The 46,769-nt window shown below is 51.1% G+C and carries 42 protein-coding genes, 7 pseudogenes and 1 riboswitch; of the genes and pseudogenes, 7 read left to right on the top strand and 42 right to left on the bottom strand.

Annotation, left to right across the window (positions count from 1 at the left end):
* The 4 genes from HPY81_07680 to HPY81_07665 all read right to left on the bottom strand — a co-directional run.
* The coding region (locus HPY81_07680; protein ID NPV27305.1) for a hypothetical protein at positions 1–401 on the bottom strand (401 nt) is incomplete at its 3' end.
* A 33-nt stretch (positions 402–434) separates the two neighbouring features.
* Positions 435–974 carry a glycosyltransferase gene (locus HPY81_07675; GenBank protein NPV27304.1) on the bottom strand — a complete coding sequence of 180 codons (540 nt, stop codon included), beginning with the start codon at positions 972–974 and terminating at the stop codon, positions 435–437.
* Positions 975–1,057: 83 nt separating this feature from the next.
* Positions 1,058–1,708 (bottom strand): response regulator transcription factor, encoded by a 651-nt coding sequence (locus tag HPY81_07670; protein ID NPV27303.1) that lies wholly within the window; start codon positions 1,706–1,708, stop codon positions 1,058–1,060.
* 35 nt (positions 1,709–1,743) lie between these two features.
* Complete coding sequence (locus HPY81_07665; GenBank protein NPV27302.1) at positions 1,744–2,898, bottom strand: sensor histidine kinase; 1,155 nt, start codon at positions 2,896–2,898, stop codon at positions 1,744–1,746.
* A gap of 215 nt (positions 2,899–3,113) precedes the next feature.
* Here HPY81_07665 and HPY81_07660 point away from each other — a divergent pair, with 215 nt between their 5' ends.
* On the top strand, positions 3,114–3,389 hold the full coding sequence (locus tag HPY81_07660) for a type II toxin-antitoxin system prevent-host-death family antitoxin (GenBank protein ID NPV27301.1): 276 nt from the start codon (positions 3,114–3,116) through the stop codon (positions 3,387–3,389).
* 237 nt (positions 3,390–3,626) lie between these two features.
* Here HPY81_07660 and HPY81_07655 read toward each other — a convergent pair whose 3' ends face one another.
* From HPY81_07655 to HPY81_07630, 6 genes are all read right to left on the bottom strand, one after another.
* Positions 3,627–5,051, bottom strand: a complete 1,425-nt coding sequence (locus HPY81_07655) for a phosphoglucomutase/phosphomannomutase family protein (protein ID NPV27300.1) — start codon at positions 5,049–5,051, stop codon at positions 3,627–3,629.
* Between the two features lie 121 nt (positions 5,052–5,172).
* Complete coding sequence (locus HPY81_07650; protein ID NPV27299.1) at positions 5,173–5,874, bottom strand: DUF421 domain-containing protein; 702 nt, start codon at positions 5,872–5,874, stop codon at positions 5,173–5,175.
* Positions 5,875–6,421: 547 nt separating this feature from the next.
* On the bottom strand, positions 6,422–6,823 hold the full coding sequence (locus HPY81_07645) for a hypothetical protein (GenBank protein ID NPV27298.1): 402 nt from the start codon (positions 6,821–6,823) through the stop codon (positions 6,422–6,424).
* Between the two features lie 55 nt (positions 6,824–6,878).
* Positions 6,879–8,006, bottom strand: a complete 1,128-nt coding sequence (gene wecB, locus HPY81_07640) for a UDP-N-acetylglucosamine 2-epimerase (non-hydrolyzing) (protein ID NPV27297.1) — start codon at positions 8,004–8,006, stop codon at positions 6,879–6,881.
* A gap of 111 nt (positions 8,007–8,117) precedes the next feature.
* A complete protein-coding gene (locus HPY81_07635; protein ID NPV27296.1) occupies positions 8,118–8,729 on the bottom strand; it encodes a hypothetical protein in 612 nt (203 codons plus the stop codon).
* Positions 8,730–8,827: 98 nt separating this feature from the next.
* A complete protein-coding gene (locus tag HPY81_07630; protein NPV27295.1) occupies positions 8,828–9,082 on the bottom strand; it encodes a hypothetical protein in 255 nt (84 codons plus the stop codon).
* A gap of 412 nt (positions 9,083–9,494) precedes the next feature.
* Between HPY81_07630 and HPY81_07625 the strand changes: the two genes are divergently transcribed.
* Complete coding sequence (locus HPY81_07625; GenBank protein ID NPV27294.1) at positions 9,495–9,722, top strand: hypothetical protein; 228 nt, start codon at positions 9,495–9,497, stop codon at positions 9,720–9,722.
* A 15-nt stretch (positions 9,723–9,737) separates the two neighbouring features.
* On the opposite strand, the gene HPY81_07620 is transcribed toward HPY81_07625, so the two are convergent.
* The 25 genes and pseudogenes from HPY81_07620 to HPY81_07500 all read right to left on the bottom strand — a co-directional run bounded on the left by HPY81_07620 (position 9,738) and on the right by HPY81_07500 (position 39,900).
* The gene (locus tag HPY81_07620) at positions 9,738–10,304 is read right to left on the bottom strand and encodes a VanZ family protein (protein NPV27293.1); all 567 of its coding nucleotides are present in this window, start codon (positions 10,302–10,304) and stop codon (positions 9,738–9,740) included.
* 55 nt (positions 10,305–10,359) lie between these two features.
* Complete coding sequence (locus tag HPY81_07615; GenBank protein NPV27292.1) at positions 10,360–11,103, bottom strand: N-acetyltransferase; 744 nt, start codon at positions 11,101–11,103, stop codon at positions 10,360–10,362.
* Positions 11,104–11,143: 40 nt separating this feature from the next.
* The gene (locus HPY81_07610; protein ID NPV27291.1) at positions 11,144–12,298 is read right to left on the bottom strand and encodes a DegT/DnrJ/EryC1/StrS family aminotransferase; all 1,155 of its coding nucleotides are present in this window, start codon (positions 12,296–12,298) and stop codon (positions 11,144–11,146) included.
* Positions 12,285–12,998 (bottom strand): sugar transferase, encoded by a 714-nt coding sequence (locus HPY81_07605; protein NPV27290.1) that lies wholly within the window; start codon positions 12,996–12,998, stop codon positions 12,285–12,287. Before HPY81_07605 ends, HPY81_07610 begins: the two co-directional genes overlap by 14 nt.
* An 867-nt stretch (positions 12,999–13,865) precedes the next feature.
* Positions 13,866–15,101 carry a glycosyltransferase family 4 protein gene (locus HPY81_07600; GenBank protein NPV27289.1) on the bottom strand — a complete coding sequence of 412 codons (1,236 nt, stop codon included), beginning with the start codon at positions 15,099–15,101 and terminating at the stop codon, positions 13,866–13,868.
* Positions 15,082–16,227 carry a UDP-N-acetylglucosamine 2-epimerase (non-hydrolyzing) gene (wecB, locus tag HPY81_07595; protein ID NPV27288.1) on the bottom strand — a complete coding sequence of 382 codons (1,146 nt, stop codon included), beginning with the start codon at positions 16,225–16,227 and terminating at the stop codon, positions 15,082–15,084. The genes HPY81_07600 and wecB (HPY81_07595) overlap by 20 nt, the downstream gene beginning before the upstream one ends.
* Before the next feature lie 165 nt (positions 16,228–16,392).
* Positions 16,393–17,598, bottom strand: coding sequence for a glycosyltransferase (locus HPY81_07590; protein NPV27287.1), 1,206 nt, complete (start codon positions 17,596–17,598; stop codon positions 16,393–16,395).
* A 476-nt stretch (positions 17,599–18,074) separates the two neighbouring features.
* Positions 18,075–19,445 carry an O-antigen ligase family protein gene (locus HPY81_07585; GenBank protein NPV27286.1) on the bottom strand — a complete coding sequence of 457 codons (1,371 nt, stop codon included), beginning with the start codon at positions 19,443–19,445 and terminating at the stop codon, positions 18,075–18,077.
* Positions 19,442–20,629 carry a glycosyltransferase family 4 protein gene (locus HPY81_07580; protein NPV27285.1) on the bottom strand — a complete coding sequence of 396 codons (1,188 nt, stop codon included), beginning with the start codon at positions 20,627–20,629 and terminating at the stop codon, positions 19,442–19,444. Before HPY81_07580 ends, HPY81_07585 begins: the two co-directional genes overlap by 4 nt.
* Complete coding sequence (locus HPY81_07575; GenBank protein NPV27284.1) at positions 20,607–21,749, bottom strand: glycosyltransferase family 4 protein; 1,143 nt, start codon at positions 21,747–21,749, stop codon at positions 20,607–20,609. The genes HPY81_07580 and HPY81_07575 overlap by 23 nt, the downstream gene beginning before the upstream one ends.
* Positions 21,750–22,147: 398 nt before the next feature.
* Positions 22,148–23,393 (bottom strand): annotated as a pseudogene (locus HPY81_07570) (IS110 family transposase).
* Between the two features lie 322 nt (positions 23,394–23,715).
* Positions 23,716–23,894, bottom strand: a pseudogene (locus tag HPY81_07565) (ISLre2 family transposase).
* Between the two features lie 191 nt (positions 23,895–24,085).
* The gene (locus tag HPY81_07560; GenBank protein NPV27283.1) at positions 24,086–25,132 is read right to left on the bottom strand and encodes a Gfo/Idh/MocA family oxidoreductase; all 1,047 of its coding nucleotides are present in this window, start codon (positions 25,130–25,132) and stop codon (positions 24,086–24,088) included.
* Positions 25,133–26,242 carry a DegT/DnrJ/EryC1/StrS family aminotransferase gene (locus tag HPY81_07555; GenBank protein NPV27282.1) on the bottom strand — a complete coding sequence of 370 codons (1,110 nt, stop codon included), beginning with the start codon at positions 26,240–26,242 and terminating at the stop codon, positions 25,133–25,135.
* Positions 26,243–26,258: 16 nt separating this feature from the next.
* A complete protein-coding gene (gene murJ, locus HPY81_07550) occupies positions 26,259–27,782 on the bottom strand; it encodes a murein biosynthesis integral membrane protein MurJ (GenBank protein ID NPV27281.1) in 1,524 nt (507 codons plus the stop codon).
* A gap of 27 nt (positions 27,783–27,809) precedes the next feature.
* A complete protein-coding gene (locus HPY81_07545; protein ID NPV27280.1) occupies positions 27,810–29,153 on the bottom strand; it encodes a nucleotide sugar dehydrogenase in 1,344 nt (447 codons plus the stop codon).
* Positions 29,154–29,198: 45 nt separating this feature from the next.
* A complete protein-coding gene (locus HPY81_07540; protein NPV27279.1) occupies positions 29,199–31,046 on the bottom strand; it encodes a polysaccharide biosynthesis protein in 1,848 nt (615 codons plus the stop codon).
* Positions 31,047–31,085: 39 nt separating this feature from the next.
* Positions 31,086–31,967 carry a hypothetical protein gene (locus tag HPY81_07535; GenBank protein NPV27278.1) on the bottom strand — a complete coding sequence of 294 codons (882 nt, stop codon included), beginning with the start codon at positions 31,965–31,967 and terminating at the stop codon, positions 31,086–31,088.
* Positions 31,876–32,571: a CpsD/CapB family tyrosine-protein kinase gene (locus HPY81_07530; GenBank protein NPV27277.1), complete on the bottom strand. Its 696-nt coding sequence runs from the start codon at positions 32,569–32,571 to the stop codon at positions 31,876–31,878. The genes HPY81_07535 and HPY81_07530 overlap by 92 nt, the downstream gene beginning before the upstream one ends.
* 54 nt (positions 32,572–32,625) lie before the next feature.
* Positions 32,626–33,899, bottom strand: a pseudogene (locus tag HPY81_07525) (lipopolysaccharide biosynthesis protein).
* 185 nt (positions 33,900–34,084) lie between these two features.
* On the bottom strand, positions 34,085–36,463 hold the full coding sequence (locus HPY81_07520) for a tetratricopeptide repeat protein (GenBank protein ID NPV27276.1): 2,379 nt from the start codon (positions 36,461–36,463) through the stop codon (positions 34,085–34,087).
* 210 nt (positions 36,464–36,673) lie between these two features.
* On the bottom strand, positions 36,674–36,904 hold the full coding sequence (locus HPY81_07515) for a hypothetical protein (GenBank protein NPV27275.1): 231 nt from the start codon (positions 36,902–36,904) through the stop codon (positions 36,674–36,676).
* Positions 36,905–36,996: 92 nt separating this feature from the next.
* Positions 36,997–37,080: riboswitch (cyclic di-GMP riboswitch) on the bottom strand.
* Positions 37,081–37,228: 148 nt separating this feature from the next.
* On the bottom strand, positions 37,229–38,992 hold the full coding sequence (locus HPY81_07510; protein NPV27274.1) for an S-layer homology domain-containing protein: 1,764 nt from the start codon (positions 38,990–38,992) through the stop codon (positions 37,229–37,231).
* Between the two features lie 159 nt (positions 38,993–39,151).
* Entirely contained in the window at positions 39,152–39,541 is a 390-nt protein-coding gene (locus HPY81_07505) for an acetyltransferase (GenBank protein ID NPV27273.1), read from the bottom strand.
* A 149-nt stretch (positions 39,542–39,690) separates the two neighbouring features.
* The gene (locus HPY81_07500; GenBank protein ID NPV27272.1) at positions 39,691–39,900 is read right to left on the bottom strand and encodes a hypothetical protein; all 210 of its coding nucleotides are present in this window, start codon (positions 39,898–39,900) and stop codon (positions 39,691–39,693) included.
* Between the two features lie 474 nt (positions 39,901–40,374).
* Here HPY81_07500 and HPY81_07495 point away from each other — a divergent pair, with 474 nt between their 5' ends.
* Genes HPY81_07495 through HPY81_07480 form a run of 4 tightly spaced genes read left to right on the top strand, consistent with a single transcriptional unit; the run spans position 40,375 to position 41,661 of the window.
* Complete coding sequence (locus tag HPY81_07495; GenBank protein ID NPV27271.1) at positions 40,375–41,007, top strand: hypothetical protein; 633 nt, start codon at positions 40,375–40,377, stop codon at positions 41,005–41,007.
* 15 nt (positions 41,008–41,022) lie between these two features.
* Positions 41,023–41,277 carry a hypothetical protein gene (locus tag HPY81_07490; GenBank protein ID NPV27270.1) on the top strand — a complete coding sequence of 85 codons (255 nt, stop codon included), beginning with the start codon at positions 41,023–41,025 and terminating at the stop codon, positions 41,275–41,277.
* Between the two features lie 11 nt (positions 41,278–41,288).
* Positions 41,289–41,486, top strand: a complete 198-nt coding sequence (locus HPY81_07485; protein NPV27269.1) for a hypothetical protein — start codon at positions 41,289–41,291, stop codon at positions 41,484–41,486.
* Positions 41,452–41,661 (top strand): hypothetical protein, encoded by a 210-nt coding sequence (locus HPY81_07480; protein NPV27268.1) that lies wholly within the window; start codon positions 41,452–41,454, stop codon positions 41,659–41,661. The genes HPY81_07485 and HPY81_07480 overlap by 35 nt, the downstream gene beginning before the upstream one ends.
* Positions 41,662–42,285: 624 nt before the next feature.
* On the opposite strand, the pseudogene HPY81_07475 reads toward HPY81_07480, so the two are convergent.
* A pseudogene (locus tag HPY81_07475) lies at positions 42,286–43,071 on the bottom strand (transposase).
* Positions 43,072–43,149: 78 nt separating this feature from the next.
* On the opposite strand from HPY81_07475, the gene HPY81_07470 reads away from it, so the two are divergent.
* Positions 43,150–43,665, top strand: a complete 516-nt coding sequence (locus HPY81_07470) for a hypothetical protein (protein ID NPV27267.1) — start codon at positions 43,150–43,152, stop codon at positions 43,663–43,665.
* A gap of 239 nt (positions 43,666–43,904) precedes the next feature.
* Here the strand turns inward: HPY81_07470 and HPY81_07465 are convergent.
* The 6 genes and pseudogenes from HPY81_07465 to HPY81_07440 all read right to left on the bottom strand — a co-directional run bounded on the left by HPY81_07465 (position 43,905) and on the right by HPY81_07440 (position 46,480).
* A pseudogene (locus HPY81_07465) lies at positions 43,905–44,510 on the bottom strand (phage major capsid protein).
* A 42-nt stretch (positions 44,511–44,552) separates the two neighbouring features.
* Positions 44,553–45,308: a hypothetical protein gene (locus tag HPY81_07460; protein ID NPV27266.1), complete on the bottom strand. Its 756-nt coding sequence runs from the start codon at positions 45,306–45,308 to the stop codon at positions 44,553–44,555.
* Positions 45,309–45,339: 31 nt separating this feature from the next.
* Positions 45,340–45,636, bottom strand: a complete 297-nt coding sequence (locus HPY81_07455; GenBank protein ID NPV27265.1) for a nucleotidyltransferase domain-containing protein — start codon at positions 45,634–45,636, stop codon at positions 45,340–45,342.
* Positions 45,633–46,031: a DUF86 domain-containing protein gene (locus HPY81_07450; protein ID NPV27264.1), complete on the bottom strand. Its 399-nt coding sequence runs from the start codon at positions 46,029–46,031 to the stop codon at positions 45,633–45,635. Before HPY81_07450 ends, HPY81_07455 begins: the two co-directional genes overlap by 4 nt.
* Positions 46,032–46,112: 81 nt before the next feature.
* Positions 46,113–46,343 (bottom strand): annotated as a pseudogene (locus HPY81_07445) (restriction endonuclease subunit S).
* Positions 46,283–46,480: pseudogene (locus tag HPY81_07440) on the bottom strand (hypothetical protein). The pseudogenes HPY81_07445 and HPY81_07440 overlap by 61 nt, the downstream one beginning before the upstream one ends.
* Positions 46,481–46,769 lie beyond the last annotated feature (289 nt).

Here is a 46,769-nt window from a genome sequence, read left to right as displayed (position 1 = left end):
TCCTGCGTCTCCTGCTGCACCCCGGCAACCGCCACCTTGAGCCCTTCGGTCTCCTGCCGCATCTCGGCAACTGCCACCTTGAGCCCTTCGGTCTCCTGCCGCATCTCGGCAACTGCCACCTTGAGCCCTTCGGTCTCCTGCTGCACCCCGGCAACCGCCGCCTTGAGCCCTTCGGTCTCCTGCCGCATTTCGGCAACTGCCACCTTGAGCCCTTCGGTCTCCTGCTGCATCCCGGCAACTGCCACCTTGAGCCCTTCGGTCTCCTGCTGCACCCCGGCAACTGCCGCCCTCAGCTCCTGCGTCTCTTTCCGGTTCTCCTCAATCGCCGCGTTCGATCTACCTACGACTCGGACAAGTTCAGCTAATACCCGCTCAATACTATCCAGGCGCTCCTCCAACATTATGACTTCCCTTCCCCTTCACATCTCTTTCCCTTATTTTACCACATCCTGCTCAGTCCGGTCAAGAACATTTGTTCGCATCAGGTAAAAAACTTTGACCAGCTCCTCATCCACTTCCGCCTCACCGCCCAGCACACCCTCCACCGCCCGGACCACCATCTCCACCGGGCGCGGTCGGTCCAGCTCCAGGTAGCAGAGGCGCCGCCCCCGTCCATAGCGGCGCGCCAGGCCCAGCGGAATCTCTGTCGGATTCACCTGTTCCTCGGTCAGCAAAGTGAAACCCTCCCAGTGGCGGTGGATCCGCCGTAATATATCCAGGGTCCGGTCAGTTGAGCCCCGGTCAACAACGATCAGATCGAAAGCAGGCGTCTCCTGGTGATAAAAATTGGCGATCGCCCGCATCACTCCCTCGATAATCTCTTCCTGATTCCGCACCGCCATCACCAGCGTAGTCGTCGACCACGTCAAATGACAGCACTGGCAACCGCGCGGCCGCCAAAACGCATAAAGGCCAAGCAGCAGGGAGATCAGCATCCCAGCGATGGCCAGCCAGAACAAATCCCCATTGTGCACCGTACCACTCCTTTCGCCAACTTTATGCCGTGGGAGTTAATACAGTTTATGCACAGTGGGCCTAATTTGGTGCTATCCGTGAGCTACAGATCCACCAGCTTATATTTGATGGCGTAGATCGCCGCCTGGGTGCGATCCTTCACATTTAACTTCCGCAAAATACTGGTAATGTGGTTCTTGACCGTTTTCTCACTGATAAACAGCATCCGGGCGATATCCAAATTAGAAGCGCCCCGCGCCAGGCAGACCAGGACCTCCCGCTCTCGCTCCGTCAGGCGGTTCACCGCGGTTTCATCGGCCGCCACCGCCGACAGCCGGTTGAATTCCCCCATCAATTTCGCCGTCACCTTCGGGTGAACCACTGACTTCCCCTCATGCACATTGACGATGGCCTTGATCAACTCATCAGCCTCAACATCCTTCAAAATGTAGGCGGCCACGCCGGCCCGGATGGCTTCGAAGATCTGGTCATCTTCGTCAACCGTCAACGCGATCACTTTCGTGCGCGGTAATTCCTTCTTAATGACCCGGGTCGCCTCCACCCCGTTGGTCCCTGGCATATTCAAATCCATCAGCACAATATCCGGCTGCAACCGCCGCGCCTGCGCGATCGCCGCCTCACCATCGCCCACCTCACCGACCACCCTGATCCCCGGTTCCAGTTCCAGTACCTTGCGCAAGCCCTGTCTGACCAGGGCATGGTCATCAACAATCAATACCCGAATCGGTTTCACTCTCGACCCCTCCCGCTGCTCATCGCGAACTCACCTTACTCCTGGTCTTTCAGCGGAATCTGCACCACCACTTCCGTGCCTTTGCCAGGTGATGATCTGATCATCAGCTTGCCATCCAACATCTCAACTCTTTCCCGCATGCTGGTCAAACCATAGCGGTCATGTGGAGTGGCCAGCACCTCCTCAACGTTAAAACCAACCCCATTGTCCCGCGTAATCGCGGTCAACATCAACGGGGCCATTTCCAGCTTGACCGTAGCCTGGGAGGCCTGTGCGTGCTTATACACGTTATTCAGCGCCTCTTGAATCACCCGGAAGACTGCCACCTCCAGGTACGGCTTGAGCCGCCGTTCCTGGCCGAGGATCGTCAGGTGCACCGGCAGCCCGTACTTCTCCGCAAAATCGGCCGTGAATCGCTTGAGAGCCGGCACCAGCCCCAGGTCATCAAGGGCCATCGGCCGCAGAGCAAAAATAATCTTGCGGATGTCCTGCAGGTTTGACCGGGCAACCTCCTTGAGTTCAGCCAGTTCCTGACGCACCCGCGACAGGTCGACCTCCCACAGCTTCTCGCAGTATTCCAGGCGGAGAACAATATTGGCCAGCGACTGGGCTGGACCATCGTGAATCTCCCGGGCAACCCGCTTGCGCTCCTCTTCCTGGGCCTGGACCACCCACCAGCCCAACTGCTGCAGGCGCTGGGCCTTGTCCAGCGTGGCGCTCACCTTCTGCAGGTTACCGCTGATAAACTTCAGCATCATGCCGACCTGGGAGATCAGCATTTCCGCCCGTTCGACGATTTCCGCGATCCGCTTCACCCGGCGCTCCAGGTCATCCCGGCGGGCCCGCAGGTTGGCTTCCTTCTCCCGCAGCACAAACAAGCGGATCTGGATATCCTTCGCCTGTTCGTAAGCCTGGCGCACGTCCTCCTCACTGTACTTGTGAAAATCCCGGCTGACCTCCATCAACCGGTACCGCGCCTGTCGGTCCGCCAGGGTAACAGCATCGACTTCCTTGATGATGTTTTGCGTCTGCTCCTTGACTTCCAGCAGCTCAAGTTGAACCCGGGCGTATTCGCTCCGCGCGTTTTCCGCAATGTCAAAAATCTGCTCCTGGCTGTTTTCAATGGTTTCGATCAGTTTGGTGATGATATTTTCCAGCAATTTGGCGTCGAATACTTCCAGGTCAGTCATGCTCCTCCCCCGACCTCCCGGGCTTGACATCGTGGTTGAGGGGTTATTCGACACCAAGCGCGCGATTTCCTCCAGTATCCAATTATATCGAATAATATTCCGGCAAACTTGAAGGGTTAGAGTAAAAATAAGCAATTTGGCCCAGGACCAAAGTTGGATTGCTTTGTGGCTTCTTTATAATATGGACACATACGCAAAAAAGGGGTTAGCCATGCATGGAGGCTGGCATTCGCGAAATCAAAAACCGACTAAGCTACTTTCTAAAACAGGTTCAGGAGGGCAAGTCAGTGCTAATTAAAGACCGCAATCGACCAGTGGCCAGGCTGGTCCCGGTCGTGGAAACAAGGAATAACGTTCCCGAGGAGATTATCCGTCTGGTCGAAAGCGGACTGGCTTCCTGGAATGGTGGCAAACCAAAGGGGATCGATTTTCCAGCAACAAATAAAACAGCCATCCTGGTCTCAGAGATGGTGACGGAGGACCGGCGATGATCGCTTATCTTGATACGTCTCTGGGAAGCGTTTGCCAGTTATGCTTTTGAGATGGTCCCTGACCAACCGCCAGGCCGGTAAGACGACACTTGCAGATGTTATAGCCACCAGCACCACCTGGTCCCCCGGGTCTCTTAACCCCGGGTTAGATAAAGTGATAAAGCAAGCGCAAAAAACAGGGCCGCCCGGGCCCTGTTTTGCTCCTGCCTGCCAAGGGCAATCATTCAAGCGTTCACGTTACAGCTGCAAATACTCCCGTACTTCCTGCTGGATCTGCCGCAGCTTCTCCTCGTTGATGGCCTCCACGTAGATCCTGAACAGGGGTTCCGTGCCGGAAGGCCGGACCAAAAACCAGTTGTCTCCCTCCAGGAGCACCTTCGTCCCATCAACGGTCACCTTCTGCTGGACCTTCAGCCCCGCCACCTCAGCGAGGGCAAACTCGCGCAGGGACTGCAACACGCGGGCCTTGTCCGCCGGGCGGCAGTGAATGTCCAGCCGCTCGCTGACCAGCCGCCCGTACTCACGGGATAACTCCTCCATCAGGGCGGTCAAACTCTTGCCCCACCGGGCCACCATTTCCACCACCAGGGAGGCGGCCAGGATCCCGTCTTTCTCCGGGACGTGCCCGTGGATGCTGATCCCCCCGCTCTCCTCCCCGCCCAGCAGGCTACCCCGCTCCAGCAGGGACTGGCCGATGTATTTGAAGCCCACCGGGGTCTCTTCCACCGTCAGTCCGTACCGGGCCGCAATGCGGTCGACCATGTGGGTCGTCGCCACCGTCCGGGCCACCGCTGGTCCCAGTTTGCCGCGCGTCTCCAGCAGGTGGTAAAGGGCCAGGTAGATCACCTGATTCGGGCTGATGTAGTCGCCATTGCGGTCGATGATCCCGAAGCGGTCAGCATCTCCGTCCAGGGCGATTCCCAGGTCAGCCCCCTGCCGCCGGACCCTTTCCCGCAGCTCGCCCAGGATTTTCCCCGTTGGCTCAGGGACGCTCCCGCCAAACAGGCAGTCCCGGTAGTTGTGCATCACCTCGACCTGGCAGCCCGCCTCGCGCAGGAAATGCTCCAGGTAGCCGATCCCCGCGCCGTACAGCGGGTCGATCACCACCTTCAGGGGATGACGACGGATGTCCGCCACATGGATCAAGGACGCCAGATGGTCAAGGTAGACCTGGAACGGCTCCACATCCTGGATGAGACCGGCCTCTTTCGCCTTCTCCAGGGGTAATTGCTTGACCTGGCCATCCCCCGTCAGCTGCTGCAGAAAATGCTCAATCTCGTCGGTGATGTGGGGGAGCGCCGGCCCGGCATAGTCGGGGATGAACTTGATCCCGTTGTACTCTGGCGGGTTATGGCTGGCCGTGAGCATCACCGCCCCGGCCGCGTCCTTCCATTTGATGGTGTAGGCGGTTACCGGGGTCGGGGTAGCCTTAACGGTCAGCCAGACGGGGATCTGGTTGCCGGCCATCACCTCGGCCACCGTTTCCGCAAACTTATCGGACAGGAACCGGTTGTCATACCCCACCACAATCCCTTTGGCGGCCAACCGGTGTTCATGCAGGTACTGCGCGATAGCCTGGGCCACCAGCGCCACGTTGGCAAAAGTGAATTCCCGGGCAATGATCGCCCGCCAACCATCAGTTCCAAACTTGATTCCAGACATATGCGGTAACCTCCGAAGCTCGTATTATGCCCACTTTCCCAATAATTGTAACACGCCTCGCCCCGGCCGTAAAGCAGCTCGTCCCCTCTAAAAAGCTATAAAAAAAGTAGCCTGTCCCCATTTATTTGTCGTCTACGTCCACGGGAAACTGCAGGTTGTCACGGCGCTGGTCGATGTAGAGTTTACCGCTGGCGTCCAGACTGGCATAAACAACATCCCGGACACTGTTAAATCCCTGCTTCTGGAGTTCCGCGATCAGCCACTGCTCGTCCAGGTTCAACTGCTGCAAGTTCGGGTAAATGACCTGACCATCCACCACCAGTTCAGTGGGTACCCCCTCGTACTGTGTCGGCAGCTGCAGGTCCTGCGGGGTGACGGGCCGGTGCTGGGACTTGGGCAGCACGCTGAGGGACCCGTTGGTCTCCAGGATGGCGTACTCCACGTCGGCAATGTTGAAAATGTTCTTGTCACGCAGCTGAGTCATGAGGTTATCCACGCTGTACCGCATGCGCCGCATGTTGTCTTCCAGAATCTTGCCGTTGTGGATCACCACCGTCGGTTCCCCCTCGATCAGTTTCCGCAAAGGGCGGCTTTTCTCTGTGATAAACGCCGCCGAAAAAGCCAGCGCGACAAATACGGTCAGGGCCCACAGGTGCTGCCAGATCTTCTCGGTGCCCCCGATCGCAATCATCGCCGCCAGATCGCCAAACGTGATGCCGGTGATGTAATCATAGACCGTCAGCTGCCCGACCTGTTCCTTGCCCAGGATCCGCGCGTACACCAGGATACTGATAAAGGCCAGCCCCGTCTGAAATGTGGTCATCAACAACCAGTCCACTGTGATCCCCTCCCTGCAAGGCAAAATTCACTGTTTTATTATGGCAACAGCACCCGTTTTCTATGCGCCGCAGCAAAAAAAATCAGACCCTCCCTACACCCGGGTCTGACAACGCTTCGTCTAATCCAACTCCCCACCAAAAAGGCGCCGGGCCTTTTTCTCCAGCAGGATTTTCTGGCTTGCCTTCACAAACAAATCGAAAATATTACCGCGGCCCCGCCGCCTGATCACCACTGGCCGGCTCATCCCAAAACCCCCTTGAAAATAATGGTTCTGGTATGAGTATACCCCGAAGTGAACACACTTAAACTTAGCCAACGTCAAGTTACCAAGCTGATTTTTTGACTTAACCGAAGGTCGCTACCTGTCTGTTTACCATGACCGATAAATTTACTGGCAGATCACCGGCTGAATGTTGAGACTAGCCTAAAGTTTCCCGCCTCGCAGTTGGCTCTGGCCGCTGGTTAGCCGACCGCCTGAAGAAATCCCCCTTCGCTGACCGGTCCGAAATCCTGGTTAATGTCCTGAACAGCTACCGCCCTAAGGCCATCAGTTTGGCCTCGTGCTGAATGACCTTTTTACTCACGTACAGCAGGTCTTCCTTGAACTCAGCCAGTTGCTCCTTCACCTCTTTACGGAATGCCGCCTGCTCGCCCTGCAGCGAGTCCACCTTCTCCTCCAGGCGGGTGAGCCGGGCCCCGTTTTCCTGCGCGCGGTGCTCCAGGGCGCGCAGGATTTGCGCGTGCTCCTGCTGCCCCGCCTGCAGGCCCGTCACATCGGTCTTTAAAGTCGCCACATCGGTCTTTAAAGTTGTCACATCGGTCTTTAAAGTCGCCACATCGTTCTTTAAAGTCGCCACATCCGCCTTCAAGCTGTCCAGATCATGCCGCATCAACTTCAGCTCATCCAGGATCTGCCCCAATACTTTTTCCACGCGGGCTCCCCCCTAACACCGTTTATCCATATTATACCACACTAACCACTCTGCGTCAAACAATTGTTCGCCCGAAATACTCCAGAATCGCCCGCACGATCCGCTCGGCCGCGTGCCCGTCCCCGTAAGGATTGACCGCCCGGGCCATCCGCTCGTACTCCTGCCGGTCCTCCAGCAGCCGCCGGGTCTCCCGAAAGACCGTCTCCCGGTCGGTCCCCACCAGCTTCACCGTGCCGGCCGCCACCGCCTCCGGCCGCTCCGTGGTGTCGCGCAGAACCAGCACCGGCTTGCCCAGGGACGGCGCCTCCTCCTGCAGCCCGCCCGAATCGGTCAGGACCAGCGTCGCCCGGTTCATCAGGTTGGCAAAAGGTTCATAATCAAGGGGTTCGATCAGGTGCACCCGGTCCAGGTGCCCCAGCACCGCGTTGACCACCTCCCGCACCTGCGGGTTCCGGTGCACGGGAAAAACGATCTGGATATCCGGGAAATACTCGAGCAGGTCCCGAAAAGCCAGATACACCTGCCGCAGGGGCTCGCCCAGGTTCTCCCGCCGGTGGGTGGTCACCACCAGCGTCCGCCGCGACAGGTCAATCGCCGCCAGTTCCCCCGTAAACCGGTAGTCGGGCTTGACCGTAGCCAGCAGGGCGTCGATCACCGTGTTCCCCGTCACCCAGATCCGCTCGGCCGGCACCGCTTCGTCCAGCAGGTTCTGACGGGAAGTCGCCGTCGGGGCAAAGTGCAGGTCAGCCAGCGCGCCCGTCAGCTTGCGGTTCATCTCCTCGGGAAAGGGCGAGTATTTGTTGCGGGTCCGCAAGCCCGCCTCCACATGTCCCACCGGGATCTGGAGGTAAAAAGCCGCCAGGCTGCCGACAAACGTCGTCGTCGTGTCCCCGTGCACCAGCACCAGGTCGGGCCGCTCCGCCTCCAGCACCTCCCGCAGACCCTGAAGCGCCCGCGTCGTCACCTCGAAGAGCGACTGCCGCGCCTGCATGATGTTCAGGTCGTGGTCAGGCCTGATCTGAAAAAGGTCCAGCACCTGGTCTAGCATCTCCCGGTGCTGGGCGGTCACCGTGACTCTGGTGATAATCTGGTCGGGAAACTTCTGCAGCTCCTTCACCACCGGCGCCATCTTGATGGCCTCCGGCCGCGTGCCGAATATCGTCATCACTTTCAGCTTGTCCATGCTCCACCTCAAGAAAATTAATGGACGGAAGATAACTGGTCTATCCGCCAGTGATTTCCGTCCTTAATTATATACCATCCGGCTTTCTTTGACCAACAAAGTTTTCCCTACTCAGATCGCCCGTCGGCGCAGGCTGCGGAGCAACACCTCGTGCTCGCCCAGGATACCGGACATCGACCGCTGGTGCTCCCTGATTTCCTTGAACTCCTTTTCCAGGCGATCCAAGCAGGCTTCCATCTGGTCGCGCCAGGCGCGCAGTTCCTGGCGCAGTTCCACAACCAGCCTTTCCATACGCGCGAGACGGTCTTCCGCCGCGGTTTCCACAGGTTCATTCGTCACCTCAACACCGGGTTCCTCAACCCGCGGCGGAGCCAGTACGGTTTTCCCGTCCACCACCACTTCCGGCGTGATGTGCAGGGTATCGGCCAGCCGCTTCAGCCAGTTTTCCGCCGGATCCGCCAGATCAGCCAGCCGCCCGGTGGGATAAAGCTTCACCCGGTTCTCTATCCCCAGCATCAAAATGTTCTCCTCACCGTCTTCCATCAGGGCCGACAGCCGAAAACACACCAGCATTTCCTGCATTTCCTCCTGGGTCAGTTCGTATGTCCCCTCCTGAAACAGCAGGGACCGGCAGACTTCCTCATCGGTCGGCATCGTTCCCGCTTGCTCGGCCAGCAAACTGCGCACCCGGGCAAATTCCTGGCCCGAGATCAGGATCTTCATCGGTCTCACTCCATTCATGATCAGGTTTGTTTGTGATCGTACTTCGACATCTCTCGCCCAGACCCTTTTGTCCAACTTGTTTTACAATTCTGAACCGTTTATACTGGTATCCGCCGCAAGGTCCTGATTGCCACCTCATGTTCACCAACGATCGCGATAATCGACTTTTGCTCCTCTTTGATTTCCTTGAGCTCTGTTTCTACCCGCGCCAGCCGAGTCTCAATCCGGTCCAATCGGTCTTCGATCCGCGCCTGTCCCTCGCGGAGTTCCTCCACCGCCGCATTGGTATTGCCCACGATGCGAATCAATTCCGTCAGCATTCTTTCCACATGTTCAAGACGGTCTTCCGCCATAATGGGCTCCCTTCTTCTACCAACCAAAATGTTTTATGACCGCTGCTTTTGATTAATTATACCACATAAATTTTACCACCGGGACGGATTCGTCCTAATCATAACCACTAAGAACGAATTTTTCCTTCTAGATAAAATATTGTCAGACATTAAGTTTTTTCCGACAATAACCACTCCCGGAACCCGGATTTCGCCGCCTATTTAGCGAACAATTGCGACCCACATTTTCCATATAATGTTCCCGGCCATAATTCTCAAGAGCCAGACCTTCCGACACCGCCTCATCCGCTTTTCGATTATTGTAGGGATAAAGAAGATTTTGGCCCGCTGTCGCCCCACAATACTTCCTTTTTCTTACCCCGGGCCTGCTATGCTGGAGATAAAAAACCTTACCCGGGAGGCTTTTACAAATATGCTGGTCAATGAAATCAAACCACCGGTCAGAACCGTGCAGATCCTGTGCGCCAGTCTGTCTGCGCTCGGCTACTACCCCTGGCAAATCAAACAGATCATCCTTGAAGTCGCCGGCACAACCAACCTGAAAGACCTGGACGAGCAGCAGCTGGAACAGCTGGCCGACGAACTGCGCCGGCAGTACGAGTTCGCCCTGAAGTGCCTGGCGGTGACCAGGTCGGAGTGAGTCGACCCAAAAGCCTTATGATTTAGCCGCTTCAGCCGGCCCTTCAGCACCCGTTTCCTGTGAAGCATCCCCGGGGCCGGCTGCATTGTTCTTCTTCCGCTGGACAACCTGCCCCACTGCCCGGTATGTCAAATACAGCATGACCAGTCCACCGTAGCCCGCCACATCCAGAACCACGTCCTGCACCAGCCCGTCACGCCCCGCCACGCTCATCTGGTGCCACTCATCCAGGACAGCCACCCCCGCCACCAGCAGACCCGCCCACACCCAGCGACGCCGGCCCATCCCGGCCAAAGCCCCGGCCAAGGACAGCCCCAGCCCCCCGTAAACCAGCACATGGGCCACTTTGCGCAGTACAATATACAGAAAAAGAACTAGATCAACCCGGTTATCCAGCACCCGCCCGGCATAGGTAAAATGCAGGTGCGGCAAACGCTGCACCGCCTTGATCAGGGTCGGGTGCCGGCGGAGGAACGGCTTCAGGTCCTGCTGCGTCCCCGGGGTATTGGAGAAAATAGCGATAATGACTAAGCAGACGAGCACCGCCAACCATCGGTGAATTTGTTTTCGGTCATTGAGCATCCCGAAATACTCCCATAAAAACTCTTCTCCTGGCTATTCCTTAATTTATTTTCCTTTACTTATAATCCAGTAATTCCTCGGCTGGGACCTCCCGTACCACCCGGGCCGGCACACCCTTCACCAGCCGTCGCGCTGGGACATCTCTGGTCACCAGGGCCCCCGCCGCGACAAAGGCCTCCTCGTTTATTACCACGCCCGGCAGCAGGAGCGCTCCGCCGCCGACCCGGGCCCCCCGGTGGATCGTCGGTCCTTTCAGGTACTGAAACCGCTTCTCCGTGCGGCCCATATAATTATCATTGTACGTTTTGGCCATTGGCCCGATGAAAACATGGTCCGCGATCGTCGTGTGCGCCGTGATGTAGGCCCCCGTCTGGATCTTCGTATAATCGCCAATCGTCACCTGGTTCTCCACCGCCACCCCCCGACCCACGACCACGTATTCGCCCAGCCGGCACTGTTCTCGGACCGAGGCCAGATCCCCCACCAGACAATGATTGCCGATCACCGTGCCAGCATAGATTACAGCACCGGCACCGATCTTACATTCAGCGCCAATCCGCAGCGGCGGCAGCTCACCAACTATCTTAACCGTACTGATTTTCGCCAGCGTCAAAGGTTTGCCCAGAACAGCATTATCCGAAATGATACAGCCATGCCCAATAACCGTCCCAGGATAAACGGTCACGCCATTGCCGATGACCGCCCGGTCCCCGATTACAACCCCGGCGTTGATCACGGTATAATACCCAATCTGACAATTCTCACCCAGAATAGCCGCCGGATGGATAAAGTTATACAAATGGTCTCCCTCCCGAAATTTTATTGATTAATCAGTTTTTCTACCTTTTGCCCATCAACTTCTTGATACATGCAATTACGCGCCACTGGTCATCTTCGGTTAAATTTGAACCCGATGGTAAACAAAGACCCGTCGCAAAAATCTTGTCACACACACTTTCCTGCTCCCCATGCGGGAAGTAGGCATGATTTTTAAACAGCGGCTGCAAATGCATCGGCTTCCAGACCGGCCGGGACTCGATATTCTCCCGGGCCAGGGCCGTATAGACATCCATAGCCGTCACCCCGCATCGCGCCGGATCAAACGTTACCACTGTCAACCAGCGATTGGCGCGACCGTATCCAGCTTCCGGCATAAACCCAATGCCATCAATGTCAGATAAGGCCTCATAATAACGGTTAAAAACCGCCCGGCGAGCCTCAATCCGCTGATCCAGGATCCGCAGTTGTCCTCTCCCGATCGCCGCCACAACATTGCTCATCCGGTAATTATAGCCCATTTCCGTATGCTGGTACCACGGGGCCGGCTCCCGCGCCTGGGTTGCCCAGTACAGCGCCTTTTCCAGGGCTTCGACATCATCAGACACCAGCATGCCACCACCGGAAGTAGTGATAATCTTATTTCCATTAAAAGAATAGACCCCAAACTTACCCCAGGTACCGCTGGCCCGGCCTTTATAAGTCGCCCCCAGTGACTCGGCCGCATCCTCCAGCACCGGCACTCCGTAGCGATTGCAAATTTCCAAGATGGGCTCCATATCTGCGCTCTGACCATAAAGATTAACCACAATAACCGCCTTTGGTAATTTACCTGTTTTATCAGCCCACCAAAATGCTTTCTCCAAGGCCAGCGGCGACATATTCCAGGTCTCACGGTTGGAGTCGATAAAAACCGGTTCTGCGCCCTGGTAGAGCACCGGATTCACACTGCCGATAAAAGTAAAGGAGGAACAAAACACTGTGTCCCCCGCACCTACCCCCAATAGCCGCAGCCCCAGGTGGATGGCCGCTGTCCCGGAACTGACCGCTAATGCTCCCGCTGCCCCCACGTATTCCGCCACTTCCTGCTCAAAGGCCGTCACGTGCGGCCCCAGCGGCGCGATCCAGTTGGATGCAAACGCTTCTTTAATGTATTCCAGTTCATAGCCGCTCATATGCGGGGGCGATAGATAAATCCGCTCGTTAGAATCCGACATTTTTGGTTCCTCCCACACCTTGATTCAAATTCTTCGCTGGCTCAACCACGTCGCCCAATCTACCAGGTTCTGCAACGCCAAAAACAGTCAGGAAAATATACTTAAGATCGTCAACAAAGCGATAGTTCTGGATATACGCCTTGTTTATTCTCACCTTATCAGGGAAGATAACTTCGCGATTATATTTTTCCGGCTGTTCGACCTGGGCCAGGATTTCCTCCTCATCCCGATACTTCAACGTGGCCGGGCCAGTTATTCCCGGCCGCACCGATAATATTATCTTGCGGTCCTCTTCCTTTAACGCGTCGGCAAAGCCCGGCACATCTGGCCGCGGTCCCACAAAACTCATCTGGCCCAATAAGACATTGATTAACTGCGGCAATTCATCTATTTTCGTCCGTCGAAAAAATCTCCCTAATGGCGTAATCCGCGGATCTTTACGTGTCGTCACGACAGTTTTAATTGCAGGTATTTCCCGCATCGTTCTGATTTTGATTACTTTAAATATTTTCCCGTTTCGCCCTACCCGCTCCTGGGTAAAAAATCCACTCCTGCCTGTATCGATAGAAGCAAGAATAAAGGCGATAATAATAATCCACCCCGTTAAAATTAAGCCAATAGCAGAAAAGAAGATATCAAAAGTTCGTTTGAGGAATCTGTCGAAAAAAGACAGGTAATGTATATTATCAGTTTCTCTCATGTTCACATAAAGACCTCGCATTTTCTCCTCAATTCCTCTTGAAATAATATAGCCCGAACTTTATGTATAAAACCATTATCAGGCAATTTATATATTAATCCGCGTAAAGGATAACAAAGTTCAACAGCCTTGCCGAGTAATGGGTTATAGATCAATTCTAAATAACAATACAATTTCTTAAATCCGAATTTTTCGAGAAACTCTTGCACATTTGTGTCGTGAGCAATAGAACGACTACCATTGCTCACGACAGAACCCCGCTCTTGAACATAATACTCCAACAAAGAACTGATCAAGGCATACGAGGTATAATGTTTTAAATACTGGGGATCATATTTGATACCGCTTGCCCTCTACAATGCACTGACAATATCCCGCTAAATTACCTTTATAAAATACACCCCAGTATTCAAATAATCCTCTATCTGAAGCCTCTCTAATACTTTTTTCATAAGTTCGTCTGTCAACCGGAGTGGCATTTTGATAGCGGCTGTATGCCGATAAATAACAATCATAACCATTTTACGGCCAGCCAGTCTGCCTTTATAATTTCAACGTTGCAATTACGCTGTCCACGCTTAATTTGATTTCGCATTTTTGATGATAATTTTGAGGGATCGTAACTGTCACAAATTACATACCACCACTCTGTCTTTTCAGTAGAAGGCATGGGGGTATAGCGCAAAAATAAAGCTTTTGATTCTCTTAACAATCGTTCAGCTTCAATTTTCGAGATCTCAGGAAAACAAGGAAAAGGGCTGGCTGGTACAAGCGCTCCCTGATATAAACGCCAATACGTCCCCCTCCTTCATATAACTTGATTCCCACTTTTCTAAGATATTCGATGTAGCTGGTCATGTAAAACACCTACCAAACAAATAACATAATTTGTAAGAATTCTTCTGCTAAAACCCGATAATCATGCTTCGCCAAAACATAATCCTTACCTTTCTGTCCCATTATCTCCCGCTCAGCATCACTCATCTGCATTAATCTCAATACTGCCTCCGCGATTGCCGCCGGATCTTCCGGGGGAACAGAGATGCCACAACCACTTTCAGCTACCAGGTCATTGCCTGCCTCAATCGCATGAATAATTGGTTTAGCCGCCATCATATAATCCATTAATTTATTAGGGCTTACCCCAAAGCGAAATAAAGGCTCACTTTTTAATCCAATATATAATACATGCATTAGATCTAACAATGCAGGAATAGTTCCTTTAGATACAGGTGGCAAAAATATTGTGTTTTCTAAACCAAAGTCTCTAGCCTTATATTCTAAAGCACTTTTTTCAGGACCTTGTCCTATAAGGACAAAGGTAACTGGATAATTTTTTAGTAATGAAGCAGCTTCTATAAAAGCATATAAAGCATTCGCCAAACCATGTGAACCGGTATATCCAACAATAAAACGCCCTGTTTGTCTTAATTTGGTTAATACCTCTTTATGCTTGTCTGGAACCGGGAGTCGATTGTTTTGCCACTCCGCAACATCAATCCCGTTAGGGATGTAAACAAATTTCTCAGGTGCCATGCCGTGCGCTTCCATATGCATATTTGCTTTCGGCAATAAAGAGACAACCCAGTCTGCCACCCGATAAGCAAAATTTTCCGCTATTTGCAAAAATACAATATATGGATGATAAGGCGACATCCCGCCTAATTCAACCGGTGATAACGGCCACAGGTCATGTACTTCGAAAATCAGTTTTGCTCCTGTTTTTTTAGCTATTCTATAAGCCGGATATATATCAAGCGGATAGGTTGAAGAGGCAATAACTACATCTGGCTTACACACATCAATTAAATAACTTTTGAAACGGAATAACTGGGCAATAAAAGCAAGCATGTTCAATACCCGCTTTAACCCATTACCCTGATATGGTGGAGTCTTCAGCCAAATATAATGGACACCTTCGATATACTCCTCAGCTAAGCTGCCGGCTACTACTGGCGCTTTGCTTCGCAAATGGGAAAAAGAAGCAGCCACAATCGTGACCTGATGACCAAGCCTAACCCACTCTCGGGCTAAATAAAAAGGCCGATATTCCATTCCGTGAATATTTGAGCCTGCATAATGGTTAATAAGCAGTATGTTCATAGACACCCTCAAGCAAAACCTGCACTATTTTCCGCCCAGCATTTCCACTACCATATAAGTCAATCAAAGTATCAATTCTTTTATCTCTCATCCTGGACTCGGCAGCCAGAATACGCTCATAATCAGCACCAGCCAGAATGTTGAAGCCATGCTCTACTAACTCAACCCATTCCGTTTCTTCCCGCAGGGTCACACATGGTTTGCCGAAGAAATAGGCTTCCTTTTGTATCCCACCACTGTCTGTAAATACCCCACGGCAGTGAGATAATAAGGTAATCATATCAAAGTACCCGACTGGCGCGATTTGATGAACATATTCCAATTGATTATGATTAACCATCAGGCATTGCCGGGTCCGTGGATGTAATGGTAAAACCACCGGAATTTCTCTAGCAATGGCTTCCAGCGCTTTTAGAATGCTCTGCAAACGGACTGATTCATCAGTGTTTTCTGCCCGGTGGATAGTCGCCAGGTAGAATCCATCAGGGAATTTCTTGATTAACTCAGCTATTTCCTGACTAGGGCGGGCAATCTTTTTATAAAACAGGGCTGCATCGTACATTACATCACCGACCAGGGCCACCACCGGTTGATGTTCAAACAGGCGCTTGCCATCCTGGATACAAAAGCCTTCATTTTTGAGGTTCTCCACCGATGCGGCAGTTGGGCAAAAAAGCCAGCGAGAAATTCGGTCAGTCAAAATACGATTAACCTCTTCTGGCATCCGCATGTTATAAGACCGCAATCCCGCCTCCACATGGGCCACCGGGACATGCAGCTTGACCGCGGCTAGGGCCCCGGCCAGAGTAGAATTGGTATCTCCATAAACCATGACCGCATCCGGCTTTTCCCGCAAAATTACTTCCTCAAGCCGCTCCAGCATCCTGCCCGTCATCGCTCCATGTGAAGTTCCCCCAATCCCAAGATGATACCGGGGCCGGGGAATAGACATCTCTTGAAAAAATATATCTGACATATTTTCATCAAAGTGCTGGCCGGTATGGACAATTACTTCTTCAATCATACAGCCGCCTCGTCGATCCCGGTTGTATTCTTCTATGGCTCGTGAAACCACTGCCGCCTTGATAAACTGGGGTCGGGCACCAACAATAGTTACAATTTTCATAGTTTCTCCTAAACATCCTCCAAATGAATGCTCCTCATAAAAGCTGTTTTCTGCTTTATCCTACGTTTAATACCACCCAACAAAGTTTCGCTGGTCATGAGTTCGATAAAGTGGAAAACTTTTCAGCATTGCACACTGACCAAGGCAAATCTTGAACGCCTCATGCTATGCTCCTTTGATCATTTTCAAAAGCACATTAACATTTTTACAGATATTGAATTCTTCATTAACCTTGCGGCGACCTCTTTCCCCGATGTCTTTGGCTAGATTCTCGTCCTTGACAAGCCTCTCTATGGCATCAGCTAATTGCTGAACATTTTTATCACTTACAATTATACCATTACCACCTGAAAGAAGCTCCGGTATACCGCCAGTGCTGGTTGCAACCACAGGGATTCTATATGCCATAGCCTCCATTAAAGCTATTGGAATACCTTCCCTTTCGCCATCGCTAGTAACTATGCTGGGAAGAACCACTGCATCAACCTCCCCTTTTTTGTACATCTGCATTAGATCTCCGTGAGGCAAACGACCAACAAGTTTGACAACCTCTCCCAATCCAAACTTCGCGACTTGTTGGCGAATTTCCGCTTCAAGAGGACCATCTCCAATAAGCAAACACCGAAAGCTTTTAATTCCTTTCTTTAACAGCACTGCACAGCATTCTATTAGAAACCTATGTCCCTTCACGGGCACAAGATTGGCTGGACAAGCAATCACAAAATTGGGTCGCGATGAGCGGAATTGCGGAAGCAACGTCTCGGGTAACCGGACTCCCATATGCAGCACTTTCACTTTGTCTTGATATGTTTCGCCCACAATACGCAGTACCTCGCGCCGCCCGTCCCCAGAAATACACCGCACAAAAGCCGCCCGTTCTACTTTAAGTTTGAGCAGGTTTTTCTCCGCAATATCCCACCGGTGGAGGGTAACACTCCATGGAATACCCGTGAGTTCTGAGACTATCCACGCCATGGTGGCCGTGGTGGAACCCCAATGGGCATGAATATGTTCAACTCTGGTTTGATGCAGCAAACCGGCGATAAACACCGCTTTCGGAGCAACAGCAAGATTCTTAACCAAGATCTTCAGCGTTCGTGAATGACGTAAAATTCTACCTATAATCCACCATAAGCGGGGTTTCAAAGCCACCGTTTTCAAAAAGGCGAGGAAAATTCGCCAGTCGAACAAAGGTAGCCATATAGCGCGGTCCAGAAGCTGCCGGGCCAGATCGTGGAAAACTTCTTTCGGAGGATTCCGGGGCACGATGACGAGTTCAACGCCTTGTTCGTCCACCGCGATCATCTCTTCCAGGACAAAGGTCTCCCCCCGCCCGAACGGAGCATGTGCCGTTATGTAAGCAATTTTCATCTCATAATCACCACCTCTACCGGCTCCCGCAGCTTCTGGCTAACCTTAACGCCAACCGCCCTAAGTCGGTTTTTCCAAATCTATTGATACCTAATCCAGCGATCCTAAAACTCAGTAATGAGACTATCATTGTCTATCCAGGGTAAGCACGGTTAGTTGATAAACATGCATGTCATGGTATAAGGGGCTATTCAAATAGCCCTGTATATCAATAAAAGGATCAATAGACGGCATCGTATCCCTGCAGGTGGCATTTCAAGGTGTCTAAGGAGAGTCTAAGAGGTTGCGAAATTACTATTTTTAAACACCAATCAGAAACCGCAAAGCCCTAAAATGGCAAAGAGCTAACCGTTCAGTATAGAAGAGTGAGAATTAAATGGGTACTTTTCCAAAAAATAACGACTCCCTTTCAGTAATTGCTGTGTCCACTTTACAGGAGAACTGCTCATTAGATACAATGCCAGTTGCCCTAATCATTAGCCTGGTATGCGGTATAAAAAGGCTGATCCTATATTCTTCGACCAAGACGCAAGTAAGCCCAATATGATTCCAACAACGAAGACTATTCGATAATCCCATAGAGTATAATCGAACAATTCCATACTTAGAAATATTACCACTGCAATTCGAATGAACAGAATGCTCATATAGGTCTCCGAGTTAGACGCGAATCTATTTTTACAAAAGCCCTGCCAAAAAGTAAGTGCAAATGCCACAGCTCCCATTAACCCCGCTTCAGACAGCACCATTAAATAAAGATTGTGAGGATGCCAATAATAATTGTAAATATCAGGCAACGTAGATACTGTAGGCCATAATGTACCAAAACTTCCCGGACCATGCCCCAATAGAGGTGACAACTTCCATAATTGTAGCGCCCCGCACCATAGAACAAGACGATTATAATCCAACCCATAAGAAATAAGTCTATGGCCAGCTGTTGAATTTATTGTGATGAATATAATAACAATCGAAAAGAACCATGATGAATAACGAACTTGTCTGTCGCCCCATAACATTAATGTAATGAGGTATATGCCTAACCCAACCAAACCTTGTCGCGAGCCGGTTAACAAGATGACTGTAATCTCAATAGCTGTCGCCATCCACCACCAAGCTGGGAGCTTTTTCCGATCTAGTATGGCACATGCGTACGTAATAGGCAAAGCTATGCCAGATACAGTTGCTAACGTATTGATACCTAGACCCACTGTAAACAAACGCTCGCCTACAGATGGATCCAGAAGATATCGTCCAATGGCTATAACATCTAGCCCAACCAACGCCCCTGTCAAAGCATATAAGGTTCGCTTCCACGCATCCAGAGTTCTCGTAATACCCCATACAGCAATGACTACTAATGGAAGGCGAATATATTCTAAAACTCCAGCCCATAACGAAGCCGCACCAATTGCGTAGATAACTACAGGCGTAAACGCTATCACCCACAAACCGAACCACCTGGGTACCCCTTGTTTAGCTATCCCTATCGTTACTAAGATTAGCAGGAGACAGTCAGCTGGCCATATCCCTTTTATAAGCGTTGTAATTTCTTCACCTGATAACATAAAAGATGAATGGTATAAGCTAATAACCAAATATTGGTCAAGTGTCCTTGGAGTCCACATAACTGCTAAAATGCTCGCTGGTAAAACACCTACTAATGGTGAGCTACTCAAAAGTGCAAGTGCGAATATCAAATATAGCAAAGGTGTTATGGGAAGCTCCGAACAAAAACTCGCCGTCAGCATCCCTATTGCCGTACCAATAAAAACTATTAGAATAACACTATTATGAGCTTGCCATGTAGGCCAGTTTGAAGTAATGATCTTGGCACCGGTATTCATGCGCTTATATACACCTCTAAGATGCGGTCCGTCCATCTTGATACAGAAAACGCTTCGGCTACGGCTCGCCCTCGACCACCCATTTTAGATGCATCAAGCCTGCTATTTATTATTGAGGCCAGCATAGTTCCAAATTCTGCAGCAGTAACATCTGATGGCATAACTATTCCATTTATTCCTGTATCAATAATTGTCTCTGTAAAACTGTTGGCCACACATATTACAGGTAGACCTGTGGCTAGTGCTTCCATGATTCCAAGATTAAAACTCTCGTTCGTGGACACACATACCGCCACGTCCAGTGCGCGGAAAATGTCTGGGATATCAGTACGCTGCCCGGTCATGATTACGCTTTGGCTCAAATTCCGTCTCACTATTTCATGCTTGATCCGGGTCTCTTCTGACCCGTAACCAACCAGCAAAAGCACGATCATACCCGCATGTTGGGTTCTCCGCAGCGCTTCCTCAAAAGCTTCAAGAAGAAAGATATGACGCTTCTCGGGCCGATACCCAGCTACGTATCCGACGACCTTAACATCTGGAGATAAATTGAGACCGATTCTATGCCGAGCGTCCTGCTTTTCATTCAAACTGCTCACAGGATGAAATGTTACAGTATCAACACCATTTTCGATCACATACTGGCGCCCATTATAAGGCACGATCCCTTTTAACTCAAACCGTTCCCGCTGTGCGGTAGATACGAACACGCTCTCTACATGATTAAGTTTGTAAAGCAACTTTCGTGGCAGGTACCGAAATTGTTTCTTACTTGGATCGGCGATCTGAGAGTGGTGATGAACCACAATTTTACAGGGTTGATACCCAAAAAATCGGGCAACAAGCGCGGCTACTAAAGTATTATACACCGCTATGTCAAAGTTAATATGAAGTATTTGTGGTCTGTAATCCTTCAAAACATTGATTATTGCATAAATAGCTCGCAGATTGATACGTCTTTCCATAGTGATAATTTTAACAGTAGCTCCGGCCTTCCGCAACTCTTCAACAAAGATACCCGGTGCAGTGACCGTAACAGCTATTCTAAATCCCTTTGATATGAGCTTCTTTACCAGTTCAAGAAAACCTCTTTCGACAGACCCGAATGATGTTCCCGGTGAACCGAAGACGATAACAATTCGTAGTCTCCGATCTTGAAAGCTATTTGACGCTTGCATAAACATCTAGCACTTTCCTCCCCATAGCCTCAATACTAAAATGCTGATTTACATATTGCACTGCCTTCTTCGATAAGGTCTCTCTTTGTTTTAATGCCATAATAATAGCATTAGCTAATCGATCCGGTTCTCCTGGAGGAACTAGAAAGCCGGTCTCACCATCAATAACTATCTCCCGAAGTCCACCAATTGCTGAAGCTACTACTGGTACCCCACTAGCCATAGCTTCTAAAACAGCAATCGAGGTTGCTTCCTCAACGCCCTCAGAAGGAATAGACGGAATAATAACTACGCCGCATTTCCTCATAAGCTTCGGCATTTCTTCACGGGATACAGTACCAAAAAAAGTAACAACATCCTTCAAATCATTTTCATGTACGTAGCTTTCCAGTTGCCGCCTTTGCCTGCCGTCACCTGCAATAATCATTCTTACTGCAGGTAAACGCGGGTGTTGTTTCAAGAACTCCATCGCCCTGATAGCAACATCAACCCCGTTTTTAGGGTTGAGCATTCGAGGGCAGAGAATAGTATATCTATCAAAACTTTGATCATCAGATGGGCAGAACACGCTCGTATCCACTGCGTTGGGTACAACCCATGTCGGCACTGAATAAGATACTCTAGCACTCACATGCTTCGCTATGCGTTGATCAACACATATTATGGCATTCGCCGAAGCGTAGGTTGCGTATTCATTCCGTTCAAGGTATCTATACCCTATTGAACCTCGTTTCACTGTACGTCTTGAGACAGCCTCGTCTGCAATATATCCATGTACAGTTAATACAATCGGCACCTTGTTGCCAACTATCTTTCTAACTATGTCGGCATATTTGCTATGGCAGTGTATTAGATCAAACGTTTCAACAGACTGAAGACTTTTCGCCAGTTTCATCTCGGCTATTTTGTCTGATACCATAAACCCCCAAGGCTCATGTATCTTATTTAACATCTTACGAAAGCCAGCATATGCGTAAAATCGTATACCCAATGACGGGTCTATGTCGAGCACAATGGTCTGTGAGTCGACTCCATGTTGTTTCAACATCTTCTCAAGTGTTGCCACGTGTGCTGCTACACCACCTGCTGCCATTTTAGCGACTGGACTTATGATCAAAACCCGCACCAGATATACCCCCTTGTCTAAAACAATTAATATCATATAGCCCATGGTTGCCCTTGGAAGGTTTTAATTAATAACTATGCCGTTATTCTTTGGGCAATGAGTTTTCTCGTCCCTATCGGTACCCAAATGAAAAATTAGGAGGCTTTTCCTACCTTAACATGTCACCTTCTCGACTCCACTGATACGAAAGTCGATCATTGTTGGTAAGAGTTATCCTCTGCGGCACCCATCTAGTCCTATGCGGGGATTAGAAATAAGTTTAGCACGAAAATAGACCTAATCAAGTGATCTTTATCAAGTAAATATGTCTGCCGAGCAAGGTGCAAAAGGGCAACAAGAAATATAGCAGATGCATGAGCTTGCATCAGCTGGGTTAATTTCTTCTGGGGATATAACTGTTAAACGACCTGGTTGACTTCCCTTATCTCAAGCCCCAGCTTCCGGGCCTCTGTAATAATTTTTTTGATCCGAAACCTTTCTTGCTTTTGTTTGGCTTTCTCAAATGAAGTCTCGTCGTAGTCTGTACCGTTTTTTAGTAAGTTGTAAATGATCACTAAGAGCTTTCTGGCTAGAGCGATAAGGGCTTTCTTGGCCCCGCGGCGTTGCTTGACCTTCCAGTACCAGGACGATAAATAGCTGTTGCGTACCCGGGTGATGCACCAAGCAACTTCGCAGAGGATTCGCTTTAGATAGGTGTTACCGTGGGTGGTGCGAGTGGACTTTTTTTCCTGCACTTTCATTATTGCCGGGACTTAAGCCCGCCCAGGAACAGATATGTTCCGCAGTTTTAAAGCGGCTCATATCAATGCCGATTTCCGCCAGAATAGCGGCGGCAGCGGTTTTATCAATCCCCGGGATGCCGTCCAGTTGCTCCAGTTGTCTTTGGTATTGGCCCAATTTTTCCTCCAGCTTTTGCTCTACCTGCTGAAGATGCTCGTAGTGCTGATCCAGCCAGCCCAGCAAAAGCTTGAGGAACTCCCTTTGGTAAACATCCATTTTGCCATTGACAGCCTCCTTGATTTCCTGGAGCTTGCACTTGGCACGACCCTTTACCAAAGTCTCTACTTCCTGGGCGGATATCTTCCCATGACGGCAAAGGTGATCCATAATCGCCCGGCCCGATACCCCGAAGATATCGGTGAGGAAAGTGGAGAGCTTGAAACCGCAGCTTTGTAAGTGCTTTTCGATGCGGTTCTTTTGCGACGCAATCTCTTCGATAATATTTTTGCGGTACCGGGTTAAATTACGGATTTCCCGGATAGGTTTGGAGGGAATAAAACTTCCTTCCAACAATCCGGCGCGCAAGAGAGTAGCTATCCATTCGGCGTCCTTCATGTCGGTCTTTTTAGCGGGAACGTTTTTCATGTGCCGGGCGTTGGCAACAATCAAAACCATACTGCCGTCAAAGGCTTCTTCCAGGACGTTATATACAGGCTGCCAATAAACCCCGGTGCTTTCCATGGCCACATGCCGGCAGTTCTCCGCTTCCAGCCAGGCTTTCAGTTCTTCCAGTCCAGCCAGAAGGGTGGAAAAGGTGCGGATGGTTTTTGTCGGTTCCTCGCCAACATTGCCTTTTAATAGGCAGGCGACGACAGTTTCTTTGTGGACATCGAGACCACAACAGATTTCCAGGATGTCTTGCATGAGCTTCCTCCTGCCTCATTGGATTTCAGGGATGATTGCCCGAGAAAGTAAGAAGTTTAGCACCCGTGCTGTTCCCAAGTCCTTAAGAACAAGGGGCGACAATTGGCTGTGCTCAAAGGCAATCAGGTTAGGTTAGTTCCCGAGGTTATACCTTCAAAATATACTCAACCTTTGTCCCTGATAAGTCCAATGTAGCAGAAAATCAGGCCGTTGTAATCACTTCTTCCTATTTTCATGATTGGTTGTGCCCCACTGGGCATGGCCGGTTAGTTCGAAATCCAATTACCTTCCAAGTACTCTGGTCACGATTTTCTTTCAGCTAATTATCAATTTATTCAAGCGCCCAGGTGAATATCTGTTTGCAGACTTGCTGGCACAGTTCGTGGGTGCCTTTTTCAAGCTCATAAAGGTTTTTGCACTCACTAATTAATTTAACCAAACCCCTAACAAAAAGAAGAGCAGCCCTACTATGTGGCGAAAATTAACATAATGAGACCTCACGCTCCTCAAGTTTTGTTGGAGTATTTTCTTATGTGCGAGGCCTCATTTCTTTTTCAAGACAATAGGCTGATTCCTTCCCAGTACTTACTGAAATTTTACACGGTCCTACCTTTATTTTTATCTATTTTTATCACTATTGTTCTCTCACAGGGCTGTCGACCGGTTGTTATTAGTTGGAATACCATACAATATCACATCATAGGCAAAACCATTTGCCTTCGTCTATTACTCGCCCGATATATCGCTTCCAGCAACTCCAGCGACTTCATCCCGGCGCGGCCGTCGCTGCTAGGCTTTTCTCCTTTCGTGAGGACATCAATCACATTCCGGTAATACCCGGTGTGTCCAAAGCCGTAGACCGTCGGGGGATCTGTCGCAGTGTTTGCCACCTGCTGGTCGTAATCACGGGTATCAGCAAATTCCCAATGCTCAATCTTATTCATGGCAATCCCGCCCACGCGGACAGTTCCCTTCTCCCCCAGGATAGTGATGGACCCTTCAAGGTTTTTCGGATAAGTGAGCATGGTCACGTTGATCGAACCGATGGCCCCGCTGCGAAATCTGATCACCGCCGCGCCGGTGTCTTCGGCCTCGATGTTTCTGGCGAGCGTCGCCGTTTGCGCGACAACGGACTTGACCGGGCCGCCAAACCACTGCACCATATCCACGTAGTGGCTGGCCTGGTTCATGAAGGCCCCGCCGTCAAACTCCCAGGTGCCCCGCCAGGGGGCCTGATCATAATATTCCTGCGGGCGGGTCCAGAAGACATTGGCCTGGATAAAGTAGATCCGGCCAAAACGCCCTTCATCCAGCGCTCTCCTTACTAGTTGAATCGCAGGATTGAGCCGGTTTTGCAGAACCACAAACAGGCGCACGTGCTCCTGATCACACGCTTTGATCAGTTCATCCGCGTCCTTTAACCGTACACCCATTGGCTTCTCGCTCAGGACATGCTTTTTGGCCCTGGCAGCCATAATCCCGTGTTCTGGGTGTAATCCCGATGGAGTGCAGATTGAGATAAGGTCAATGTCGGAGATAGCCAGCATTTCCTCGTATTTGGTCGTCCAAAAAGGAACGTTATACGTCTTTGCCGCTTCCTCGGCCCGTTCCGGAATGATGTCGCAACAGGCCACGCACTCGGCATCTGGCTGGGCGGCAATGGCTTCAAAGTGGTTTTTCGAGATTCTTCCGCACCCAATCAGACCAATTTTTATTTTTTTATTATCTTTCTCTGTCATTTATCCAATTTCCTCCATAATCCGGCGAATATTTGCCGCCACCCGCTCCTGGATCGCCGGCGTTATCTCCGGCCAGATGGGGAGGCTTAAGACCTCACCGGCTGCCGCTTCTGCATTTGCATATTTTTCACTCCTATTGTATACAGGGAGCTTATGCAAAGGTATGGGATAATAAATCATGGTGCAAATACCTTCTTTTTCTAATCGCTCCTTAAGCAGATCGCGTTTGCCCTGTTTAATGCGGATGGTGTACTGATGATACACATGGTAAGCTGTTTCTTTCTCCAATGGAAGCTCCAACCCTGGTATCCCAGCCAGTAATTCATGGTAACGTTGTGCCGCCCGCCGGCGGGCTTCATTCCATTTATCAACATATGGAAGTTTGACCCGCAAGATAGCCGCCTGTATCTCATCCAATCGCGAGTTATAGCCCAGGATCTCATTGTGATATTTTTTCTTCGAACCGTGCGCCCGCAGCATCCGCACCTGCTCAGCCAGGTCGTCATCATTAGTGACTACCAGCCCGCCATCACCGAAACAACTTAAGTTTTTAGTTGGAAAGAAGGAAAAGCAACCTAATTTTCCAATAGTCCCCAGCTTCTTCTCACGCCATTTCCCTCCGAAAGCCTGGGCTACATCTTCAATAACCACAAGATTATATTTTCTGGCTATCGCCATAATCCCGTCCATATCCGCCGCTTGCCCGTAGAGGTGAACCGGCAAAATGACCCGTGTTCTAGGAGTTATTGCTTCTTCAATCAATTTCGGATTAATATTAAAAGTCAAAGGATCTACATCTACAAAAACAGGCTCGGCTCCTACTGTGCTCACTGCTTCGGCAGTGGCAAAAAAGGTAAACGGCGTGGTAATGACCTCATCTCCCGGTCCGATCCCGGCCGCCCTCAGGGCAATGACCAGAGCGTCTGTGCCGGAATTCACCCCGATTGCGTATTTAACCTCCAGGTAACGAGCAGCTTCTGCTTCAAATGCTTGAACTTCCGGTCCCAAAATGAAGTGCCCCGCACGGATAACCCGCTCGATTGCTGGTATGATATCGGGCCAAAGTTTTTCTATTTGTTCATGCAGATTGAGTATTGGGATGCCACTCATAAACAAATTATCTCCTTTACCTCATTTTCAGAGTCAGGGCTTTCATTCGGTTGACCACAGCTAAATAAATTCCTATATTCAGCAAACGGCAAGAAAGAAAATAGATCAAACATCCAACTGTGGCCACCGCAATAATACTGGGAATGTCACCAAACCTGGTTAATACCCAAGAGGCTAGTTTTGTCGCGATAACCCCCATTAAAGCACTGGCCACCAATATTTTGCCGCCATCCCTGATTAACAATTGGCCGTTAAGGTGGCCCAGTTTACGGCGCAAGCACCATAAAAGGATAATAAAACCTATCGTCACCGCCCCGGACGTGCCCAGGGCCAAACCACCAAGAGCCAAATAGCGCACAAGGATTATATTAAGGGCAATGTTTGCACCTACAGTAGCTATCCCTATCCACATGGGAGTCATGGTATCCTGAACGGCATAAAAACCCCGCACAACTATATCTCGCAGGGCCGTCGCCGGAATGCCCAGGGCGAAAAAGAACAAGGCATAAGCGGTAAGCTCAGTAGCCCTTGCATCAAAGGCTCCCCGCTCGAAGGCCAAACGAACGAGCGGCTCCCGCAGAACAATAATCCCTACCGCCATCGGGACCATCAGCCATGTCAGTCCCAGAAGACTGTTAGCTAACAAACGACGGAATGACTCTCTTTCACCACCTGTTGCTTTTTGGGCCAATTCGGGATAAAGTGCACTAGCCACTGCCGTAGAAAAAAGGCCAAGAGCCAATTCATTCAATCGGCTCGCAAAATTCAAGGCGGCAATACTACCCTCAACAAGCCCGGAAGCCAGGATGCGGTCAACTACTATCCCCAGTTGAGCCGCCCCGCTGCCAATCAACACCGGAAGGATTAGTTTGCCAACCTGGTTGATTCCTGGGTGTTTCAGTAATACGCGAAAGTGATATCCACATTTTCGCACATCCAGTACCTGAAATAGCCACTGTGCAGCTACTGCCGCAACTGTTCCCCAGGCCAGACCTTCAATTCCCCATCGGCGGCCTAAGATAAGGACTGAGCTAATTATAACTATATTAAAAGGTAATCCCATAAAGGCTGGATAAAAAAACCGTTTCTGACTGTGTAGCAAGCCAGTAGCAATCCCGGCGAATCCCCAGAATATGATCATCGGAAACATTATCCGGGAAAGTCGGCATGCTAGCTCCTTTGCTTCTTCTTCAAAACCGGGTGCAATCAGAGCAATAAGCCAGGAAGTAACAATGATACCAATTATGGTTAATAAAATGGTAATCAACAAAACAATTGTCGTGATGGCATTGGCGAATGCCAAGGCATAATTACGGCCCTTCGTCTGTTCATATTCCGTGATCAAAGGCACAATAATAGTAGACAACGAATTCCCAACCAAGGAAAAAAGTAGGCTCGGCACAACCTGGGCAACCAGATATGCGTCCGTCAATCTTGAGGCTCCAAAAACCAGAGCCATGACAACTTCTCGCAGAAAACCAAATATTTTGCTCAATAAAGTCCCTACCGAGATGAGACCAGAGTTTTTAATTACTGACATTACTAATCCTCTAGAATTTATTTCTCATCATAATAATGTTATTTTCTCCCTATCATGAAGCACATTCTTGGTCGCGTTGCGGGTATCGAAAATATGTTTGGCATTTTGCACAACCCACTGGTAGTCAATATTCGAGTGGTCGGTGGTGATCACCACCAGGTCATAAGTTTGCAAACCTTCGCTTGTCAGCGGCACGGATTGCATCTGCAAGCCATGCTCGGAGAATTCCGGGATAAACGGGTCGTAATACTCCACCCGTACCCCTTCCGCCTGAAGGTTGCGGATCACCTCGATCGCCGGCGATTCCCGGTAGTCCTCGATATCACGCTTGTAGGCAACCCCCAGCACCAGCACTTTCGCTTTGGCCGAAGGTATTCCCAGGCGATTGAGAATCCGCAGGGCCTTATCCCGCACAAATTCCGGCATCCGCCGGTTTATTTCCCCGGCCAGCGCGATAAAATGGGTATTGAAATTGAACTCTTTGGCCTTCCACTCCAGATAATGCGGGTCAATGGCGATGCAGTGGCCGCCTACGCCCGGGCCAGGATAAAACGGCATGATCCCAAACGGTTTGGTGAAGGCACCTTCCAGGACTTCCCACACATTCAGCCCCATGCGGTCGCAGAGGAGAGCCAGTTCGTTCACCAGGGCGATATTAACTGCCCGGAAGGTATTCTCAAAAACTTTGGTCAATTCCGCCGCTTTGGCACAGGAAACCGGCACCACGTGTTCGATGGTCTGGCGGTAAAACGTTATGGCCACGTCTAATGATTTCGGTCCCACCCCGCCGACGACCTTATTGGTGTTCTTGGTTGTGTAGCGCTGGTTGCCCGGATCAACCCGCTCCGGGGAATGGGCCAGGAAGAAGTCTTCTTCCACTTTTAACCCTGATTTTTCCAGGATCGGCAACATTACCTCTTCTGTTGTTCCAGGGTAGGTGGTTGATTCCAGGGTGACCAGTTGCCCCCGCCTTAATCTGAGCGCGATCGCCCTGGTGACGGACTCGACGTAATAGAGGTCAGGCGTCAGATTGCGTGTCAGTGGGGTTGGCACGCAGACGACAATGACATCCATCTCCGGCACCAGGCTGAAATCAGTATGGGCTTTTATCAATCCTTTTTTAACCAGTTCTCTAAGCTCTTCATCTTTCACATCCAGGATGTAGTTTTCTCCCCGGTTGATCTTATCCGCCCGAACCGGGTTCTCTTCAATCCCGATGACCGTGTAGCCAACTTTGGCCTTCTCTACGGCAAACGGCAGGCCTACATAACCCAGGCCAATAACCCCCACTTTTGCGGTTTTGTTTTCAATTTTCTTTTTCAGAATTTCTACATAGATGTCGTGTTCCTTGACCACTTGCGCTAGACTCATCAGCTTCCCTCATTTCTTATTAATTTACGTGTCCTACTCCTCTATCTACCCCGTCTGCCGCCTTGCCATGGCTTTGTAGCCTGGTACCTCTTCAACAAATAATTCATTAATTAGCTCTCTATACTTAGGCGCAACGCCTTTTAATATTTTGTTGATGGCTGATATTTCTGTAAATTTATGATCATCCGCATTCACACGCACCACAAATATTCTTTCGTGCCGGGTCGCCACGGTCCCTTCCTCGGCCGTGAGCAGTTCTTCATACAGTTTCTCGCCGGGGCGCACCCCGGTGAAGACAATTTTGATATCCTCGTCGGGCCGCAGCCCGGACAGGCGGATCAGGTCGCGCGCCATATCAACAATCTTGATTGGCTCGCCCATGTCAAGGACAAAGGTTTCCCCGCCCTCGGCCATCGCTCCCGCCTGGATGACCAGTTGCACCGCCTCCGGGATGGTCATAAAGTAGCGTTTCATCTCGGGGTGGGTGACCGTCACCGGTCCTCCCTGGGCGATCTGCTTTTTAAATAGCGGAACCACGCTGCCCCGGCTGCCCAGGACATTGCCGAACCGGACAGACGCAAACTTCGTCTGGCTCTGGCGGCTCAGGTTCTGGACAATGATCTCCGCTAAGCGCTTGGTCGCGCCCATCACGCTGGTCGGGTTGACCGCTTTATCCGTCGAAATCAGGATAAAGGCCCGGCTCCCGTGCCGGTCGGCCGCTTCCGCCACCACCCGGGTACCCAGGACGTTGTTTTTGAAGGCTTCGTCAGGATGCAGTTCCATCATCGGCACGTGCTTGTAGGCCGCAGCGTGGAAAACCACCTGGGGCTTGTACCTTTCGAAAATGTAATTTATTTTTGTCACATCTTTAACATCGGCCATTAACGGGGTTATTTCCAGGCCATCCACCTGGTTTCTCAACTCCAGATCGATTTCAAAGAGATTGTTTTCGCAGTTATCCAGCAGCAGGAGTTGGCGGGGCTGAAAGCGGGCGATCTGCCGGCAAAGCTCCTCCGATCCGATCGAGCCGCCGGCGCCGGTGACCAGGACCACCTGATCGCGCAGATAGCCGGCGATTTCCGCCATATTGACCTGGACGGGTTCGCGTCGCAGCAAGTCTTCCAGGTCCACGTCGCGAATCCGGTTGACGCGCACGCTCCCGTCAATGATTTCGTATAACCCGGGCAAGGTTTTTAACTTCACGCCGCACGGCCGGCAGATCTCCACGATCCGCCGCACTTCCGCCCCGGGTACCGAGGGCATGGCAATGATAATCTCATCGATGTCGTGGCGCTCAACCAGGGCTGGGATATCGTCTCTTGTGCCCAGAACCGGCACGCCGTGCAGGTACATCTTCTGTTTGGCCGGGTCGTCATCAACGAAGCCCACCACCTGCTTCTGGTTCCCGTTGCCGTTATGCTGCAGTTCCCGGACCACCATCGCCCCCGCGTCGCCGGCCCCAACAATGAGGACGCGCTGGGGGGAGCTGCTTCTGGGCTTGAGGTAATAATCGCGGACGATCCGCCAGGTCAAGCGGGAACCGCCGATCAATAAGTTACTCAGCAGCCAGGCGATCAGGTAAATGCTCCGGGGAAGCCGGCCCAGCGGAAAAAGGTAGATACAGACGATAAAGATGGACATGGCGGCGGTATTAGCCGTCACGATATTGAGAAGTTCCCTGACGCTGGCGTAAGCCCACAGGCGGTTGTACAACTTGAAATAATAAAAGCAAGCGGGAAAAATAAGTGAGATTAGGGGAATTAATGTCCGTGCTTCCTTGATATATGTACTCGGGATATTGCCATCAAATCGTAGCCACAGGGCTGCAAATATTGCGACATTGATTAGGACAGCATCTATGAGAATTAATATAATTTTGCGCCATATTCCCATATAGCAGCCCTCCAAGAATCCTTTAATAAAGCAAAAGGTCTAGCGGGCAGTGGCCCACTTTTTGAGGCGTTGCCAGACGTTACCCGCGGTGTAATTCCGCCGGTGCGGTCTATAGGACTCAATGCTCTGGCCAGCCAGCAGGTTCGCCGCGTTAAGCCGCGTGATTTTTTCGGCAGCGACCCGGCCCAGCAGTCTCTCCAGACGTTCCGCCGCTTCGGCTAACGAAGGGCCGCGCTGGCCACAGGAGTGGGCGTCGCTCCCCAGGAAATGGACCAAGCCGCGCTTCACCATCTCTTCGGCACAGCGCTGCACCCGCCGGCCGAACTGCCCGGTCAGGCTGCCGGCATTGACCTGGACCAGAGCCCCTTGCGCGACAACTTTTTCCAGCCGAGTCGGGTCATCGATCACCGCCCGGCTGCGCTCGGGGTGGGCCAGGACCGGCGTAACGCCGGCCACCTGCAGTTCAAACAGGGTCTGTTCGGCGCAGGCTGGCCATTCTCCCAGGGGCAGTTCCACCAGGAGGTGGTTTTTTTGATTATTCAGGGTAAGCAGCCGCCCTTCCCTGAGGAGTCGCGGTAAGATAGGGGTCAGGTAGACCTCCATCCCCGGCCAGACCGTCAGCGGTATGGCCGCCTCAGCCAGACGCCGCCGCAGTTCGTTCAGGAGAGCTTGGACTTTAGCCGGCTCGGGGGTAATTTCATCTTCCAGCCAGTGCGGGGTGGCGAACATCCCCGTTGTCCCGCTGGCCACCGCCAGGCGCGCCATTTCGACCGCCTCTTCCCAGTCGGCCGCCCCGTCGTCCAGGCCGGGCAGGATGTGGGCGTGCAGGTCAATCATCCTGACCACCCGGCTTCGGCTTGCGTTTTTTGCGCTCACCGTAGTAATAGTAGTACTGGTAGTCGTCACCGTCGTATTTGACACCGTTCAAAACCGTGCCGATGATGCGCGCATTGGCGTTATCCAGCAGGCTTTTGGCTTCTTTTAACATTTCGATCTTGGCCACGCCGGCCCGGATTACCAGAATCACCCCGTCGACATGGGGAGCCAGGACCGCCGCATCGGTCACTGCCACCGCCGGCGGGGTATCGAGCAAAACGCAGTCATAACGCTCAACTAACCGCGGCAACAGGCTCTGCATGCGCTTTGAACCCAGCAGTTCCGAAGGATTGGGCGGGATGGGCCCGCTGGTCAGCACATCCAGGTTCGGCACCACACTGGACTGGATCACCTGCTCCGCATCCAGGTTCTCCACCAGGAGGTTGGTCACCCCCTGCCGGTTCGAAAGAGAAAAAATCTTGTGCTGGAGCGGCTTGCGCAGGTCACAGTCAACAACGAGGATGCGGCTGCCGGCCTGGGCCATGGCAATGGCTAAATTGGCCAGGGTGGTCGACTTTCCCTCCTCTGGCCCCGCGCTGGTGACCATCAGGGTACGGAACGGCTTGTCCAGCGCCGAAAAAGTTATATTCGTCCGCAGCGTGCGGTAGGCCTCGGCCACGGGTGATTTCGGGTTATGGTGCGTGATCATGTAGGTTTCTTCAGGCAAATTGGTATCTTCCTTTCTGCGTTCTTGTCCGGCAGTTTACAGGTGCTCCGCGTCCATCTGCGGGATATTACCCAGGACGGGCAGCCCCAGGTGTTTCCGCACGTCTTCCGCGGTCTTGACCGTATCGTCCAGGTGCTCCAGGATGAAGGCCAGCCCGATGGCCACCATCAGCCCTAAGACCGCCGCGATCACCATGTTCAGCTTTTCTTCGGCTTGACCGGCGTGGTCGGCACCAGGGCGGCAGAGACCGTGATCAGGCTGGTCTCTCCCAGCTTGATCGACTTGGCGATCTGGGTCTGGGTGCTTTTATCCGCTAAAGTGGCGTTGACCGTCTTCAGGCGGTCGACCTCCCGCTGCAGGCGGTCCTCTTCCGTCCGCTTGGCGGCCAGTTCTGCCTGGACTGAGTTGATCTCCCCTTCCAGGGAAGCGATCACCTGTTCTATCATCTGGATCTGGGCCCGCTTCTCGGCAATGGTGACTTCTTTCTGCTCCAGAAGCTGCGACTGGGTGATGTAAACAGGGTTCATTTCTTCCGTCTCAGTCACAGCGGTCGGGTTATCGACCGGTGCTTTCTTGACCCGGATCGTCATCGGCGTCTGGGCCAGTTTTTCTTCGATCCGCGATTTGGCGGCCAGGGCCTGCTCCAGGTCGATGCGCGCCTGATTCAAGGCAGTGTTGTACTGGTTCAGACTGGCCAGCTTGCTGTCCAGGTCCTTCGACAGGTACGTTACCGAGCGCGGCTCAGCCTGGAATTTTTTCAGCGCCTCCGTGGCTTTCACCAGGTTCTGCTGCTCGATCGCGATCTGCTCCTTCAAAAACTCGACGGACTTGTTCATCTGCTCCTGGTTGCTCTCCGACAAGAAATTTAAAAACTCCTGGCGGAGGGTGTTGGCAATATCGGCCGCGAGCTGGGGATCGCTGCTTTCTACTTTAATCTCGATCAGGTCAGTGTTTTTAATATCAGTAACAGTGATCATGCCGTCAAGGGTACGAACATTATATAATTGTGGATTAAGCCTCAGTTTATCAATTACCCTTTGCAGCAGGACCGGATTTTTCACCTGGCCAACGTAGGTCTTCACCGTCATGCCCGGCAGCCGGGAAACGGTGTCCACCACCGACCGCAGGTCATCACTGCTGCGGTAGACAACCTTTTCATCCGCCGGCTGGGTGGCCATCAGCATGGTTTTCGTTTCATACACCGGGGGCAGGACAAAAAAACTGAGCACCGCGCTGGTGAGCACCGCCACGATAGTCACTACGGCGATCAGTAATCGCCTTTTTTTCAAAATACTCAAGTACTCGCGCAGGTCAATGGTCTCAAAGGCCAGTTCATTTGTTTCTTCCAATGTTGTCACCTCAAACTGGTTTGTCCAAACAATTTAAGTTCGGGATTAACCTTTAAATAAAACGCGCACATTGTTTATATATACGCCATCAGGCTGGTTTATCCTTCCAAAATCACATATTTTTGCTTAAGCAATTCCGACAAAACTCACGGCAGCCGTAGCAGGCTGGCGAATTCCGTCTCAAGATTGGGATTCTGGTCGCTCAGCTTCCTGACGATCTGCTCCGCCTCGCTGATCCGGCCAAGCTTGCGCATGGTCGCCGCCAGCCACAGCCGGGCTTCCACCTGGAGGTCTTTGTGTCCCGCCACCTGTTTGAGCTTACCCTCCGCCTCGGTAAAATTGCCAGCCAGATAGGCCAGCTGGCCTTCGACCAGGGCGAGCGCGGGCGGCGCCGGGGGCTTGACCAGCCGGTGCTGCAGGCGGGTCGACGGAGCGCCCTGGCCCTGTTTTTCCAGCCGGGACCGGAGCTGTCGCCCCTGGTCGATGTAGGCGGCGGCTTTAGCCGGCTGCCCATCCGCCAGGTAATGACGGGCGGCGCTGACGTAGGCCCGTCCCACCAGGACGTAGGAGTTGACATCCAGGGGGTTGATGTCCAGGGCGGCTTCCGCTTGCGCCACCGACTGCTCAATCTGCCCCTGGAGGATATAAACGTTCAGCAGGGCCAGGCGGAGCTGAAGGTTGTAGGGTTCCATGCTGACTGCCTGCCGGGCGTATTCCTGGGCGTCGACCAGCCAGCGCGCGTTGGTCTCCTGCAGTCCCCGGACGGTGCAGACCTGGGCCAGGTCGCCGGCGTAGCTGGCGTTGAACGGGTTCAGCCGGTGGGCCTGCCGGTAGAGGGTCTGGGCGGTGGCCAGGTCATTTTTGACCATCGCCTGCGCGGCCTGCGCCCCGAGTTGCCCGGCCTGGAAAAAACACCAGGAGGGCACGAATAAACACGCCGCCACAGTTAACCCCCCCAGCGCCAGGGCCAGGTAACGCGGCAGCCCGGGCACGTTTGAGAGCGAGCGCGCCCGTCGCGGACGGTCCGCAGCCGCAATCGTGCCGGTCCGGATGAGGGCCAAAAGTGTCCACAGGACCATCCCCACCGCGGGCAGGGACAGGTCAAAATCGATAAAACTGTGCAGGCCGAGACCGGCGGCCGCGACCGCGGCTCCCCATACCGGCAGCCAGTCTTCTTCCGCCGGGCTTGCGCGCCAGTACCGGTAAACCGCCCGGCCGGCCAGAATCCAGATGGCCAGGAAAGCGAGCAGACCCAGGGTGCCCGCTTCGACCCAGACCTGGAAAAAGTGGTTGTGGACCTCGGTTGTCCAGTAGAGATAGGGCTGGTACCGGTGATAGAGGGCATTCCAGCCACCCCCACCCGTCCCGTTCAGCGGGTAGTCTTTCACGATGTTCAGTGCCCACAGGTCGAAGTCGAAACGGGCGCTGACACTGGGGTCGTAGCGCTGGATGCTCTCCAGCCGGTCGCTGATCCGGTTCGGCACCAGGATACCCGCAGACGCCGGGAGATCCAGGGCAGCGTAGATCATATATACGCTGGCCACCAGGATAAAATAGGCCATGAGACCGATCCCGATATACCGCCGAGCCCGGGGCGTCAGGGCCAGCCGTCCCCAGCCTGCGTCCAGGGCTTCGTAGAAGAGATGGCCCAGCAGGGTAACAATAAAGCCGATAATCAAAACTTGCAGCGCCCGCCCCGGATTTGCGCCGAAAACCGCCGGCAGGAACCAGCGGCTGGTCGCCAGGGCCACCCCGAGCGACAGGGCCAGGTGAAAACCGGTCCGCCAACGGTAGGTAGACGGTAAGCCGGCCAGGAATAAGCCCAGGACCACCGGGACAAGCAGCCACCCGCCCCGGGACAGGGTACCGATCACGGTCAGCCAGAGGAGAAACGAGCCAGCGCTGTAGGCCGCCCGCCAGGGAACAGACGCCTCAGCGGCGCTCAGGGCCAGCGCGAGGACCTGGTTGACCACCAGGTAAGCGGCCAGAGCATTCTTGTACTGAAACGTCCCCATGATTTCGCGGCCAGTGAAGGCGCCGGGGAAGGGAATATGGCCGGTCGCGGCACCCAGGCTGACTACCGCCACCCCAACAGAGCTAAAGAATAGAGTTTTCAGGATCAGCCGCATGTCCTGGTGGTGGCGGACAACATTGGCCACCACCCAGTAAAGCAGCAGGTAGTTGAGGATTTTCAAGACCTCGCTCACGGCGGCGTTCATGTTCACCGCGTCGATGAGGGATAGGAGGTAGGCGGCGAGAAAAGCCAGTCCGGCCAGGTCCAGATGGTGAAAGCGGATGGACAGGTCGCGCCGAATTATTTTATCGAAGCACCACAAAGCAAAGATCGCCGCGGTGAACATCTGGGTCGGCAGCAGGTCGGGCGCGAAGAAGAGGCCACGCAGGAATGGCGGATAGAAAAGCAGGATCAGCAGGCCCGGCACTAGGAAGAAGCGCAGGTTCAGGTTCAAGATTGGTCTCTGGTTTACGCTGATATGTCGGTTCGTCTGCACAGCGGATCTGGTCATCAGGTGGTACTCCTTGGTTAGATTAATCTGGTTTGTAAGATCTGGATTGTTAATCTGATTAAACACGGCTGGACTTCGTATCTCAGGGCAAATTTTCGCCTCTGTATAACTCTTACTTCCACGCCGATGACCAAATTCCTGCTAAACAGGCAGCTTATGCCAAACTTTGTGTTAACCCAAAGATAATTATTATTTATGCTTTATTTATGATTATTTATCAGGTTTGACGGTGATGCATTTCAGGGCAAACTCGTACTGCTGGCGGAGTTCTTCCGCCAGTTCGCCGAGCTGTTGTTTGGTCAGTTTTTCGATTTCACCTGTGCCAGTAATATCTCTAATCAGCCGCTTGATCTGCCACTGGTTATACCCAATCGCTTTCAGATTGGCGCATAAAACCTGCACGGTCCGCAACTCCTCACTGTCCTGTCTCGGCGCACTCATTAATGTTCACCCCTCTACCGCATTTGGTGGAAAATAAAAACCAACTAACTCCCCATACAGCCATCAGGTTTTGACAGATGGCTGATTCAGAGGCTAAGTTGGCCGGTTGCACCACTGGCTCCCTCCACCCCAGGTGCCCAGCTGCCGGGGTGAGATTCATCGCCGCCAATCGTATTCGGCTGTCTGGTTACTGTTACCATTTTAACATTTTAATGTATTGTATTCAATCATCCTCAGGGGTGATTTTTACAGTTTTTTCAGGTCATGGAAAAAAGTCAGGGACATTCCGTCATATGAATGATGGAATGTCCCAATTGACCTGGCCTAAAGCCGGCCGAGCGCGCTCAGCAGGCGTTTCAGCATCACGGTGCCTTCCGCTCTGGTCGCATCAGCGTTCGGGGCGTACTGGTCAGCTGTCCGTCCCTGGACGATGCCTTCCTGGACAGCGATCGCGGCCGCTTCCTGCGCCCAGGCCTGGATCGCGCTGGCATCCTGGAACTTCGCCAGCACCGCCGCGACCTGGTCAGCGTTCAGGGTCACGGTCTTACCGCCGGCCCTCATCGCCCTGGCGACCATCGCCGCCATCTCCTGGCGCGTGATCTGGGCGTCAGGCTGGAAGGTGCCGTCCTCGTAGCCATTCACCAGGCCGGCTTTCGCCGCTGCTTCGACTGCGCCGTAGTACCAGGCGTCGCTCGTCACATCAGCAAACCGGGCATTGGCCGGGTTCTCCAGCGGCAGGTCAAGGACACGCTGGAGCAGAGTCGCAAACTGCGCCCGGGTGACCACCGCATCCGGCACGAACTCGGATTGCGTCATGCCTTTAGCGATGTGTTTGGCCGCCATCAGTTCGACGTCCGCCTTCGACCAGTGACCAGTCAGGTCAGCAAAGGTCTTGTTGTAAGCCATCAGGGTGTAGAGGCTGAAGCCCGGTGTGTCGAAGTAGACCCGGTGATTGGTCTTATCGACCCGGCTGTAGCGGTACTCCAGTCCGTTTGCCGTCACCTTGTAGGCGCCGAGTTTGTCCTCGCTGGCGCCCTTCAGGTCAGCCGGGTTATACGGGATGGAGACAGTGACCTTCTTGCTGAAGGATTTGACTTCCTTCGCCTCGCCATCCTCCGGCTTCACCTGGACGGAGAATTCGAAGACTTTCCCCACTGCGGCGAAGTCCTTGTTCTCCGGCTTCGCCAGCACCGCGTTCACCTGCTGGGACGCGGTTTCCGCCGCTACTTCTTTCACGGTGACCTCAACGCTGACTTTGGCACTGGCATTGAGGGCCTGCTGGACCTCCGGCACGTCTAAGGCTGCCGGCGGGATGGTCAGCACGACTTCCTTCGCTTTGACCACCAGATTCTTGGTCGCTTCAGCCACCTTCGTCAACACCGTCGCGGGTATGTCAAATCTGGCTTCTTTTGTCGTTGCCGCCACCGTTGTAGGCAGTTCCAGCACAACTTCTTTCGCCGTCGGCTGCTGGGTCAGCACCTGGGAGATCTTGGTGCTGTCCACCGCCACAGAGGCTGTACCGGTAGTCGGGTTGCTCACGACCGTGCCGGTGCTGGTCTGGCTGGTGGTTGAGGCGCTACCGCCGCCGCCACCGCCACCGCCTGATTCAGGTGGTTTGATGGTCATGTATGCATAGACAACAAAATTGTTAACTTCATCTGGGTAATAAACAGGGACGCTGTAGTTGGTCTGGGTGCTAAATCCGCTTAGAGGCAATGTGTACACCAGTTTATAGACAGTACCATTTACCTGACTGCCATTGTTCTTCAGATATACCTTGGAATAGGCCGAGTCAGAGTTAATGGAAGTAAAGTCCGCCCAGATTCCATTGAAATTTGTATCAGTAACCGGCTTCAAATAAAGGGTTATTTCAACGCTATCCATGCTTGCGCTCGTAGTAAATACTAGGCGATTACTAGATCCATTTTCTTGGGTAGCACTGCTATCGTTGTACACTTTTACCTCATTGCTGGCGTTCGCACTTCCCACCGGCCCCACCGTCCCAAAGATGATCAGGCTTAGGAAGGCGATAAAAACCACCAGACAGATGTTACCTGCGGTTGTCCGCTTGCTCATCAGTGAGTGCATGCTTTTTCACCTCCTCTCACTTTCAAGTGGTCCTGATCATAGAGACAAAGACCCTGTATATATTATAGATGGTGGTGTCTTATTTTGACAAGAAAAACTTGGTAAACTGTACTTTCACTGTACTTTTGCTGTACTTTCACTGTGCTTTATATGAATTTTTTACTTAAGCAAACGCACCATTTGAATTAACTTGTCCTCAGGGTCCTGCCGAAATACTCTGAAACCGTTTCTAGAATAAAAGACAATAAGCCTATGCTTGTCCTGACATTCTACAAAAACAACCTTGCCTCCGATTAACTCCTGCACTCTGAAAATAACGGAAATCGCATAATCCATTACCGCGTCTCCAGTTATTTTTTCAGCATATAAACTGTTCTTTCCAAGCTGACCAATTAAAAAGGCTGGTATTTCAGTAATCATTCCGTCGCCTTTTCTTGAATAAAGCCCATCAAGTCTACGTATTTGAGACGGGCTTGTACCTTCGGGGATTTTAAGCGTCTGCATGGCTATCGCAAAATATGCGAGAAGCTTGAATTCTCCTGCCAGCATTGCCTCTTCATCAAATACCAGGTATGTACGGCTCTTGGCTTTCCGTTCATAGATAATGGCCTTTTCCTTTAAAAAATTTTCTATATCCGGGTCTTTTTCGCATTAAAAAACAGAAATGACTTCCGATACCTTTTCCTCGGAAGCCATCCCTAAGAATTTTTCGAGAGCGATAAGCAGCGTCTTAATACCTCTTCACCCCTTGCCATCGCCTCTGCGGAAGTCAGTTTTTGGTTGACAGGCTTCACGTCTTTAGATGAAAGCACCTCTACCAACTCTTCAACCGCTTCCGGTTCCCTGATAATAATGTTCTTATCAAAGGAAACAGTTGCCATTGGATCCACCTTCTTTTCAAACCACATCTTTTACTATTATTATATGCCGTATCGCTTTAAAATTCAAAGAAAATTTTAGTATTGTAAACACTGTCGTGAGATCAAACTCTACATTAAATGCAATAATTGCCAAAACAAAAGAAATTATAAGTATAAAAAATTGATTCCAGTGCAAAAACCCTAGTCTTTGGCAACTGAAAACCACCTAAAGACTACCGTTTGGCGTGAAATATGGTATAATTAGAAGTAAATAGAAGCTATTGTAAGTATTAACAACAACATAATTGCGACAAACGGAGGTTTGTGTCTTGTTCAGAGAGAATACCCATCATAAACAAGAATCGCTGTTTAACAGCACCAGTTTAATGAGTGAAGGCATTAAAAAGAAATTGATGAAATCATGGGCTCCCGTATTCTACGAGCACGTTTTTTGCAAGATAGACGAAAAGCCCTTTGCCGTACTATACAGCTACACGGGCCGCCCCAACTTCCGCTATAGAAATGGCTGATGTCAAAGGATACCTCGAACCTTTAGGCGGTACTGTGCTGTTTGATGACAAGGGGATTACAGTTAAAGCCGTAAAAGGATCAATAGTGGTAGTTTTCCAGGTAGGAAGCAATATTGCTGTTAGAGATGGTGTCTCAGTTAAACTCGATGCACCGGTCCAATCTGAAAAAGAAAAAGTACTTATCCCGTCGAACTTTTTAAAGGCCACTTTTGGATCGGATAATTTGTTCAAGCCAGATAATTTAGTCAAGCCGGATGAGAGTAATGGTGCCTCCGAACCTGACAAGAAGGCAGATAATCAGGATAACGTCAAAGTACTCCTTGGTAACAGCATGTTGACCTTTGAGACACCGCCGGTGATAGAAAACGGACGCGTCCTGGTACCTATGCGGGCGATCTTCGAAGAGTTGGGAGCGACAGTGACCTGGAATGACAAATCGCAGACAGTGGTAGGTATACGTAATGAAAAGAAGATAAGTCTAAGTATCGGGGATCTTTCCGCGGAGGTAAATGGAAACAAGGTTCCACTGGATGTTCCAGCAAAGCTGATCAACAACCAAACAATGGTCCCGCTGCGTTTCATCAGTGAAGCCCTCGGAGAAAGGTCTACTGGGACGGCGATTTAAAGGTGGTCGGGATTAATGTGGTACCGAGCGAAGCGGGACTGCGTTACGAAGGAAGTACTGCCCATCAGAAGGTTCGGTAACGTGACAATGGGTTCTTACGTCCCCAGGGTGCTCGTTCGCCCACCGGGAGCAGACACAGATGCCGAATACAGAGGTCTGGACCTGACGGCTATGGATTGGATGGTGGAAATAGGGAGCACCACCGCTTATATCGGAGAGAAACCGGTCACCCTGGGGGTACCGGCAAAAATCGTTACCGGCCAAGAATAATAGAGGTCAACATGCTGGGAGAGATCGTATGGAAGTACGAACTGCCGGATGTCCTAAAGAGGTATACCAACCCGGGGTTCGACGCGGAATTGCTGCCTAACAACAATATACTGATGGAACTGCCCGGCAAGGGAGTGTACGAAATCAGCCGCAAGGGCGAAATCGTCTGGTCTTATGCAGACAGCAAAGTATCAGTACCGGGTGCTTAACGACACCGCGTGGCCGGTCAGAGATGCCAACCGGCTGCCCAACGGAAATACCCTGATAACCGGGGTCAACAAGATAATAGAAAAGAAAACTGAACCACTGGATTCTAATGACAAAGCCATCCCAGGGATGGTGAGCAAGTTTTTCGGGCCACAGCGTAAGCGAACGTATAGGTGACCTCGTAATTTGTATATTCCGGAGGCCGAGCCACGACGGTTGGGCGAAGGCAGCATGAGCGAACGAAAGCTGGTTGAAACATTGGCGCACTCCGGCTGACGGGTAGCGGCGGCACGAAAACAAGGACACGCTAAGCAACTGGAGAATCCCTCCTCGTCCCGGACGAGAAATCGCGGAAGCAAGGTAGGCCCTATAACCGCCAAAACGGGAAGTGGGCCAAAGACGAGAGGGGGGCGGATGGGTTTGTAGAACAGCCGCAGTGTCAAGGGGACGGTTCTATTGACATATAATAGCTTAAGAGTCATCCATAATAAACAACAAAAGAGAACGTCTAAGATTTTGTGTAGTGCGGCCGGGCAAGGTCGCTAATTCTAGTGGGTGTAAGCCCCACCAGGGTAATGCCTAACCAGCAGCCCTGTAGCTAGTTCTTGGAGACATTCAGGCAACTGAAAGTTTTAAGCGTAGGACGGCAAAATAGCGGGCCGAAAGCGAAAGCTGAAGTGATTGAGCCTCGAAATATTAGTCGAGAATGGCCGATGTGGTTACACACACAGAAGGCAATATTGGCGCGGACGTTATGGTGAGTCCCTACTGACGCTCCGGGGTCTAAGAGCTCGGCTTTTTAGTTTCTACTTCTGCCAGACGGACTAACAGTATGGCTAACCAGCAAAGCAGCACGTGTGAACGAATGCGTTCATCCTTACGATGATAGACGGGGCGAAGATCCAGCGTTGTTTTTAGTGTGCGGAAAGCGGCTTCGACTTCCATGAGTTGCTTATATCCTAAAGCAATGTCTTCTACGGAAAGGGTATCATCAGAAGTACGGATCAAGTATTTTCCGTCCAACCGTTCGGCTTCTTTTACGACCTGTCGGCCGATCTTTAAGTTGCCGTGCTTGTCCATCTTAAGATAGCGTTTGTATACGGGATGACTGTAGAGCCGGCAGTGAGCTTTAGTATGAGCATCGCCATTCAATTCTTTAAGTTTGGCCAACTCCTGGGCTAATGTTTCCAGGTGCTTGTTCCTGATCGCCGCATCCCGTTTCACTTCGGCCAGGTTGCGGACCAAAACGTAACGGACTCGGGCTTCGCCATCGCCGATCACCAGTTCTTTAACTTCCAGATTATCGCGAATGGTTTTGAACCGACCAGAGTGGGCCAAAGCTGCTTCAACTGTTGGTTTACCCGCAGACATCTTTTCTCCAGCGATGTAGTGGCCACCTGCCTGCTGCAGGATCCGTAAGTTTTCTTCGGAAGAAAAACCCCTATCGACTACCGTTATTACTCGGCCAAGCTTCCAACCAATCAGGTCTTGCTTTACCTGGGGGATCACGGTCATATCCGAAGTATTGCCCGGCCGGACCCAGCAGCGAATCGGAATACCAGTTCTGGTAACAGCCAGACCAATAAGGTGATTGTTTTGTTAGGTCTTTGGCGTTCTCATTCCGAGTATCAAAAATTTCTACTCGAAAATCTTCTCCCGATTTACTTGGCGAATAAGGATCGTCTCTCACAGTATGCCGACATCCTTACCAAACTCTATTTGCTGGACCTGGATCGAATTAAGCCTTTATTAGACGAGGTTTATTCCCATACCGGAGTTCCTTCTAAACTTCAACCCGAGATCTTTCGCTCCTTTGTCCTGATGTCACATTTGGGTGAACTGAGTATCTCTAATTGGGTTGCTAAGCTTAAGTCCGATTCCCTGCTTGCTATCATGATTGGTGTTAATCCGGATGTGGTCCCGGAAGTCGGCAATCACTATGATTTTATTGACCGGTTGCGGCTGGCGAATCCTGATAATCCAGTTCAGGATTCGCTCCACCCCTTCCGGCGCAAGCCTCGTAAGAAGCTTGGCAAAAACCAGAAGAACTTCCTCGTCACCGTGGCATTATTCAAAAATTTGTTGATCTGGCCTTGCAGGGTAAATCCTTTGAACACAGGCCCGAGAGGCTTCTTTAACTTCCTTGAGCTGCTGAATCAATACCTGTTCTTAGCGGCCTAATCAGCATAAAGGCTATCTGTATAATCCTGTTAAACCTTCCTGCTGGTAGGTTAGCTTTGCTATTCTCTTTTTGATGGCTTGACGTATCCAATCTCTACCGAACCCTTTAACATCTATACTAAATAAACCACCAGAATAAAATTTACCCCCCATAATTATCCATGGAAATTAGTTTTCGAAACTACTCTATGAGAAACCCGCTTATCAATGTGACAAGCGGATTTCTCTACTCACTACTGTTATTTTCTGCTGGCAAGCGCCACAAAGGGCGATACTGAAGCGCTGCCCTTATATGGCTGCAAGGGCTTGTTCCAGATGGGCTGCCCGTCCACCCTGTAAATGAACCTGTAAACATTCTCATCATACAGGAACCTTACAGGGATGGAGGAAGCCGTATTGATGCCACCCTTGTCGATAAAAAGGTACTGGGACATATCCGCCAGGATGATGTCGCCCGACTCACCTGCTGCCGAGCACTGTTCAAGAGGCACTACCGGCCTGCCGAAAAGTGTCGCATAAGGTGCTTCCGAAAGTCCACCTGCCGGGATATATACCGGTACATCACCGATTTTCATGGTAAAAAGAAGAGGCTCAATCTCCTGATTGATATACCACACGGCATTTGTCCTACTTCTACCCCAGAGTCTTGACCACATGTTGAATAGGTTTTCTACTTTTAAGAGCTCAGTCTGCCTGCTTTCCTTCGGTACCTTCACCAAGGCATCGCTATTCAGAATGCCAAGGGGCTGCCCGGTACCGGTACCTGTCAGGATGGCATCATCTATCTTAAAGCCGAATTCCTCGGCAAAGCCCTGACGGAGTACACTCTCCAAGGCTGCCGCATCCTGCAGACGCTCAGAATCAATATTTCGGCAAATTGCTCCTCTCTACCATTCAATGTCTTCCGGAAAATCCAGTTCCAATCTTAAATCATCCACGCTGCAGTTATATTTTTGGGCTTCTTCCCTCAATTGGTGCTCCAAATCGCGGTATTCCTGCCCCCGCTCTGCAATACGCTTGGCAATAGTTGATAAATTCTTCAGCCGCTTTTCCTTGTTCATTTTTATGAATCTTTCATTGAGGATGTCCAGGTATTGGGTGATGTATCTGTCTACATATACAAATCTGCCATTCAATATGTTCAATATTCTTGCATATATATTGTCTGACACGGTTTGTTTCAGGCATTCGGCTACAGCAGCCTGCAGCATGCGCACTTGCGTGATGGAGTGATCCCAGATAACTTTTTTTGCTGTAAATATATCGCTGCCATATCTTGTTTTGGACAGTTTTCTAGCATACAACTCCAGGAATTCATTCAACGCTATAGTGACAAATAACATTTCCGGCCACAATACATATATTTTCAGGTAAACATTCTTGTCCGGAGCAAGCACCAGCATTCGCTTTTTCTTTTCTTCATCTATGCCATTGTCAATAAATTCTATTTCCCGGTCTCCCATCAAGGCATGACGAAGATCGTAGCATACGCCTAATACCCTTATGCGGGCAGCGTCACATTCTATAAATTCGTCCTCATTGCCTAAAACTGTATGCAATGCCTCATACAGGTTTTTAAAATCCATATAGTCGCCATAAATGGCCACTCCTGCGCTGTTTAGGGTATTCTTGGCAAATATCATTTTATCACCTTTTGTTCTGATTTTTACTTGTTCAGCTCCGGCGGTAAACTTCCACGCCTTGTTCTTCGATTCTCTGGCGCAGTTTTTCGTCCAAGGGACCGTTCATGTCTATGATGTCAATTTTGTAGATACCCGCCGCTTCGTCCAGATCCAGCCACAACCCGGGCGGCAGTTCCCCCTCGCAGTAAACGGCCAGATCAATGTCGGAATTGTATCTGTAATTCCCACGGGCCCGGGAGCCGAAAACAACGGCTCTGGTCACATTTTCTCTTTTTTGCAGTTCTTTTTTTATCGCTTGTATGATTTGTTCCGGCAACCCAAAAGTCATTGGATTTTTCCCTCCATCTTGTTAGCAAAGGCAACGAATACGGGATAGTATTTATCTTTCACTTTGTCATAAATCTCTTTGGCCATTTGCTCGTTATATATGTGGGTGGTTAGATTACGGGCATTAATCATGTCGATCCAGGTTTCACCTTCTATGATAATCCCTGTTGCAAAGGCTTCTTTAAAAGCTAACCGTGGTGAGTTTATTGTTACGATACCTTCAGATTCAAGGTAAAGTTTCATTAATTTCCATGCCAACTCATAGGTAAACTCAAAGCGCTGCATCACCCAGTCATAAAGCAAGGGATTGGATGCGTCTTCTTCTAACGCCTCCTTAAGTTTTAAAACAGCTTTACGGTATTCTTCAAATTTTTCTTTAAGCCTTTCTTTACTCATGTTTTCACCTCCAATACTTGGTACATCCTTGTCCTCATGTTTGATTCCACCTTTTGGCCGTGAACCCGATTCAATCGTAGATAGTATATCTCCAAGCCTTTTAACCTCCCACCCCTCCGGTATCGGCCCCAGCTCCGACTCCACCATCCTGACCTTCTCATGGCCAGGGAACCTGAGCTTCACAAACCACTCCCGGTAAAGCATCTGCGCTATTTCCTCAAGGATTTTGATGCGGCGGTTGTTGTTCTCAATTAGGTCATCGTAGGCGGAGAGGATAGCGGCGATTTTGCGCTGGGTATAGAGAGACAGAATTGAAATAATAAAGGACTTCCAGCTCCCAGGTTCACGTAACCAAGTTCATCAGCAATGACAAGATCGAACTTATTCCAGGATTTTAGATATCGGGTCAGACGATATTCTTTTTCTGCTTTCAGCAACTCCTGAATCAAATCATGATAGAAACACTATCCATAATCCTTCAAGATGAAAGTGATGCTGAAGCATCCATCATATTGATGGGAGGGATTGTATGAACCCGGAAGTCTACTGCCAGTTTATCATCCGTATTCATTCTTCTATATAAAAATTTAACTTAAATTATTTTATAAATATGAGCCTTTTGCAATTTTCCAACACTTGATTTACTAAGGATTTTAGGGCCATAAAAAAGGACTTCACCCCAATTTGGAGAAGTTTTCAAGTAACCAAACCGAAAACCCCATAAAGGAGTGAAGTCAC

Source organism: Bacillota bacterium (genome assembly GCA_013178045.1).
GTDB lineage: Bacteria > Bacillota > Ch66 > Ch66 > Ch66 > Ch66.
Note: the sequence above shows the minus strand (reverse complement) of the source record. Positions and strands in the feature narration are given on the sequence as shown.

Bases quoted from the DNA above. Each gene is read 5' to 3' on its own strand.
- HPY81_07665 (NPV27302.1), bottom strand. From the start codon at position 2,898: ATGACTGACCTGGAAGTATTCGACGCCAAATTGCTGGAAAATATCATC.
- HPY81_07660 (NPV27301.1), top strand. From the start codon at position 3,114: ATGGAGGCTGGCATTCGCGAAATCAAAAACCGACTAAGCTACTTTCTA.
- HPY81_07655 (NPV27300.1), bottom strand. From the start codon at position 5,051: ATGTCTGGAATCAAGTTTGGAACTGATGGTTGGCGGGCGATCATTGCC.
- HPY81_07650 (NPV27299.1), bottom strand. From the start codon at position 5,874: ATGACCACATTTCAGACGGGGCTGGCCTTTATCAGTATCCTGGTGTAC.
- wecB (NPV27297.1), bottom strand. From the start codon at position 8,006: ATGGACAAGCTGAAAGTGATGACGATATTCGGCACGCGGCCGGAGGCC.
- HPY81_07635 (NPV27296.1), bottom strand. From the start codon at position 8,729: ATGAAGATCCTGATCTCGGGCCAGGAATTTGCCCGGGTGCGCAGTTTG.
- HPY81_07630 (NPV27295.1), bottom strand. From the start codon at position 9,082: ATGGCGGAAGACCGTCTTGAACATGTGGAAAGAATGCTGACGGAATTG.
- HPY81_07625 (NPV27294.1), top strand. From the start codon at position 9,495: ATGCTGGTCAATGAAATCAAACCACCGGTCAGAACCGTGCAGATCCTG.
- HPY81_07620 (NPV27293.1), bottom strand. From the start codon at position 10,304: ATGCTCAATGACCGAAAACAAATTCACCGATGGTTGGCGGTGCTCGTC.
- HPY81_07610 (NPV27291.1), bottom strand. From the start codon at position 12,298: ATGTCGGATTCTAACGAGCGGATTTATCTATCGCCCCCGCATATGAGC.
- HPY81_07605 (NPV27290.1), bottom strand. From the start codon at position 12,998: ATGAGAGAAACTGATAATATACATTACCTGTCTTTTTTCGACAGATTC.
- HPY81_07600 (NPV27289.1), bottom strand. From the start codon at position 15,101: ATGAACATACTGCTTATTAACCATTATGCAGGCTCAAATATTCACGGA.
- wecB (NPV27288.1), bottom strand. From the start codon at position 16,227: ATGAAAATTGTAACTATTGTTGGTGCCCGACCCCAGTTTATCAAGGCG.
- HPY81_07590 (NPV27287.1), bottom strand. From the start codon at position 17,598: ATGAAAATTGCTTACATAACGGCACATGCTCCGTTCGGGCGGGGGGAG.
- HPY81_07585 (NPV27286.1), bottom strand. From the start codon at position 19,445: ATGAATACCGGTGCCAAGATCATTACTTCAAACTGGCCTACATGGCAA.
- HPY81_07580 (NPV27285.1), bottom strand. From the start codon at position 20,629: ATGTTTATGCAAGCGTCAAATAGCTTTCAAGATCGGAGACTACGAATT.
- HPY81_07560 (NPV27283.1), bottom strand. From the start codon at position 25,132: ATGACAGAGAAAGATAATAAAAAAATAAAAATTGGTCTGATTGGGTGC.
- HPY81_07555 (NPV27282.1), bottom strand. From the start codon at position 26,242: ATGAGTGGCATCCCAATACTCAATCTGCATGAACAAATAGAAAAACTT.
- murJ (NPV27281.1), bottom strand. From the start codon at position 27,782: ATGTCAGTAATTAAAAACTCTGGTCTCATCTCGGTAGGGACTTTATTG.
- HPY81_07545 (NPV27280.1), bottom strand. From the start codon at position 29,153: ATGAGTCTAGCGCAAGTGGTCAAGGAACACGACATCTATGTAGAAATT.
- HPY81_07540 (NPV27279.1), bottom strand. From the start codon at position 31,046: ATGGGAATATGGCGCAAAATTATATTAATTCTCATAGATGCTGTCCTA.
- HPY81_07530 (NPV27277.1), bottom strand. From the start codon at position 32,571: ATGATCACGCACCATAACCCGAAATCACCCGTGGCCGAGGCCTACCGC.
- HPY81_07520 (NPV27276.1), bottom strand. From the start codon at position 36,463: ATGACCAGATCCGCTGTGCAGACGAACCGACATATCAGCGTAAACCAG.
- HPY81_07515 (NPV27275.1), bottom strand. From the start codon at position 36,904: ATGAGTGCGCCGAGACAGGACAGTGAGGAGTTGCGGACCGTGCAGGTT.
- HPY81_07510 (NPV27274.1), bottom strand. From the start codon at position 38,992: ATGCACTCACTGATGAGCAAGCGGACAACCGCAGGTAACATCTGTCTG.
- HPY81_07505 (NPV27273.1), bottom strand. From the start codon at position 39,541: ATGCTGGCAGGAGAATTCAAGCTTCTCGCATATTTTGCGATAGCCATG.
- HPY81_07500 (NPV27272.1), bottom strand. From the start codon at position 39,900: ATGTGGTTTGAAAAGAAGGTGGATCCAATGGCAACTGTTTCCTTTGAT.
- HPY81_07495 (NPV27271.1), top strand. From the start codon at position 40,375: ATGGCTGATGTCAAAGGATACCTCGAACCTTTAGGCGGTACTGTGCTG.
- HPY81_07490 (NPV27270.1), top strand. From the start codon at position 41,023: ATGTGGTACCGAGCGAAGCGGGACTGCGTTACGAAGGAAGTACTGCCC.
- HPY81_07485 (NPV27269.1), top strand. From the start codon at position 41,289: ATGCTGGGAGAGATCGTATGGAAGTACGAACTGCCGGATGTCCTAAAG.
- HPY81_07480 (NPV27268.1), top strand. From the start codon at position 41,452: ATGCAGACAGCAAAGTATCAGTACCGGGTGCTTAACGACACCGCGTGG.
- HPY81_07460 (NPV27266.1), bottom strand. From the start codon at position 45,308: ATGATATTTGCCAAGAATACCCTAAACAGCGCAGGAGTGGCCATTTAT.
- HPY81_07455 (NPV27265.1), bottom strand. From the start codon at position 45,636: ATGACTTTTGGGTTGCCGGAACAAATCATACAAGCGATAAAAAAAGAA.
- HPY81_07450 (NPV27264.1), bottom strand. From the start codon at position 46,031: ATGAGTAAAGAAAGGCTTAAAGAAAAATTTGAAGAATACCGTAAAGCT.